47 protein-coding genes and 2 pseudogenes (1 of these 49 running past the window's edge) are annotated in these 57,671 nt (G+C 72.5%); 20 read left to right on the top strand and 29 right to left on the bottom strand.

What is annotated here, in order from left to right; translation table 11 throughout:
• Positions 1 to 91: 91 nt before the first annotated feature.
• The 8 genes from ACFYP3_RS19495 to ACFYP3_RS19530 all read right to left on the bottom strand — a co-directional run bounded on the left by ACFYP3_RS19495 (position 92) and on the right by ACFYP3_RS19530 (position 11,051).
• Entirely contained in the window at positions 92 to 1,858 is a 1,767-nt protein-coding gene (locus ACFYP3_RS19495; protein ID WP_388833809.1) for a cation:proton antiporter, read from the bottom strand.
• Positions 1,859 to 1,897: 39 nt separating this feature from the next.
• Entirely contained in the window at positions 1,898 to 2,950 is a 1,053-nt protein-coding gene (locus ACFYP3_RS19500; RefSeq protein WP_388833812.1) for a cytochrome d ubiquinol oxidase subunit II, read from the bottom strand.
• A complete protein-coding gene (locus ACFYP3_RS19505) occupies positions 2,950 to 4,446 on the bottom strand; it encodes a cytochrome ubiquinol oxidase subunit I (protein ID WP_388833815.1) in 1,497 nt (498 codons plus the stop codon). The genes ACFYP3_RS19500 and ACFYP3_RS19505 overlap by 1 nt, the downstream gene beginning before the upstream one ends.
• Before the next feature lie 39 nt (positions 4,447 to 4,485).
• Positions 4,486 to 5,325 carry an SDR family oxidoreductase gene (locus ACFYP3_RS19510; RefSeq protein ID WP_388833818.1) on the bottom strand — a complete coding sequence of 280 codons (840 nt, stop codon included), beginning with the start codon at positions 5,323 to 5,325 and terminating at the stop codon, positions 4,486 to 4,488.
• A 159-nt stretch (positions 5,326 to 5,484) separates the two neighbouring features.
• Positions 5,485 to 7,065 (bottom strand): GMC oxidoreductase, encoded by a 1,581-nt coding sequence (locus ACFYP3_RS19515; protein ID WP_388833821.1) that lies wholly within the window; start codon positions 7,063 to 7,065, stop codon positions 5,485 to 5,487.
• Positions 7,066 to 7,211: 146 nt separating this feature from the next.
• A complete protein-coding gene (locus tag ACFYP3_RS19520; RefSeq protein WP_388834119.1) occupies positions 7,212 to 8,135 on the bottom strand; it encodes a cyclase family protein in 924 nt (307 codons plus the stop codon).
• Positions 8,136 to 8,167: 32 nt separating this feature from the next.
• Positions 8,168 to 9,637, bottom strand: coding sequence for a gluconokinase, GntK/IdnK-type (locus ACFYP3_RS19525; RefSeq protein ID WP_388833823.1), 1,470 nt, complete (start codon positions 9,635 to 9,637; stop codon positions 8,168 to 8,170).
• Between the two features lie 10 nt (positions 9,638 to 9,647).
• Positions 9,648 to 11,051 (bottom strand): chloride channel protein, encoded by a 1,404-nt coding sequence (locus ACFYP3_RS19530; protein WP_388833826.1) that lies wholly within the window; start codon positions 11,049 to 11,051, stop codon positions 9,648 to 9,650.
• Positions 11,052 to 11,473: 422 nt separating this feature from the next.
• Between ACFYP3_RS19530 and ACFYP3_RS19535 the strand changes: the two genes are divergently transcribed.
• Positions 11,474 to 12,859 (top strand): chloride channel protein, encoded by a 1,386-nt coding sequence (locus ACFYP3_RS19535; RefSeq protein ID WP_388833829.1) that lies wholly within the window; start codon positions 11,474 to 11,476, stop codon positions 12,857 to 12,859.
• A 34-nt stretch (positions 12,860 to 12,893) separates the two neighbouring features.
• Here the strand turns inward: ACFYP3_RS19535 and ACFYP3_RS19540 are convergent, their stop codons facing one another.
• Positions 12,894 to 14,324 carry a DUF2252 domain-containing protein gene (locus ACFYP3_RS19540; protein ID WP_388833832.1) on the bottom strand — a complete coding sequence of 477 codons (1,431 nt, stop codon included), beginning with the start codon at positions 14,322 to 14,324 and terminating at the stop codon, positions 12,894 to 12,896.
• 188 nt (positions 14,325 to 14,512) lie between these two features.
• Here ACFYP3_RS19540 and ACFYP3_RS19545 point away from each other — a divergent pair, with 188 nt between their 5' ends.
• The 5 genes from ACFYP3_RS19545 (at position 14,513) to ACFYP3_RS19565 (ending at position 18,793) form a co-directional block, all read left to right on the top strand.
• Positions 14,513 to 15,907, top strand: a complete 1,395-nt coding sequence (locus ACFYP3_RS19545) for an MFS transporter (protein ID WP_388833835.1) — start codon at positions 14,513 to 14,515, stop codon at positions 15,905 to 15,907.
• Positions 15,908 to 15,946: 39 nt separating this feature from the next.
• Positions 15,947 to 16,243 carry an amphi-Trp domain-containing protein gene (locus ACFYP3_RS19550; RefSeq protein WP_388833839.1) on the top strand — a complete coding sequence of 99 codons (297 nt, stop codon included), beginning with the start codon at positions 15,947 to 15,949 and terminating at the stop codon, positions 16,241 to 16,243.
• A gap of 4 nt (positions 16,244 to 16,247) precedes the next feature.
• Complete coding sequence (locus tag ACFYP3_RS19555; RefSeq protein WP_388833842.1) at positions 16,248 to 17,213, top strand: hypothetical protein; 966 nt, start codon at positions 16,248 to 16,250, stop codon at positions 17,211 to 17,213.
• Positions 17,214 to 17,298: 85 nt separating this feature from the next.
• Positions 17,299 to 18,393, top strand: a complete 1,095-nt coding sequence (locus tag ACFYP3_RS19560; RefSeq protein ID WP_388833845.1) for a glutamate--cysteine ligase — start codon at positions 17,299 to 17,301, stop codon at positions 18,391 to 18,393.
• An 85-nt stretch (positions 18,394 to 18,478) separates the two neighbouring features.
• Complete coding sequence (locus ACFYP3_RS19565) at positions 18,479 to 18,793, top strand: SHOCT domain-containing protein (RefSeq protein ID WP_388833848.1); 315 nt, start codon at positions 18,479 to 18,481, stop codon at positions 18,791 to 18,793.
• A gap of 39 nt (positions 18,794 to 18,832) precedes the next feature.
• Here ACFYP3_RS19565 and ACFYP3_RS19570 read toward each other — a convergent pair whose 3' ends face one another.
• The 6 genes from ACFYP3_RS19570 to ACFYP3_RS19595 form a co-directional block, all read right to left on the bottom strand.
• Entirely contained in the window at positions 18,833 to 19,297 is a 465-nt protein-coding gene (locus tag ACFYP3_RS19570; protein WP_388833850.1) for a DUF6325 family protein, read from the bottom strand.
• A gap of 111 nt (positions 19,298 to 19,408) precedes the next feature.
• On the bottom strand, positions 19,409 to 20,149 hold the full coding sequence (locus ACFYP3_RS19575; RefSeq protein WP_388833853.1) for a GAP family protein: 741 nt from the start codon (positions 20,147 to 20,149) through the stop codon (positions 19,409 to 19,411).
• A gap of 27 nt (positions 20,150 to 20,176) precedes the next feature.
• On the bottom strand, positions 20,177 to 22,042 hold the full coding sequence (locus ACFYP3_RS19580; protein WP_388833856.1) for a glycoside hydrolase family 15 protein: 1,866 nt from the start codon (positions 22,040 to 22,042) through the stop codon (positions 20,177 to 20,179).
• Between the two features lie 34 nt (positions 22,043 to 22,076).
• A complete protein-coding gene (locus ACFYP3_RS19585) occupies positions 22,077 to 22,496 on the bottom strand; it encodes a PLD nuclease N-terminal domain-containing protein (RefSeq protein ID WP_388833859.1) in 420 nt (139 codons plus the stop codon).
• A 27-nt stretch (positions 22,497 to 22,523) separates the two neighbouring features.
• Positions 22,524 to 23,357, bottom strand: a complete 834-nt coding sequence (locus tag ACFYP3_RS19590) for a class II glutamine amidotransferase (RefSeq protein ID WP_388833862.1) — start codon at positions 23,355 to 23,357, stop codon at positions 22,524 to 22,526.
• A gap of 125 nt (positions 23,358 to 23,482) precedes the next feature.
• Positions 23,483 to 24,700, bottom strand: a complete 1,218-nt coding sequence (locus tag ACFYP3_RS19595; RefSeq protein WP_388833865.1) for a hypothetical protein — start codon at positions 24,698 to 24,700, stop codon at positions 23,483 to 23,485.
• Between the two features lie 311 nt (positions 24,701 to 25,011).
• On the opposite strand from ACFYP3_RS19595, the gene ACFYP3_RS19600 reads away from it, so the two are divergent.
• Both ACFYP3_RS19600 and ACFYP3_RS19605 read left to right on the top strand, forming a co-directional pair.
• A complete protein-coding gene (locus tag ACFYP3_RS19600; RefSeq protein WP_388833868.1) occupies positions 25,012 to 27,762 on the top strand; it encodes a SpoIIE family protein phosphatase in 2,751 nt (916 codons plus the stop codon).
• A gap of 118 nt (positions 27,763 to 27,880) precedes the next feature.
• Entirely contained in the window at positions 27,881 to 29,026 is a 1,146-nt protein-coding gene (locus ACFYP3_RS19605; RefSeq protein WP_388833871.1) for an ABC transporter substrate-binding protein, read from the top strand.
• 31 nt (positions 29,027 to 29,057) lie between these two features.
• Here the strand turns inward: ACFYP3_RS19605 and ACFYP3_RS19610 are convergent, their stop codons facing one another.
• The 4 genes from ACFYP3_RS19610 to ACFYP3_RS19625 form a co-directional block, all read right to left on the bottom strand.
• On the bottom strand, positions 29,058 to 29,567 hold the full coding sequence (locus ACFYP3_RS19610) for a hypothetical protein (protein WP_388833873.1): 510 nt from the start codon (positions 29,565 to 29,567) through the stop codon (positions 29,058 to 29,060).
• Positions 29,568 to 29,658: 91 nt separating this feature from the next.
• Positions 29,659 to 31,590 carry a glycoside hydrolase family 5 protein gene (locus tag ACFYP3_RS19615; protein ID WP_388833876.1) on the bottom strand — a complete coding sequence of 644 codons (1,932 nt, stop codon included), beginning with the start codon at positions 31,588 to 31,590 and terminating at the stop codon, positions 29,659 to 29,661.
• An 86-nt stretch (positions 31,591 to 31,676) separates the two neighbouring features.
• Positions 31,677 to 33,773 carry a beta-galactosidase gene (locus tag ACFYP3_RS19620; RefSeq protein ID WP_388833879.1) on the bottom strand — a complete coding sequence of 699 codons (2,097 nt, stop codon included), beginning with the start codon at positions 33,771 to 33,773 and terminating at the stop codon, positions 31,677 to 31,679.
• Positions 33,770 to 34,849 (bottom strand): LacI family DNA-binding transcriptional regulator, encoded by a 1,080-nt coding sequence (locus ACFYP3_RS19625; RefSeq protein ID WP_388833882.1) that lies wholly within the window; start codon positions 34,847 to 34,849, stop codon positions 33,770 to 33,772. Before ACFYP3_RS19625 ends, ACFYP3_RS19620 begins: the two co-directional genes overlap by 4 nt.
• A gap of 277 nt (positions 34,850 to 35,126) precedes the next feature.
• Here ACFYP3_RS19625 and ACFYP3_RS19630 point away from each other — a divergent pair, with 277 nt between their 5' ends.
• Genes ACFYP3_RS19630 through ACFYP3_RS19645 form a run of 4 tightly spaced genes read left to right on the top strand, consistent with a single transcriptional unit; the run spans position 35,127 to position 39,845 of the window.
• Positions 35,127 to 36,011, top strand: a complete 885-nt coding sequence (locus ACFYP3_RS19630; protein WP_388833884.1) for a carbohydrate ABC transporter permease — start codon at positions 35,127 to 35,129, stop codon at positions 36,009 to 36,011.
• Positions 36,008 to 36,877, top strand: a complete 870-nt coding sequence (locus ACFYP3_RS19635; protein ID WP_388833886.1) for a carbohydrate ABC transporter permease — start codon at positions 36,008 to 36,010, stop codon at positions 36,875 to 36,877. Before ACFYP3_RS19630 ends, ACFYP3_RS19635 begins: the two co-directional genes overlap by 4 nt.
• 33 nt (positions 36,878 to 36,910) lie before the next feature.
• On the top strand, positions 36,911 to 38,260 hold the full coding sequence (locus tag ACFYP3_RS19640; RefSeq protein ID WP_388833888.1) for an ABC transporter substrate-binding protein: 1,350 nt from the start codon (positions 36,911 to 36,913) through the stop codon (positions 38,258 to 38,260).
• 40 nt (positions 38,261 to 38,300) lie between these two features.
• Positions 38,301 to 39,845 (top strand): glycoside hydrolase family 31 protein, encoded by a 1,545-nt coding sequence (locus ACFYP3_RS19645; RefSeq protein ID WP_388833890.1) that lies wholly within the window; start codon positions 38,301 to 38,303, stop codon positions 39,843 to 39,845.
• Positions 39,846 to 39,907: 62 nt separating this feature from the next.
• On the opposite strand, the gene galK is transcribed toward ACFYP3_RS19645, so the two are convergent.
• Both galK and galT read right to left on the bottom strand, forming a co-directional pair.
• On the bottom strand, positions 39,908 to 41,107 hold the full coding sequence (gene galK / locus ACFYP3_RS19650) for a galactokinase (RefSeq protein WP_388833893.1): 1,200 nt from the start codon (positions 41,105 to 41,107) through the stop codon (positions 39,908 to 39,910).
• Positions 41,104 to 42,153 carry a galactose-1-phosphate uridylyltransferase gene (galT, locus tag ACFYP3_RS19655; RefSeq protein WP_388833896.1) on the bottom strand — a complete coding sequence of 350 codons (1,050 nt, stop codon included), beginning with the start codon at positions 42,151 to 42,153 and terminating at the stop codon, positions 41,104 to 41,106. Before galT ends, galK begins: the two co-directional genes overlap by 4 nt.
• A gap of 97 nt (positions 42,154 to 42,250) precedes the next feature.
• Between galT and ACFYP3_RS19660 the strand changes: the two genes are divergently transcribed.
• The gene (locus tag ACFYP3_RS19660) at positions 42,251 to 43,111 is read left to right on the top strand and encodes a DeoR/GlpR family DNA-binding transcription regulator (protein WP_388833899.1); all 861 of its coding nucleotides are present in this window, start codon (positions 42,251 to 42,253) and stop codon (positions 43,109 to 43,111) included.
• Here ACFYP3_RS19660 and ACFYP3_RS19665 read toward each other — a convergent pair.
• Positions 43,093 to 43,713, bottom strand: a complete 621-nt coding sequence (locus tag ACFYP3_RS19665) for a 2'-5' RNA ligase family protein (RefSeq protein ID WP_388833902.1) — start codon at positions 43,711 to 43,713, stop codon at positions 43,093 to 43,095. The two genes, ACFYP3_RS19660 and ACFYP3_RS19665, sit on opposite strands and share 19 nt — an antisense overlap.
• A gap of 48 nt (positions 43,714 to 43,761) precedes the next feature.
• Complete coding sequence (locus ACFYP3_RS19670; RefSeq protein ID WP_388833905.1) at positions 43,762 to 44,574, bottom strand: crotonase/enoyl-CoA hydratase family protein; 813 nt, start codon at positions 44,572 to 44,574, stop codon at positions 43,762 to 43,764.
• A gap of 136 nt (positions 44,575 to 44,710) precedes the next feature.
• Here ACFYP3_RS19670 and ACFYP3_RS19675 point away from each other — a divergent pair, with 136 nt between their 5' ends.
• Positions 44,711 to 45,457: a hypothetical protein gene (locus ACFYP3_RS19675; RefSeq protein ID WP_388833908.1), complete on the top strand. Its 747-nt coding sequence runs from the start codon at positions 44,711 to 44,713 to the stop codon at positions 45,455 to 45,457.
• A 76-nt stretch (positions 45,458 to 45,533) separates the two neighbouring features.
• On the opposite strand, the gene ACFYP3_RS19680 is transcribed toward ACFYP3_RS19675, so the two are convergent.
• Positions 45,534 to 47,597: a SpoIIE family protein phosphatase gene (locus ACFYP3_RS19680; RefSeq protein ID WP_388833911.1), complete on the bottom strand. Its 2,064-nt coding sequence runs from the start codon at positions 47,595 to 47,597 to the stop codon at positions 45,534 to 45,536.
• 210 nt (positions 47,598 to 47,807) lie between these two features.
• Here ACFYP3_RS19680 and ACFYP3_RS19685 point away from each other — a divergent pair, with 210 nt between their 5' ends.
• Entirely contained in the window at positions 47,808 to 48,227 is a 420-nt protein-coding gene (locus tag ACFYP3_RS19685) for a VOC family protein (protein WP_388833914.1), read from the top strand.
• A 240-nt stretch (positions 48,228 to 48,467) separates the two neighbouring features.
• Positions 48,468 to 48,920, top strand: coding sequence for a GNAT family N-acetyltransferase (locus tag ACFYP3_RS19690; protein WP_388833917.1), 453 nt, complete (start codon positions 48,468 to 48,470; stop codon positions 48,918 to 48,920).
• A gap of 159 nt (positions 48,921 to 49,079) precedes the next feature.
• Here the strand turns inward: ACFYP3_RS19690 and ACFYP3_RS19695 are convergent, their stop codons facing one another.
• The gene (locus ACFYP3_RS19695; RefSeq protein WP_388833920.1) at positions 49,080 to 50,033 is read right to left on the bottom strand and encodes an IS481 family transposase; all 954 of its coding nucleotides are present in this window, start codon (positions 50,031 to 50,033) and stop codon (positions 49,080 to 49,082) included.
• A gap of 108 nt (positions 50,034 to 50,141) precedes the next feature.
• The gene (gene helR / locus ACFYP3_RS19700) at positions 50,142 to 52,322 is read right to left on the bottom strand and encodes an RNA polymerase recycling motor ATPase HelR (protein ID WP_388833922.1); all 2,181 of its coding nucleotides are present in this window, start codon (positions 52,320 to 52,322) and stop codon (positions 50,142 to 50,144) included.
• Between the two features lie 516 nt (positions 52,323 to 52,838).
• Between helR and ACFYP3_RS19705 the strand changes: the two are divergent.
• Positions 52,839 to 53,138: pseudogene (locus ACFYP3_RS19705) on the top strand (FAD-binding molybdopterin dehydrogenase); the annotation flags it as partial.
• Positions 53,139 to 53,174: 36 nt separating this feature from the next.
• Positions 53,175 to 53,441, top strand: a pseudogene (locus ACFYP3_RS19710) (molybdopterin-dependent oxidoreductase); the annotation flags it as partial.
• A 38-nt stretch (positions 53,442 to 53,479) separates the two neighbouring features.
• Here ACFYP3_RS19710 and ACFYP3_RS19715 read toward each other — a convergent pair.
• The 3 genes from ACFYP3_RS19715 to ACFYP3_RS19725 form a co-directional block, all read right to left on the bottom strand.
• Entirely contained in the window at positions 53,480 to 53,899 is a 420-nt protein-coding gene (locus ACFYP3_RS19715; RefSeq protein ID WP_388833925.1) for a molybdopterin-binding protein, read from the bottom strand.
• Between the two features lie 334 nt (positions 53,900 to 54,233).
• A complete protein-coding gene (locus tag ACFYP3_RS19720; RefSeq protein WP_388833928.1) occupies positions 54,234 to 55,142 on the bottom strand; it encodes an SDR family oxidoreductase in 909 nt (302 codons plus the stop codon).
• Positions 55,139 to 55,756, bottom strand: a complete 618-nt coding sequence (locus tag ACFYP3_RS19725; RefSeq protein ID WP_388833930.1) for a TetR/AcrR family transcriptional regulator — start codon at positions 55,754 to 55,756, stop codon at positions 55,139 to 55,141. The genes ACFYP3_RS19720 and ACFYP3_RS19725 overlap by 4 nt, the downstream gene beginning before the upstream one ends.
• A 365-nt stretch (positions 55,757 to 56,121) precedes the next feature.
• Here ACFYP3_RS19725 and ACFYP3_RS19730 point away from each other — a divergent pair, with 365 nt between their 5' ends.
• Together ACFYP3_RS19730 and ACFYP3_RS19735 are read left to right on the top strand one after the other, a co-directional pair.
• Entirely contained in the window at positions 56,122 to 56,763 is a 642-nt protein-coding gene (locus tag ACFYP3_RS19730; RefSeq protein WP_388833933.1) for a DUF4142 domain-containing protein, read from the top strand.
• A 9-nt stretch (positions 56,764 to 56,772) separates the two neighbouring features.
• Positions 56,773 to 57,671, top strand: partial view of a DUF1996 domain-containing protein gene (locus ACFYP3_RS19735; protein ID WP_388833936.1) — the 5' portion only. The gene runs 481 nt beyond the window's last position; the window shows 899 of its 1,380 coding nt (coding positions 1-899); the start codon lies at positions 56,773 to 56,775; the stop codon falls past the right edge of the window.

Genomic DNA, 57,671 nt, shown 5'->3' on the forward strand with positions numbered 1-57,671 from the left:
GCCCTCGTACTGGACGTACTGGGGTGCTCCGCCAACGCGGCGAGGTGCGGTGCCGGGCGGCGCGGGCGAGGCAAGATCCGGAAGAGACGGCCTAGGAGTCGGGGACGGGGCCGAGCAGGACGACGACGTCGCCCTGGCGCGGGGTCGGGGGCCGCGTCTCGTCCACCGGGTCCAGGCGGCCGTCGGCGCTGACCAGGAACAGTGCCCGGTGTCCCGGCGGGACCGGATCGGAGGCGGGCCGCACGAGGAACCGGGCGCCCTGTTCGTAGCGGGTCGCCAGGGCGTGCCGGACGGGTGAGCCGCCGAACAGGACGGCGCCGCCCGTGTAGGGCGCGACGACGCCGTGGTCCTCGTGGGGCGGTCCGACCCGGTAGACGGGGCCCTCGACGTTGTCCTCGACCACCATCGAGGCGAGCGCGTTGAAGTCGTCGTCGTCGGTGAGCAGGAAGACGGCGTTGACGCCCTCCAGCCGGACCCGGGGGTTGGTGGCCGTGGCCAGCAGGTCTCCCCTGGCCAGCGTTATTCCGGCGTCCTGGATCCGTTCGCGTTCCTCGCCCGTTCCCGCCCACATCTCCAGGTCCAGCCCCGTCGACCGCAGGGCCGTGCCCAGGGCGATGGCCCACGGGGCACCGCCCACGAGCAGCGGCCGCGTGAGGTTCGGCCGGGCGACGCCGAGCCGCCGGGCCACGGGGCCGGCGGTCAGGGCGTACACCACGGCCGTCGAGACGATCACGAGGAACGTGATGGGGAGGACCTTGGAGGCGCCGCGCAGTCCCAGTTGGACGAGGCTCGCGGCGAAGGCCGCCGCGGTGGAGGCAGCGACGATGCCGCGGGGGGCCATCCATCCCAAGAACGCCCGCTCCCCCGGGGTCATGCCCTTGCCCAGGGTGGCGACGTAGGCGACGAGCGGCCGCACCACGAGGACCAGGAGGGCGACGAGGGCGAGTGTGGGAAGGAGTACGGGGGTCAGGGAGGACGGGGTGACGCCGGCCGAGATGGAGATGAAGAGCAGCCCGATGATCAGCTGGACCAGTGTCTCGAAGAAGGGCCGGCGGACGGGCATGTCGAAGCCCCGGATGTTGGCCGCGGCCATGCCGGTGACGATCGCGGCGATGAGCCCGGTGTCGTCGCGGACGATGTCGCAGCCCGCCGACACGGCGATCACCGTGGCCAGTTGTGCCAGGGTGCCGAGCGTCTCGCCGAGCCGCAGCACGCGCAGGGTCAGCCACAGCAGGGCGATGCCGACGGCTCCGCCGACGAGGCCGACGGCGATGCTGACGAGGAACTGGCCGATCTGGTGGCCGCGGCCGATGTCGATCTGCTGCGTCGTGTCGATGGCGTGGAAGACGAGTGCTCCGAGGATGGCGCCGATCGGGTCGGTCAGCGTCCCTTCCCAGATCAGCAGGCGCCGCACCTCGTCCGTCGGCCGTACGTACTGGAGCAGGGGCCCCACGACCGTGGGCCCCGACACGACGAGGATCATGCCGACCATCGCGGCCACCCTGAGCGACATGCCGAACAGGGCCGGGCCCACGGCGCGGACGGCCAGGAAGGTGAAGGCCACGCCGAAGAGGAGCAGCCGGCCCACGATGGTTCGGGTGCGGCCGGTGAAGTTGCGCAGGTCGAGGCCGAGGCCGGCGTCGTAGAGGATCACCGCCACGGACAGGGACACCAGGGCGGAGAAGTCCTCCCCGATCAGCTGCTGGGGGTGAACGACGTCGGTCAGGGCGCCCGCGGCGAACCCGACAGGCAGGAGCAGGATCAGCGCGGGGACGCGGAGCTTTCCGGCGAGGATCTGGCAGAGGGCGGCCAGGGCCACGACCAGGGCCAGGCCGAGGAGGATGTCGTCCTCGCTCACAGCGGTCTCCGTCCCCGCGCCGAGGGCGCGCCGGTGGGCTCAGTCGCCGTCGACGGCGTCCCCCCGCGCGGGGCCGGTCCGTCGCAGGTCGGAGTCGGTGAGGGGCTCCAGCTCGCCATGGGTGTCCAGCCAGTAGAGGAAGAGGACGGCCGGGACGATGAACAGCAGGGCGACGAGGCTGACCACCGACAGCCAGAGCAGCGTCTGCTCGTCGCCCGCCGCGTCCGCCACCGACAGGGAGGTGGGGATGAGGTAGGGGCGCTGTGCGAGCCCCCAGGCGAGGACGGCCGCGGCGACGATGCCGACGGCGCTGAAGCGGGCCCAGTGCGTCCGTCCCCGCAGCACGAGCAGTCCCGTGGCGACGAAGAACACCGCGGACGCGATCGCGAGGGCGAGCCCGGCGCCGTGGGTCAGGCCGTGCCAGACGTGCGGTGCGTCGACGCGGGTGACGAGGAGGACGCCCACGGCCGTCAGGGCGGCCGCGACGAGACCGGCGAGGGCGCGGACCCGGAAGTAGCCGACCAGGTCGGGTGCGTCGAAGCGCTGGGCGTCGGCGGTCAGGAACACGGCGCCGAGGAGCGCGGTCCCGGCGACGGTGAGCAGCCCGAACAGCAGGGACGCGGGATTGGCCCACGCGTGCGCGGAGGCCTCGGTTCCCGGTGCGATCCGGCCGGAGGCGATGGCGCCGACGGCCGCCCCGAGGCAGAAGGGGGTCACCAGGGAGGCGATGGCGAACACGGCGCCGAAGAGGCGCCGTCGGGCCGTCCGGCTGCTGGGTTTGCGCAGGGCGAATCCGGCGCCGCGCAGGACCATGCCGAGGGCGGCCAGCGCGAAGGGCAGCCACATCGCGGTGAACACCGTCTGGAAGAGCACGGGGAAGCCGGTCCACATGAGGATGAGGACGAAGATCAGCCAGACGTTGTTGACCTCCCAGACGGGTGCCATGGCGTGGTCGATCAGCCATCGGGGGCGCTTGCCGCGCTCGGCTCCGCCGGCCGTCAGGTCCCAGAAGCCCGCCCCGTAGTCGGTCCCGCCGCCGCAGGCGTACGCGGCCACGGCCAGCAGCAGGACGAAGGCGACGACATCGGCCATCACACGCCACCTCTCCCGGACGGAGCGGAGTCGCCGTCTCCCGCGGACGGGGCGTCGCCGGCCGGGACGGCCGGGCGCGGACCGTACGGGGTCGCCGCCTCGGGTGCGTCCACCGGCTGCCCGTCCGGCCGCCCGTCCGTCGCGGCGTCGGCCAGTCGCCAGCGGTCGCGCATCTTCAGCAGGACCGTGAGGAACGCCCCGAAGATGAACACGTACACCACGATCACCAGGCCGAACATGATCCAGAGGGTGGTGGAGCGGGTGGCGGTCACGGCCTCCGCGACGCGCATGTTCTGGTAGACGATCCAGGGCTGGCGGCCCACCTCGGCCGTGATCCAGCCGCATTCGACGGCGACGACGGAGCCGACGCCGGCGCAGGCGGCGCCGCGGAAGAACCACCGGGAGCCGGGGAGCCGGCGGTGGCGCAGCCAGACCAGGCCGTACCAGAGGGCGAGGAGCAGGAGCAGGCTGCCGATGACGACCATGGTGTCGAAGGCCCAGTGGGCGATCGTGGCCTGGGTGGCGTTCGGCCGGTCGCTCGCCGGTACGGAGGACAGCCCCGTCACGACGGTGTCCGGGCTGAACCCGGCGAGGACGGAGTCCATTTGGGGGAACTTGATGCCGCCGGAGATCGATCCGTCCGGGTGGAGGCGGCCGTAGAGGTACTCGGGAACGTGGCTGTCGGTCTTCCAGACGATCTCCGTCGCGGCGAACTTCACGGGCTGCTTCTGGAACACCTGCCGGGTGATCGAGTCGCCCAGGAAGAACTGCACCGGGGTGGCCACCGCGGCGAGGGTGAAGGGGACCGTGAAGCCGAGCCGGTGGTAGCGGTCCCGGCGGCCGCGCAGCCATCCGACGGCGTAGACGCCCGCCACGACGAAGCCCGCGGTCAGCAGCATCGCCACGACGAAGTGCCAGTACTGCGGCCCGAACATGGGGGTGAAGACGGCCTTCCAGACGTTCACGTCGACCGGCTTGCCCGCGGAGTCGAGGGTGAACCCCCGGGGCGTGTTCATCCACGCGTTGGCGGCGAGGATGCCGAAGGCCCCCAGGAGCGCCGTGACCGGCAGCGGCAGCCCGAGCAGGAAGTGGGTGCGCGGCTTCAGCCTGCGCCAGCCGTAGAGGTAGATGGCGATGAGTACGGCCTCGAGGAAGAACGCCCAGGCCTCGACACCGAAGCCGATGCCGAAGACGTCGCCCCACCTGCCCATCAGGCCGGGCCAGAGCAGCCCGAACTCGAACGACAGCACGGTGCCGGTGACGACGCCGATCGCGAACTGTACGGCCATCACGGCCGACCAGCGCCGGGCCAGCAGCAGGGCCGTGGCGTCGTTCCTGCGCAGGCCGATGTAATGCATGATCAGGGTGATGAGCGGCAGCGCCACGCCCATCGGCACGAGGATGATGTGGGCGGCGAGGGTGAACGCCATGAGCTGCCTGGCCGGCAGCAGTTGGGCGGGGGCGTCCGCCGCCAGCAGGTGGAGCGTGGTGTGCATGCGATCCTTCGGCGCTCGGGACGACGGTCGGAGCGAGGGTCAGCCGCCGGTGGCGAACCCGGGGAAGAGGGTCATCCCGCCGTCCACGTAGAGCGTGGTGCCCACGACGTAGTCCATGAGGTCGGAGGCGAGGGCCACGGCCGCGTACGCGATGTCCTCGGGGTCGCCGATGCGCTTGTACGGGATCAGCCGGAGCAGGTCCTCCCGGGCCTCCGCGGTCTCCCACGCGTCCTTGTTGATCGGCGTCTTGATGGCTCCGGGCGCGATCGCGTTCACGCGGATCTTCTGGGGCGCGAGTTCCTGGGCCAGGGTCGTCATGAGCATGTGCACGCCGCCCTTGGAGGAGGCGTAGTTGGCGTGCCCCGCCCAGGGGATGATCTGGTGGACGGAGCTCATGCAGATGATCTTTCCGGCCGAGCGGGACACCTCCGGGACGACGCCGCGGCGCAGGAACTCCTTCGTCGCCTCCCGGGCGCAGAGGAACTGGCCCGTGAGGTTGACGTCGAGCACCTTCTGCCACTGGGCGAGCGTCATCTGCGCGAAGGGGGCGTCGCGCTGCAGTCCGGCGTTGGCGACCAGGATGTCGATCGTGCCGAACTCCCGGACCATCCGGTCCGTCATGGCGACGACCTGGTCCTCCTGGGACACGTCCGCCTCGTACGCGGCGGCGCGCACGCCGAACGAGGTGATCTCCTCGACCACCTTCTCGGCTTCTTCGGCGTCGGCCACGTAGTTCACGACGACGTCGGCGCCGGCCCGGCCCAGACCGATCGCCGTGGCCTTGCCGATCCCACTGTTGGCGCCGGTGACCAGCGCTTTCTGACCCTTGAGCAGGTGAGCGGGGATCACTCCCCGCGGTACGCCCTCGGTGGGACTCACGATCCGCTGCCTCCTCGCATGCCCGGTCCGGTCCGTCGGACCTCGGTCCTACGGGGTCCGAGCGCCACCGAACCACCCCCGTCGCGGATCGGCGGCCCGGGCGCCGTGGCCTTGGGCCACGCGGCCGAGCATCACCCCCCGGTCGGAGGAACCGCGGGGTCAGCCCAGCCGTTCCACGAGGTGGTCGCCCACGCGCAGGGCGTTCGCGATCGCCGTGAGGGACGGGTTGACCGCGCCGATGCTCGGGAAGAAGCTCGTGTCGACCACGTACAGGTTGTCGAGATCGTGCGCCTTGCAGTTCACGTCCAGGGCGGAGGTGGCCGGGTCGTCGCCGAACCGTACGGTGCCGGCCTGGTGCGCGGTGGCGCCGATCGGCATGCCCTTGTGGAGGTAGATGCTGCGCGACAGGAGCTGGTGCTCGTGCATCCCCAGGTGGCTGAGCATGCCCTGGAGCTTGTGCCGCAGGCGCCCCAGCCCCTCGATGTTGTTCTTCTCGTCGAGCACGAGCCGGATGGTGCCGTCGCCTTCGAGGGTGACCCGGTTGTCGGGGAGGGGGAGGTCCTCGCCGCACAGCCAGAAGTCGACCGCGTGGTGGGCCATGACCTCGAAGGGCATGTCGGGGGCCACGGCACCCGCCCAGCGCGGCGCCTCGCCGTGGATCTGGTCGGCGTCCGACTTGCCGAGCATCTGGATGCCGCCGAGCGGGTAGTCCCAGTCGTCGGCGCCGAGGTACCAGTCGTGCAGGGCCAGGGTCTTCTGGAACCTGGTGTCGTTGGGCTCCTTCGAAAGGGCCATCAGCGCCAGGTTGTTGTGGCGCATGTAGTGCCGGCCGACCACGTCGGAGCTGTTCGCCAGCCCGCGCGGGTGGCGGTCGTCGGCCGAGGCCAGCAGGAGCGCCGCGGAGTTGACCGCCCCGCAGGCGACGACCACGATGTCCGCGGTGTAGGAGGCCTCCCGCCCGTCCTCGCCGCGGGTCACGACGCCGCTGACGCTGCGTCCGGTCGGGTCGGTCTCCAGGCGGACCACCCGTGCGTGGGTGACCATCTCGACGTTCGGGTGCCGCAGGGCCGGTTCCACGCAGATCACCTGGGCGTCCGACTTGCCGCGCACCAGGCAGGGGAAGCCGTCCACGCGGTCGCAGCGGACGCAGACGCTGGCGTTGGTGGCCCGCCCGTGCTCGTCCTGGGTCAGGTCGACGCCGATGGGCAGGTGGAAGGGGTGCAGACCCCGTTTCTCCAGGTCGTCGCTCAACTGCTGGATCCGCGGCTCGTGTTCGACGGGCGGATGGGCGTACTGGGCGCTGTAGGGCCCCTCCCACGGGTCCTCGCCGTGGCGACCGTGGACCAGGTAGAGGTGCTCGGCCTGCGAGTAGTACGGCTCCAGGTCCTCGTAGCGGATCGGCCAGGCCGGCGACACCCCGTCGTGGTGGCGCAGTTCGCCGAAGTCCTCGGGCCGCAGCCGGAACAGGGCCGCTCCGTAGAACTTGGTGTTCCCCCCGACGTAGTAGTTGACCTCGGGCGGGAACTCGTCGCCGTTCTTGTCCAGCCAGAATTCCGGGGCCCGGTACTTGCCCTTGACGAACACGGCGGTGGAGTCCCAGTTGTCCCGCTCGCGGGGGAGGTAGTCACCGCGTTCGAGGAGGAGCACCCGTTTCCCGGACGGGGCGAGCCGGTGGGCGAGCGTGCCGCCGCCGGCGCCCGAACCGATGATGACGACGTCGTAGTGCGGGGAGTCGCCCACGGCGACCACCGTCCTTGCGCTCGCGGGCCCGCCCTGTCAGCGGCCCTCTCTCTGCGCGCTGCCGGGACGCGGCAGCCACCCCACCTCTTCGAACGTATCCCCCCTTCCCGGCTCCGGCGACCCGACGGGTGGCCCGCACCCGCCGGTCACAGAACGGCGATCGGGTTCACGGGCGAGCCGGTGGCCGCGGGCAGTCTGAGCGGCGCCACCACGCACAGGAAGGACCAGCGGCCCGCGCGGGCGCACTCCGCGGTCAGCTCCTCGAAGCGGAGGTAGTCCAGCAGGTGCAGTCCCATGGCGTGGACCGCCAGCACGTGCACGGGGAAGTCGACCCCGGCCACCGCGCTGGGGGCGGTGTCGTTGTTGCCGTCCGAGCCCAGTGCGGCGACCTGCCGCTCGGCCAGGAACCGTACGGCCGTGGGATGAAGGCCCGTCCGGGCCCGCGCGGCGTCCCACGCCCCGCGCTCCTGGCGCCTGCGGCGATGCCCCACCCGTACGAACAGCAGGTCGCCCGGCCCGACCCGGACCCCTTGGGCCTCCTCCGCCGCGGTCAGGTCGGCGGCGCTCACGTGGTCCCCGGGCTCCAGCCACGGCACGCCCCGCAGCCGCGGAACGTCCAGGAGCACGCCACGGCCGACGATGCCGTCGCGGACGGCCTCGACGGAGAGCGCGCCGGCGCCGTGGGACGTCACGCTGCTCGCGGGCACGCCGTTGTAGAGCTCCCCGTCGAACAGCACGTGGCACAGCGCGTCGAGGTGGCTGTCCGCGTCCCCGTGCACGTTCATCGCGAACCGGTCGCGGGCGAAGTGCAGCGCGTCGCCGCCGCTCGCACCGGTCTCGCCTTCGGCGGGCGCGATCATCCGGTGGCGTGCCGGTTCGGGATTGTCCGGGCCGGGCAGCGTCTCGATGGGCGCGGCGAGGGAGACCGTACGTCCGGAGCGGACCTCGGCGGCGGCGGCCACGACGCGCTCGGGCGTCAGGTGGCCGAGGGCACCGCGCCGGTCGTCGGGGGCGCGGGGGCTGCGCCCGCGCAGCTCCTCGTACAGCGCGCGGAAGGCGCCGGCGGTCATGGTCTGCGGTGCCGACGGTCCGCTGCCCGGGGTCACGGGGATCCCCACGGGGCCAGGGCCCAGCGCAGGACGTGGCTGTCGCCCGGTTGCAGGACGGTGAGCGCCGTGCCGCTGCGGAAGGCGTCGGCCGGGCAGGACATGGGTTCGATGGCGACGCCGCGGCGGCGCCGCCCGGGCTCCGACAGGGTGTCCCCGGTGTACACCTGCACGTACCGGACGCCCTCGACGAGCCGTACGTCGATGCCGTGCCGCCCCGAGGGGTGCGCGAGCCGCACCGTGCAGTGGCCGGCGGGATCCCGGTCGAGCCCGGTGTACGCGGTGTCCAGGTGCCGGCCGCCGATGGGCCTGGCGGTGCGGAAGTCGTACGCCGTGCCCTCGACCGGCTCCTCCTCCGTGGGCAGGCCGTGTGCGTCGCCGCCGAGCCGGTGGCGGGCCGGCACGGTCAGCAGGGCGGTGTCCACCAGGTCGGTGCCCACGGTCAGATAGGGGTGCTGGCCCACGCCGTAGGGCGCCGGGATGTCCCCCCGGTTGGTGGAGGTGACGGTGGTGTCGAGTCCCTCCGGGCCCAGCCGGTACGCGGCGCGGACCTCCAGGCGGTACGGGTATCCCGGCTGCGGGAAGAGGGTGGTGCCCACCGTGACGGCGTTCTCGCTGTGGTCGAGCAGCCGCCACGGGACCCATCGGAGGAGTCCGTGGATCGCGTTGCCGTGCTCGGGCTCGGTCAGCGGGAGTTGGTGGTCCCGGTCGCCGAACCGGTAGCGGCCGCCGGCGATCCGGTTCGGCCAGGGAACGAGGAGCTGTCCGCGGCCGCCGGTGATCTCCTCGTCGGCGGCGAATCCGTCGAGGAGCGGCCGCCCGCCCACGTCGTAGTGGCGCAGGGCGCCGCCCAGCTCGACCACCACCGCCGTATGCGGGCCGTGGCGCAGCCGCCACTGTTCTCCTGATGCCGTCGGGGGCATGGGCGGCTCCTCGGTCGGTGCGGCGGCCAGGTGGGCGACGACGGCTTCGACGACGGCTTCCGGGGGCTGGTCGATGTCCACCACGCAGGCGTGCTCGTCGGGCTCCGGCTCCTGGAGGTCGGCGAACTGGCTTTCCATCAGGCGGGCGGGGAAGAAGTGGCCGTGCCGGGACCGCAGCCGGGACGCGATGAGCTGCCGTGAGCCGTGCAGATGGACCACGCGCACGTCGGGCCGTCCCCCGGCGAGCTGGTCGCGGTAGGCGCGCTTGAGGGCGGAGCAGGCCACGACGGCGGGTTCGCGCGCGGCGATCCGGCGGTCGATCCAGGCGGCGACGGCCGCCAGCCACGGGCGTCTGTCCTCGTCGGAGAGGGCCTCGCCGGCCGCCATCCTGGCCCGGTTCGCCGCCGTGTGGAAGTCGTCCGCGTCCTGGAAGGCCCAGCCGAGCCGGTCGGCCAGCAGCAGACCCACGGTGGTCTTCCCCGAACCCGCCACGCCCGTCACGAGCACCACGGACGCGGGCACCGTCACGTCGGGCGGGGGCACACGGCCTCCTTCATGAGGCGGAGCCGGACGACGTACCGGCGGCGGGGGGCCGGGCGTTCGGCGGCCCGGCCGCCTTGCCCACCGACGGAAGGGCCGGTCCGGGAGGCAGCAACTGGATCGTCACGAAGGCCACGACGGACGCGAGGATCACCACGGGGGTCATGGCCACGCTGCCGAGCACCAGGACCACGAGCACGATGCTGCTGACCGGCAGCCGCAGGGCGCTGGTCGTGGAGGCCGCCATGCCGATGGCCATGCCGGGTACGATCCCCAGGCCCGGCAGGGGCGCGAGCAGCACACCCACCGCACAGCCGAGGAACAGCGACGGGAACACGGGGCCGCCGCGCAGGCTGCCCAGGCACAGGGCGTAGGCGACGCCCGTGCAGAGCACCAGGGCGATCAGGGCCCCGACCCCCCAGGCCGACGGATCGCCGGCCATGGCGCTCAGCGTCTCCTGGCCGGAGGACGCCACGTTCGCGGGTGAGCGGCCGGTGGTGAGCCCGTACACGGCGGCGCAGACGCCGGCCGCCAGCGCGCACAGGGTCGTGTGGGCGAGGGGACGCCTCGCGACGAACCGCGCGGTCGACCGTCCCCCTCGCATGATCAGGTGCATGAGGAAGCCGATGGCCACGGCGATCGGGACGGACCAGAGCACGTCCCCGGGGTCGAGCCGCGGCAGGGGCACACCCACCTTCACGGAGAGGCTGGGCGCGTCGAGACCGGTCCAGCGTCCGAAGCCGGTGAACACGAGGGAGCCCACCCCGCTCGACAGCAGCGCGGGCAGCATGACCGCGAACAGCTGGGGCCCGCCGACCCCGGCCACCTCGATGAGCAGGACCCCCGCGATCAGCGGGCTCCCGAAGATCACCGCGACGGCCGCCGCCGCTCCCGCCGCGCCGAGGAGCGCCGTGCTCTGGGCGCTCGCCGGCACCTGCGCCAGATCCCTGAAGAGCAGCGCCAGACCGCCGCCGAGCGCGATCAACGGGGCTTCCGGTCCGAGCGTGGCGCCGAGGGGGAGGCTGAGCAGGGCGGCGAGGAGCACGCCGGGCAGGGCTCCGGGGGTGACTCCGCCGGTGTGGAGTCCGGACGCGGGGATGTGGCCGCCCCCGCCGGGCATGCGGGTGACCACGAACCCGACGCTCACGCCGGCGACGAGCAGCAGGGGCAACGGCCACCACCACGGTGGGGCGTCCCAGCCGAGGGACTCCGGCAGACCGCTCCACATCAGGTGTTCGAGCTCGTGCAGACCGACCAGGAACCAGAAGGCCACCAGCGACACCGGAACCCCGATGAGGGCGCAGAACACGAGCGCCTTCAGATAGCCGGCGCTGCGCAGCAGTTCGCGCAGCCGGTCCGCCTCTTCGGGCTGTGTGGCCCCGCCGGGCCCCGCGGGGTGCGGGTCCGCCGCCGTCATCCGCCGTGTCCCGGCTCGGCGGCGCACATCCGTCTCGGGCCACGAAGGGTTCCGGGCATGTTCGCTCATCTCCCAGGGAGTGCGGGTGGACCGGAGCGGACCGGGTCGCCGCGTCCGGCGCAGGCGCGGCGGGCCTGGACGGGCCAGAGCCATTGCAGCATCCGGCCGGGGGCTTCGCACGTCCGGACGGGGCCCGTCCCGGCTTCCCCTGCATGCGTCCGGCATCCGCCCGGCCTCGCCCGGCCTCGCCCGCCTTCGGGCGGCGAAGAGCGCCGGCCGGGCGGATCATCGAGACGAGAGGTTCGGCCGCCCGGGTGGCGGCCTCCGGCCGGCGGCGCAGGGGCGCCGCCGGCACCACACCGCTGGTGGCAGCCCCGCGGGGAAGCGCGGCCAGGGGTCAGGTGGCAGGAAGAGGGAATTCCATGACGGAGCCGAGTCCTCAACCCGTGGGCACCGGCCAGCCGCAGGAGGCGGACCGGCTGCGCGAGATCCTGCGCACACCCGGCTACCTGGTCATCCTTGTCTACTCGGCCCTCATCGGCATCCCGGTGTCGCTCATCGCGTTCTGGTTCCTCGTCGGCCTCCACGAGCTCGAACACCTGATGTGGACGGACCTTCCGCACCACCTGGGTTGGGACACGGCCCCCTGGTGGTGGCCGCTGCCCCTGCTGCTGGTGGCCGGTGCGGTCGTCGGCCTGGTCGCCGCCCACCTGACCGGCGGGGGCGGCCACATCCCCGCGGGTGGTCTGCACGCCGGTGCGACGCCCCCGGCCGCGCTGCCGGGCGTGGTGCTCGCGGCGGTCGCGAGCCTGCCGTTGGGCGCGGTGCTGGGACCGGAGGCGCCCCTGATCGCCCTCGGCGGCGCGCTGGCCCTGCTGTTCCGCGACCTCACCCGGACCCCGGCGACGCCGCAGACCACCGCGCTGCTCGGGGCGGCCGGGGCGGCCGCCGCCATCGCGGCGATCTTCGGCAACCCGCTGATCGCCGCCGTGCTCCTCATCGAGGTGTCGGGGATCGGCGGCCCCCAGCTCTTCGCGGTCATGCTCCCCGCCCTGCTCTCCAGCGGGATCGGGGCCCTGGTCTTCACGGGCTTCGGGAAGTGGACCGGGCTGGAGACCGGCAGCCTCAACCTCACGCTGCCCGCGCCCCTGCCGTCCCTGGACGCACCGGACGTGCTGTGGACCGTACTCATCGCCCTCGTCCTCGCCGTGCTGCTGAACCCCGTCCTGGAGGTGGGCCGACGGGTCGCGGGGTTCGTCTCCGCGCGGGTACTCCCCCGCACTGTCCTGTGCGCGCTGGGCGCCGCGGCCTGCGCCGCCCTCTACGCCCTGATCACCGGCCGCTCGCCCGCGGACGTCGCCCTCTCGGGCCAGGCCGCCCTCGGCGCACTGGCCGCCGACCCGCACGCCTGGGCCGTCGGTGCGCTGATCGCCGTCCTGCTCTTCAAGACCGCCGCCTACGCCCTCTGTCTGGGCAGCCTGCGCGGTGGCGCCATCTTCCCCGCGGTCTTCCTCGGAGCGGCAGCGGGCGTCCTCGTGTCTCCCCTGCCCGGGCTGGGCACCGTGGCCGCCATGGCGGCGGGCATGGCGGCGGCCACCGCGGCCGTCATGCGGCTGCCGGTCAGCAGCGTGGTCCTCGTGGTGTTGCTGCTGGGCAGCTCCGCGATGATTCCGATCGGCATCCTCGCGGCCGTGATCTCCTTCGTCACGACCGAGCTGCTCCCCGCCGGTACGGCGCATCCGCCCGCCCCGCTCGCCGAGCAGCCGCCCGCGGACACGGGCGGCGCCAGGACGGCCGGCACCCCCTGACGACGCCACGTCAGGGGGTGCCGGTGGCGCACGGTCAGTTCGCCGGAAGTTCTTCCGCCGGCAGCCGGCCCGCGCGCACCGCGTCGACCAGGGCTTGGTGGTCGCGTTCGTTCTGGTCGGCGTACGCCTCGGCGAAGGTGACGAGCGCCCGGTCGAAGGCCTCGCCGCGGCCCAGGTACGAGGCGATCGCGATCCGGTCGCCCGACCGCGCGTGCGCACGGGCGAGGGTGTGGCCGCACACCTCGGCGAACGTCGCCAGCTGCGCGGGTGACATCGTCTCCGGCATGGCGATGCCCTTCCAGTCGCGCAACTGCCGGATGTAGAAGTCGCGCTGCCTGCCGTCGATCCCGTCCACCCGCTCCCAGCCCAGGAACATGTCGCTCGCCGCCTGCATCAGCCGCTGTCCCGAGACGACGCGCTCGCCCTGGTTGCGGTAGCGGCTCGCGCCGAGGTGGGCGGCGAGCACGGAGGTGTCGGCTTCCTTGGCCTGGAGGAAGAGCGGGTCCCGGCCGTCGCGGCCGAGCAGCAGCAGGATCCAGCAGCGGGTCCCGACGCTGCCGACGCCGACCACCTTGCGGGCCATGTCCACCAGCCGGTAGTCCTCCAGGAGCACCCGCCGGTCACTCGCCATCGTGAGGCCGTAGGTTTCGATCAGGCGCTGGAACCGGCCCTCCAGCTCGGCGCGTTCGACGTCCGGCAGCAGATCCGCGAGCGGCACCAGCAGCGGGGGATCCGCCGCGATGTGCGGCCGGCCGTCGACCAGCTCCGTGAGTTTGTCGAAGGCCTGCAACGTGTCGCGCGTACGGGCCTTCGACATGGCACGGGCCAGTTTCTTCTGTCCGCCCTTGTCGAGCCGCTGCGTGACGAGGTCGTTCAGGTGGTCCGCGTCGATCTTCGCGTACCAGACGTCGAGGTTGCCCATGCCGGCGAAGCCGCGCATCGCCTCGCGGTACGAGCGCACGCCGGCGCCCACGATGCCCGCGCGCTCGGCGTCGTCGAAGCCGTTCGCCCGGCCGGCGATGACGAAGCTCGCCGACAGCCGTTTGACGTCCCACTCCCAGGGGCCCGGCAGGGTCTCGTCGAAGTCGTTGATGTCGAACATCAGCCGCCGCTCCGGAGAGGCCAGCAGCCGGAAGTTGAGCAGGTGCGCGTCCCCGCAGAGCTGGACCGTGATCCCCGAGTCGGGGCTGCCGGCCAGGTCGGAGGCCATGATCGCGGCGGCTCCCCGGTAGAACCGGAAGGGGGATTCCAGCATCCTGCCGTAGCGGATCGGGACCAGCTCGGGCACCCGGGCCGCGGACTGCTCCTCCAGGATGGCCAGCGGGTCCGGCCGGTCCGGAGAGGGCCGGTACACGGCGTGCCCCGAGCGTGGCGAGCGGCTCCGGGCCTCCTTGCCCTGGGCCGCGCGTTCCTGAGGCGTGCTGCCGGGCACCGCGCGCATCGCGGCGGTCGTGCTCTGGGACATCGGTGTGCTCCTGCCTGGACCTGCGTCCTCAGCACTCGATCCTGGATTCAACCGTAGGACGTCACCCGGTACCCCGCATGGGACGCGGTGGCCCTCCCGTCCGGAGTGCGGCGAGCGGGGCCGCGGAGCAGTCTTGAGGCAGGGCACGGCGATCGCGGCAACGCGGCGAGGCGGAGGGAGCGGCACCGGTGGCTGAACCCGACACCTCGGAACGCACGCCCGGCGCCGTGCGCGGTGTGCTGGCACCCCTCGCCCTGGCCCAGTTCATCTGCAGCTTCGCCGGTTCGAACATGAACGTGATGATCAACGACATCAGCGAGGACCTCGACACGACCGTGCAGGGAGTGCAGGTCGCGATCACCATCTTCCTCCTCGTCATGGCGGCGCTGATGATCCCCGGCGGCAAACTGACCGTCCGCTACGGACGCAAGCGGTGCTTCCTGACCGGTCTCGCGGTCTACGGCGTCGGCGCCCTGCTGAGCGCGGCGGCGCCGGGCCTGGGTGTCCTCATCCTCGGCAACTCGATCCTCGAAGGAGTCGGCACGGCGCTGCTCATCCCGCCCGTCTACATCCTCACGACGCTGCTCTTCACGGACCTGACCTCACGGGCCCGGGCCTTCGGGACCATCATGGCGCTGGGTGGCATCGGGGCGGCCGCCGGGCCGCTGATCGGCGGGCTGATCACCTCGGCCGTCAGCTGGCGGGCGGCCTTCGTGTTGCAGGCCGTGGTGATCGCCCTGATCATCATGCTGAGCCGCAGGGTCAAGGACCCCCTGCCGCCGGATCCCACGCGCCCCTTCGACACCGGTGGAGCGGTCCTCTCCGCCGTCGGGCTCATCCTCCTCGTCACGGGGATCCTGGCAGCCGACGACAACGCCTGGCTGATGCTCGCCCTGATCGTCCTCGGTGCCCTCGTCCTGCTGTGGTTCTTCCTGTGGGTGCGGGCCAAGGAACGGGCCGGCGAGGAGCCGCTCCTGCCGACGAGCCTGTTCCGCAACCACACGTCCAACCTCGGCCTCGTCACGCAGAACATCCAGTGGCTGGTGCTCATGGGGACGTCGTTCGTGGTCGCGGCCTACCTCCAGGTCGTGCGCGGGTACGACGCGGTCCAGACCGGCGTGATCTTCACGGCGGCCACGCTCGGCCTGCTCGTGTCGTCCCTGGCCGCCGCCCGCCTGGCGCGGCGGCACGCACAGCGCACGCTGATCATGGCGGGCTTCATGCTGACGACCGCCGGCATCGCCGTCCTGCTGGCCATGGTGGGCGGCTCTCCGAGTCCCTGGGCCTTCGCGCCCGGGCTGCTGCTGATCGGCCTGGGGCTCGGTGTGATGCTGACCCCGTCGGTCAACATCGTGCAGTCGAGCTTCCCCGAGGACCAGCAGGGCGAGATCTCCGGGCTGTCGCGCAGCGTGTCCAACCTCGGCTCGTCCCTCGGCACCGCGATCGCCGGCACCATCCTCGTCGCCGGGCTGACCACCCACGCCTACGCCGCCGCGATGATGACACTGGCTGTCCTCGGGCTCGTCGGGCTCGCCGCGGCGGCGTTCCTTCCCCGGAGCACGGGGCCCGGCACCGTTCCTTAGCCGTCGAGAGCTGTCGCAGGCAGCGGATGGGAGACGTCCGTGAGTGACCTCAAGTTCGAACAGAAGAGTTCCCTGTCCCGCCTCGAGGCCGCGGATCAGCTCTCCGCGCTCGCGGAGGCGCTGAGGCAGGGCGGCGACGTGGAGCTGGAATTCGGCTCCGGGACGCTGAGCCTGCAGGTTCCCGACGAACTCCGCACCGAGATCGAGGTCGAAGTGGGCGACGGGGAGATCGAGCTGGAGCTCGAACTCAAGTGGCCCACGGTCCGCCCCGAGGCCGCGCCGCCCCGGACGAAGCGGTCGGCGCGGGGCAAGGGATCGGCGTCCGGGACGTCGTGATCGCGTGACACGCCGCCTGCCGCCCGGCCCGCCACGGGCGATCGTCGCCACCGCCTTCGTGATCGCCCTGGCCGCCGCGCCGCCCGGTCCGGCGTTCGCGTTCACCGGCGGCAACCACGAGGAGATCACCCGGGCGGCGCTGCCCTGGGAGCCGATCACCCTGTCCGCGATGGCCGACGCCCGCGAGGGGGCGATCAACGCCAACGACCACGGCGGATACTTCCTCCTCGGCCCGCTGCACTGCGACAACGCCGACTACCTCGCCCCCCGGTACGCGCCGTCGTATCCCCGCAGCCGGGACGAGGCCACCACCGAGCTCCTCGCCTGCGTCCGTACCTCCGTGACCCGCTTCCGGAGCGCCGTCCGGGCGGCCGACGGCCTCGTCGACGCGGACGGCAGGGTGCGGGCCGACCAGAGCGACCTGTCCTCGCCCTGCACCTGGAAGGAGACGTCCGACCGCGCCAAGTGCGAGGTCCTGGAACAGCTCGGCCGCGGGTGGCACCAGATCGAGGACTTCTACGCGCACTCCAACTGGTCCGACCGGGCCGCCCCCGGCCCGGTCGGCCTCGCCGACCCTCCCGGACTGGCCCGTACCGACGTCGCCCCCTTCCTCGACATCCGCCGGTACAGCGCCATGAGCGACGCCGACTGGACCCGGGAGGCACGTGCCCGCATACCGGTGGACCTCACGACCGGCTGCTACGCCGATTTCGACTCCACCGGGGTGAAGGACGACGTGTGCGCCGGCCGTGTCCCGCACAACCAGACCCTGAACAAGGACACCTCCGCGTCCCCCCGCTCCAGGACCGGCGGCAACTTCGAGCACGCCGTGTCCGGGGCCACCGCCGAGATCACCCGCCAGTGGAACGACTTCAAGGCCGAACTGCTCGCGACTTATCCGGAGCACCGGCGCGGCGAGCAGATGATCTGCGCCCTGGTCCACGACGACCCGCGGTCGAGCTGCCCCTGACACGAAGGGCGGCAGCCTTTCCCCTATTACGCCGAAATAGCCGTTTCTCTGGGTCATCGCGGCGGCTTCGGGGTAGCCACCCAGCATGATCACTGTTGGGGTCGAGGAGGAGTACCTGCTGGTCGACCCGGAGACCCTCCTGCCCGTACCGCTCGTGCAGGACGTGCGGGCCAGCGCCAGCCTGACGCCCATCGCGGACGAGCGGGAGGTCCAGGACGAACTGCTCCAGGCGCAGATCGAGGTCGCCACCCCCGTCTGCACGGGCCTGGAGGAGGTGGGTGGCCACCTCCTGCGGCTGCGTCACGCCGTCGCCTCCGCCGCCCAGGCCAACGGCTGCCGCATCGCGATCTCCGCCACCGCGCCGGTCCGGGACGTCGTCCCCGTGCCCGTCACCGGCACGGCGAGGTATCTGCGGATGCGAGGAGAGGCCCGGTTGCTCGTCGACGAGCAGCTGATCTGCGGCATGCACGTCCACGTGGGGATCCCGGACCCGGAGACCGGCGTGGCCGTCCTGAACCGGCTGCGCGTCTGGCTCCCGACCCTGCTGGCGATGTCCGCGAACGGGCCCCTGTGGGACGGGCGGGACACCGGCTTCGCGAGCTGGCGCACGATCGTCTTCGGCCGGTGGCCGGTCAGCGGCCCGCCGCCGCACTTCGCGGGGTTCGCTGACTACGAGGCGCGGGCCGACGCGCTGGTGGAGTCCGGGCTGATCCCCGATCGGGGGCAGCTGTACTGGCAGGCCCGGCTCTCCGAGCGCTACCCGACCGTCGAGGTGCGCTGCTGTGACGTGCAGCTGGAGGCGGACGACGCGGTCATGCTCGCCGGCGTCGTCCGCGGGCTCGCCGCCACCGCGATCGCCGAGGAGAAGGCGGGGGCCGCGCCCGCGCTGTGCCCGCCGGAGATCCTGCAGGCCGCGATGTGGCATGCGGCCCGACACGGGATGAGCGGTACGTTGATGGACCCGGAAGGCCGGCTGCGCGGCAGCGCGGACGTCGTGTGCGCGCTGCTGCGGCACATCCGCCCCGCCCTTGAGGACAACGGTGACTTCCGCGAGGTGAGTTCGCTCCTTCACCGCCTCCTGCGGCACGGCACGTCGGCCGACCGCCAGCGCCGGGCCCTGGCCGGGAACGGCCTGTCGGCGCTCGCGGACCTGATCACCACGGGAGCCACCACCGGGTGAGTCGCCCGCCGAGGTGCGATGCTGGAAGCAGTGGAGGGCCGGCGGCTGGACTTCCGGGCCGGCCCCGTCAGCAAGGGAGAATGACGTGCCCGGTCTTCTTCGAGGAATAGCGCGCACCGCGGTGGTCGCCGGTACGGCGACGGCGGTGTCCAACCGCGTGTCGCGGCGCCAGGCGGGCCGGTGGGCCGCGCAGGACGATCAAGCCGTCGCGCAGCAGCAGCAAGCGCCTCAGCAGTACGCCGCCCCACCCGCACCCGCTGCCCCCGCCGCCGCTCCGGCCATGGGGGACGACATGAGCAGCAAGATCGACCAGCTCAAGGAACTCGGAGCGCTGAAGGAGCAGGGAATCCTGACCGAGGCGGAGTTCGCGGAGCAGAAGAGCAGGATCCTCCAGGCCTGATCTCCGGGGCCTGAGCGTCCGGAGGCGGCCCGGCCGGGCTCACTGCGCCGGCGGGCCGCTTTCGGGTTCCTCTGCCGCGTCGAGGGAGGCGAGCAGGGCCTGTACGGGGATGCGGCCGCTCGCGACCAACTGCGCGCCGCTGCGCCGCAGGGCCCGGGCGAAGGGAGCGGCCCACCGGTTCTCGTAGACCAGGATCGCGGCCGCGTTGCCCGGCTGGAGGGCGTTGCCCGCTTCGTCGAGGTCGTCCTGGCCGAGCAGTTCGGACGACGCGCCTTCGAAGACGGACAGGCCGAAGGAGTTCCCTTCGCCGTCGAGGTCGGTGAGTTCCAGGGCGGTGACGGTCCCGTCGGCGTCCTTGCGCACGAAGCGGAGGTCGAGGAGGTGGATGATGCCCTGGTCGACCAGGTCGATCAGCAGGGGGAACGCCTCGCCCGTCATGCGGTTTCCGGGGAACTCGACGACCACGTAGTCGACGGGGCCCATGTCTTCGATGTCGTCGCTCATGAGCGCTCCTCGCGTATGGCTCGACGGCCCGGCGGTGGGGGCCGGACCTGCGCATCGGTGGCCGGACACGGCCCTGACCTCATTGCAGCATCCGCCGCGGGGCCCCGCACCTCAGCCGGTGAGCTGGTAGAGGCTCCTGCCGACGAGCCACAGTCCCAGGAGGAGGCACACGACGACGATCGCCTGCTCCTTGTGCCGTTCCAGCCACGCGCGCAGGCCCAGCAGGGCGCGCCCGGCCTTCTCCGGTGAGAACACCATGTACAGCTCCATGGCCAGCAGGGTGGAGGTGGCGAGGAGGCAGAAGCCCATGAGGGCCAGGAAGGACTGCGCGTGGGAGAGGTCGGCCTGTACGACGGTGGCGGCCGCGGCGGCGACCATCCCCCAGGGCTGAAGGAGCACGGCGAGGGCGGCCGCGGACCATACGGTGGCCTCGTCCATTCGGGAGGTCATGGACGACCCGGTGTTCTCGGCCCCCTCGGCCCCGGCCCCCTCGGCCCCGGCCCCCTCGGCCCCCTCATCCGCGGAGGGATCCGCCTGCGCGGAGGGATCCGCCTGCGCGCGGCCACGGCGGCTCCGGCGCCGCCGGTGCTCGCTGTACACGACCAGGCCGACACCGATCACCAGCGTGGCCACGAGCGCCGCGATCGACGGAGGCGAGCGGGGCGGGGGCGGCTGCCCGCCGGTGAAGAGGAGGACCATCGCCATCACCGCCACGAGGCACGCCAGCCAGGCGAGGATGAAGGCCAGGCCCTTCCGCACCCCGTGGGGTGCGGAGACCACCAGGACGAAGGCCATGACGGGCAGCGGGAACAGGGTGACCGCCAGGCCGATGAGGAGCAGGTCGAGGACCATGGCAGCGCACCCCCTCGGAGGGCAGGCTCAGGCGGCGCCCGCGACCTGGTCGAGCTCGGAGTCGAGGGCGAGGGCGGCGGTGATGAGGGCCAGGTGGGTGAAGGCCTGGGGGAAGTTGCCCAGCTGTTCTCCGGTGAGACCGACCTCTTCGGCGAAGAGCCCCACGTGGTTGGCGTAGGTGAGCATCTTGTCGAAGGAGTAGCGGGCCTGATGGACGCGACCGGCCTTGGCGAGGGCGTAGACGTGCAGGAAGGAGCAGAGGGAGAAGGTGCCCTCGGAGCCCTGCAGGCCGTCCGGCGAGGCCTCCGGGTCGTAGCGGTAGACGAGGCTGTCGGAGACGAGTTCGGTGTCCATGGCGTCGAGGGTGGCCAGCCAGCGCGGATCCTTGGGGGCGATGAAGCCGACCAGGGGCATGAGCAACAGGGAGGCGTCCAGGACGGTGTTGTCGTACTCCTGGACGAACGCCTGACGTTTTTCGCTCCAGCCGAGGGTCATCACCTGGTCGAGGATCGCGTCCCGTGCGGCCGTCCAGCGGGGCAGGTCTGCGGGGCGGGCGGTGGCCACGGCCTGGCGGATGCCGCGGTCCAGGGCGACCCAGCACATGAGACGGCTGTACGTGAAGTCCTTCCGGCCGCCCCGGGTCTCCCAGATGCCCTCGTCGGGGCGGTCCCAGTGGTCGCACAGCCAGTCCAGCAGGGCGGCGCAGCGCAGCCAGTCGTCGTAACCGATGACGTTGCCGACCTGGCCGGTCTGGGCGAGGGCGTAGACGGCCTCGCCGTAGATGTCCATCTGCAGCTGGTCCGCGGCGCCGTTGCCCGAACGTACCGGTCTGGAGCCGCGCCACCCTTCCAAGTGGTCGAGGACCTCCTCGGTCAGGTACGGGTCGCCGTCGACGCGGTACATGATCTGGAGGGGCTCGCCGTTGGGAGCGCCGCCGTCCCGCAGCCGCTGGAGCAGCCAGCCGCGGAAGGCGTTGGCCTCGTCGGTGAACCCGAGGTCGCGCATGGCGCGCACCGAGAGGGAGGCGTCGCGGACCCAGGTGTAGCGGTAGTCCCAGTTGCGCTCGCCGCCCTCCTGCTCGGGCAGGCCCATGGTGGCGGCGGCGATCGGCGCGCCGGTGGGCGCGTACGTCAACAGCTTGATGGTGATCGCGGAGCGGTTGACCATCTGCTGCCAGCGGCCGCGGTAGGTGCAGTGCGCGGTCCAGCCGTGCCAGAAGTCGCGGACGTCGTTGAACTCCTGCGTCATGTCGTGGACGTTCACCGCCGGCGGGGGCGCGCCGTCGGCGTCGCAGACCGTCAGGAGGACGGCCGCGCGTTCGCCTTCGGCCAGGGCCAGGGTCGCGCACACGTCCGTCCCGTCGACCTCCAGGTCGACCGGCCCCAGTGCCTGTAGGTACGCGGTGATGCCGGGGCCGTCGAAGCGGGCGGTGGCGTCGTCTTCGAACGTCAGGTCGTGGGGTGCGCGGCCGTAGTCGAACCGCGGGCGGCACTCCAGGCTGAAGCGCGCGGTGCCGCGCACACCCCGCATGACCCGCACCACCTGGTGCCGGTCGGTGACGGTGTGCGGATCGTGGACGGGCATGAAGTCGATGACCTCGCCGACGCCCTCGGGGGTGAGGAAGCGGGTCATCAGGACGGCGGTGTCGGCCATGTAGAGCTGCTGGGTGACGACCTCGGCGCTGCCCGCCGGTCCGTCGTCGGAGACGTCGGGCGCGTCGGCGGTGATGGCGAAGTAGCCGCCCGCGCGGTCGTCGAGCAGGCCGGCGAAGATGCTGGGCGCGTCGAAGCGGGGTGAGCAGAACCAGTCGAGCACGCCCTCGGAGGAGACGAGGGCACAGGTCTGCAGGTCCCCGATCAGACCGTGCTCGGCGATCGGCGGGTAGGGGAGCACCGGCCTCTCCTTCCTGTCCGTCCACGTCCGGTTCTCAGGAACCGAGGACCTTCTCCTTGGCCCGCTCGTACTCGGCCGCCGTGAGGTCACCACGGTTCTTGAGCTCGGCGAGCTTCGCCAGTTCCTCGGCGTGACCGGTGGGCCCGGCGCTGTCGCGCACGTAGGAGCGGAAGGCCTGCTCCTGCTGTTGGGCCCGGTTGAGCTCGCGTTCGCCCATCCCGCGGCCCCGGGCGATCAGGTAGACGAACACGCCCAGGAACGGAAGGATGATGACGAAGATCGTCCATCCGGCCTTGCCCCAGCCGCTCAGCGCGTCGTCACGGAAGATGTCGGCGATGACGCGGAAGAGCAGCATGAACCAGAGGACCCAGAGGAAGATCAGCATCATGGTCCAGAAGAAGTTCAGCAGCGGATAGTCGTAGTCGTCCGCGAGGTTGAGCAACGAGTTCTGCATGGCCCGGTCTCCTGTCGGTCGGGTCGGTCAGGCGGGCACCGGGGCGAAGGAGAACAACTCGTCAGCGCCCGGCTGTACGACGCCGTAGCTGCTTTCCGGTACCTCGTTCCAGGCGCCGGGGAGGTCGCCGAGGGGTTCGGACACGATCAGGCGGGTCTCGTCGGAGACCTCCTGGAGGAACGCCATGTCCGGGTGCAGCCTGCGCAGCGAGTCCACCTTGCTGCTGTAGAACAGCGAGCGTGAGGCGTGCCCGCTGGAGTAGCGGAAGGCCCAGACGCGTTCGCCGTCGGTCATGGCGAGGGTCATCTGGAGCGGGAACTCCACTCCGTGCTCGTGCCCGACGCGCTCCACCACCCCCGCCATCCTGGCGATGGCGGTCGGCGGGTCCTGTTCCAGGCCGAAGGTGAGGGCCAGGTAGAACATCACCTCGGAGTCCGTCGTTCCGCCGATGTCGGCGTAGAGGGCGGGATCGACGAGCAGGGTGAGGTCCCGGCGCATCATGTGGAAACCGGAGATCGCTCCGTTGTGCATGAACATCCAGCGGCCGTGCCGGAACGGGTGGCAGTTCGACTGCTGCACGGCCGTCCCGGTGGAGGCCCGGATGTGTGCGAAGAACAGCGGGGAGCGGACGTGGTCGGCCATCTCCCGCAGGTTGCGGTTGTTCCAGGCGGGACCGACGTCCCTGAGGAGTGCCGGAGTCTCGATGTCGTCCGTGTACCAGCCGACACCGAACCCGTCGCCGTTCGTCGTCTCCACTCCGAGCTTGGAGTGGAGGCTCTGGTCGATCAGCGAGTGAGCCGGTTTGTACAGGATGGTGTCGAGCAGCATGGGCGTACCCGAGTACGCGAGCCATCGGCACATGGGTCATCACCTGCGTCTCTACGGCGCTGGGGGAAACGAACCGCCGGCCCGCGCGCCCCCGGGATGGATTGCCGTGCCTTCCCGACGCGCCGCGGCCGACGTCATGTGGATCTCGTCCGGCCATCTCATTCTCGGGTCCCTCCCCCGGGAGCGCCACGCGGGGCGCCGGCCCCGTCACCGCGCCGGCCACCGGCCGCCAGCAGCGCGAGTACGGCCAGCACGGCCAGCAGGATGAGCGCCAGCAGCAGGACCGTGAGCACCGTCGGGTGGTTCCACAGCGCGAACACCAGCGCGAGGACGATCAGCACGCCGATGGTGAGCCAGCGCCGGCGGGCGAGGACCCAGGTGCCGACGCGCCCGGTGTGCACTCCGTGGGTGGCTCCCCAGCCCGCGGCGGAGTCGGCCGCGCGCTCCGCCGTGCCGCGGACGCCGCGCGGCAGCCGGCCGGCACCGGAGAGGTAGGCGCCGAGGGCGACGACGATCCCGAGGACGATCGCGGTGCGGATGCTGACCTTCAGGAACCGTACGAGCGTGTCGAAGATGGCCGCGGCCGCCGCGGGCGACTGGACCTGCTCCGGGAGGTGGTCGAGGTAGTAACGGCGGGCGATGACCAGACCGATGGCCAGGACGAGGCAGGCGGCGGCCGCGCACAGCATGGTGGTCACCAGGGCCCGGCGCCGGCGCCGGGCGAGCAGGACTCCGCCCACCCCGAGGAGCACGGTGAGGACGGGCAGCCAGTTGCCGAGGACGTCGAGCAGGTGGACCATGCTCCTGATCTTGGCCAGTTGGTCGGACTGGAAGAGCACCATCTGCTTGTTGACCTCGGGGATCTTCTCGGCCGGGGAGATGCCGGCCTTCACGAGGTCCTCCTTGACCTTCTCCACGGCCTCGCCGATGTCCAGGGTGACGGTGCCGCCCTCGACCTCCACCGCGCCGCGGCCCTGCCCGGTGAGTGCGTGCACCACCGCGTTGTGGGCGGCCCGGTTGGCCGTGGTCCAGATCTTCTCGAAGCGGTCGCTGTCGACGAACCGGGTGGCCACCTTGGAGACGGCCGCGTCGGCGGCGGAGTCCAGTTGGGGGCCCAGGGCCTTGACGGCGTTGCCGACGCGGGGCGGCAGTCCCTGTGATTCGAGCCATTTCGCCAGGTCGTCCGTGACCTGTGCGCCGTTGACGCGGACGTCGGCCGCCTCGGTGATGCGGTGGACCGCGGCGGCCTCGACGTCCGGGTTCGAGGCGAGCGGGGCGACCGTGGAGACGTACCGGTCGGTGTTCAGCACGATGTCGTGGACCCACACGGTGAGCAGGGAGACCGGGACGAGGATGCACGTGAGCGTGATCAGCACGGCCGAAACGGTGCCGGCCGCGATCCTCCGGGAACGCGAGGCCTGACGTCCCGGGGCGGGCGCCTCGGCGGGCGGCTGGGACGGCAGACTCATAGCGCTCCCTGGGGACGACTGAGGTGAAAGGCCGCTTCCCGGCCATTCGACATGCCGCACCGCGGGTCCGCGCGTTCAGTTGGGCTCATCGTGTGAGACGTGTGAGAGGTGTGAAGCGCCTGGGCGAGGCGTGGGACGCGCGTGACGCGCCGGACCCCGGTCCGACCCCGGGGGCCGCTCCCCGCTGCCGACGGGCCGCCGAGGTTAGAAGATGGAGTATGACCGACCTCCGGCCGGAGCGCGGCCAGTCCCCCAGGGGGCGGGCGCGGCGGCCACAGCGTCTGTCCTCGTTGCTGAGCGTCCGCAGCGTGGCCGGCGAGGTGTTCCTCCTCCAGCTGGCCGTCGTGGTGCTCCTCGTCGCCGCCGCCGTGGCGGCGCTCGTGGTGCAGGCCCGGAGCGACGCCATGCTGGACGCCCGGCACCGTACGCTCGCCGCCGCCGGAACGTTCGCGGAGTCGCCGGGCATCGTCGCGGCCCTGCGCAGCGACCATCCGAGCGCGGTGCTGCAGCCGAGCGCCGAGGCCGCCCGGAAGGTCGCCGGGGTCGACGGCATCAACGTGTACACCCTCGACGGGGTCACCCTCACCCACAGCGATCCGCGGCAGATCGGCAGGCGCGTCGTCGGCCCCTTCTCCAAGGCGGCGGCCGGCAAGTCGTTCACCGAGACGTTCGAGGGCTCCCTGGGGCAGTCGGTGGTCTCGGTGGTCCCCGTCAAGGACCCGCAGGGCCGCGTCATCGCCGTCGTCTCCTCCCCCGTCACCGTCCAGAACGTGCAGGGCATGGTGAACCGGCAGCTGCCGGTCGTCCTCGGGACCGCGGCCGCGGTGCTCGCCCTGAGCGCGGGCGGCACGGCCCTGGTGAGCCGTCGACTGCTGCGCCGGACGCACGGCCTGGGGCCGGCCGAGATGACGCGGATGTACGAGCACCACGACGCGGTGCTGCACGCGGTGCGGGAAGGCGTACTGATCGTCGGCGACGGCGGACGGCTGCTGCTCGCGAACGACGAGGCGCGGCGGCTGCTGGACCTGCCCGCGGACGCGGAAGGGCGTCCCGTCACGGACCTGGGTCTGGAGGAGGCGATCGCCGAACCGATCGCCTCGGGCCGGTCCGCGACCGACGAGCTGCACATGTCGGCCGACCGGCTGCTGGCGGTGAACATCCGGCCCACCGCCCCGTACGGGCAGGCCGGGACCGTCGTCACCCTGCGGGACACCACCGAGCTGCGGGCGCTGTCGGGCAGGGCCGAGGTGGCCCGGGAGCGGCTGAAGCTGCTCTACGACGCGGGGGTGCAGGTCGGTACGACGCTGAACGTGGAGCGGACCGCCGAGGAACTGGCGGAGGTGGCGGTCCCGCGGTTCGCCGACGTGGTCACGGTCGACCTGCTGGACCCGGTGCTGCGCGGCGAGGAGCCGCCCGAGGCGAACACCGAGATGCGCCGCACCGCCGTCGTCGGCCTCGGGGGCGACCACCCGCTCACCCCCGTCGGAGAGCTGGTCCGGTTCGCTCCCGCCGGGCCGATGGCCACCGGGCTGGCCCTCGGCCGCGCGGTCCTGGAGGCCGACCTGCACGCCACCCACCGCTGGCGGGCCCAGCACCAGGCCAACGCCCGGCAGATCCTGGACCGCGGCATCCACTCCCTGATCGTCGTACCCCTGCGGGCCCGGGGCGTGGTGCTGGGGATGGCCGGGTACTGGCGAGGGCAGGACTCCCCGCCGTTCGACGAGGAGGACGTGTCCTTCGCCGAGGAGCTGACCGCCCGGGCGGCCGTCTCCATCGACAACGCCCGCCGCTACACCCGCGAGCACAACATGGCCGTCACCCTGCAGCGCAGCCTGCTGCCCCGGGGTGTGCCGGAGCAGTCCGCCGTCGAGGTCGCGCACCGCTATCTGGCCGCCCGGGCCGGGGTGGGCGGTGACTGGTTCGACGTCATCCCGCTGCCCGGCACCCGGGTGGCCCTGGTGGTCGGCGACGTCGTCGGCCACGGTCTGCACGCCGCCGCCACCATGGGCCGGCTGCGCACCGCCGTGTACAACTTCTCCACCCTCGATCTGCCCCCGGACGAACTCCTGAGCCACCTGGACGAGCTGGTCGCCCACATCGACACCGACGAGCAGGAGTGGCAGGGGATCACCGGGGCCACCTGCCTGTGCGCCATCTACGATCCCGTCTCGGGGCAGGTGACCGCGGCCACCGCCGGGCATCCGGGACCCGCTCTGGTCACCCCCGACGGGACCGTGTCCTTCCCCGAGGTGCCGGTCTCCCCGCCGTTGGGCCTGGGCGCGGGCATGCCGATCGAGACCACCACGCTCACCCTGCCCGAGGGCTCCCGGCTGGCCCTCTTCACCGACGGGCTGATCGAGAGCCGCGACGTCGACCCGGACGCGGGCCTCGCGGCCCTGCGCGCCGCCCTGGCCGGGCCCGCCCGGACCCCGGAGGAGACCTGCGGCGCGGTCATCGAGGCGATGCTGCCCAACAGGCCCAGCGACGACGTCGCGCTGCTGGTGGCCCGCACCCGCCGGCTGGCCCCCGAGCGGATCGCCGAGTGGGACGTCTCCCCCGACCCCGCGGCGGTGTCCCCGGTGCGCAACGCCTGCGCCCGCCGGCTGGCGGAGTGGGGCCTGGAGGACATCTCGTTCACCACGGAGCTCATCCTCAGCGAGCTGCTGACCAACGCCGTCCGCTACGGCACCGAGCCCATCCGGGTGAGGCTGCTGTACGACCGCTGCCTGGTCTGCGAGGTGTCCGACGGGTCCAGCACCTCCCCGCACCTGCGCCGGGCCGCGGACACCGACGAGGGCGGCCGCGGCCTGTTCCTCGTCGCGCAGTTCGCCGAGCGCTGGGGCACCCGCTACACCCCCCGCGGGAAGATCATCTGGAGCGAGCAGGCGCTCCACGAGGGGGCCGCGCCGGCCGCGATGGATCTCGGCGAGGCGCTCCTGGCCGGGTGGGACGACGAGGGGTTCCGATAGCCGCCGGTAGGGCCGCCGCGGGGAAGAGTGCGGACACCACCGTTCGGGACTGCGCGGCCGAGGCCGTCGACCGTACGCTGGGCTCGATCGGTACGCGACCGCCCGTTATGGAGCCTTTGTGCCCGCATCCCGTCTCCGGACAGCCTTCGTCGCCGCCTTCCTGGCCCTCGCGGCGGCGCCCCTCGGCGCTTGCGGAGACGAGCCCGCCGCCGGACCCGTGGCGCCCGCAGTGGCCACCTCGGCCGCGGACGCCGGTGGCATGGCGGCACTGACGGCCGCGGCGAAGAAGGAGGGCGCCCTCAACGCGATCGCGCTCCCGCGCGACTGGGCCAACTACGGGGCGCTGATCGACGGCTTCGAGAAGAAGTACGGGATCAAGGTCACGGTGGAGAACCCGGACGGGACCAGCCAGGACGAGATCGACGCCCTGAAGGAGGGCAGGGACGACGGCCGCGCCCCGGACGTGATCGACGTGGGGGGCTCGTTCGCGCAGTCCGCGGCCCGGCAGGGCCTGCTCGCTCCGTACCGGGTCGACCCCTTCCACCAGATCCCCGAGGACCAGAAGGACCCGGACGCCCGCTGGTACAACAACTACGGCGGCTACATGTCGATCGGCTGTGACGCCAAGCGCGTGAAGACCTGCCCCTCGACCTTCGCCGATCTGCGCAAGCCCGAGTACAAGGGCCAGGTCGCCCTCAACGGCGACCCCACCAAGTCCGGCTCCGCCTTCGCCGGCGTGTACGCGGCGGCCCTGGCGAACGGCGGGTCCTTCGCCGACATCCAGCCCGGCCTCGACTTCTTCGCCGAGCTCAGCAGGAGCGGCAACTTCATCCCGGTCCAGTCCTCACCGGCCACGATCGAGTCGGGCCGGACCCCGATCAGCATCGACTGGGACTTCCTCAACCTCGGATACGCCGACGCGTTCCGCGAGAAGGGCGCGGACGTCGACTGGCGGACCGCCATCCCCTTCGACGGCAGCTTCGCCGAGTACTACGCGAACGGGGTGAACAAGGACGCCCCGCACCCCGCGGCGGCACGCCTGTGGCAGGAGTGGGTCTTCAGCCCGGAAGGCCAGAACCTCCGGCTCGGCGCCTACGCGCGCCCCGTCCTGATGGACGCCATGGAGAAGGACGGCACCCTCGACAAGGCGGCCGCGGAGAAGCTGCCGACGGTCGAGGGCACGCCGACCTTTCCGACGGAGGGCGAGACGGCGAAGGCGAGGGAGACCGTCAACCGCGGCTGGGCCGACGCCGTCTCGGGCTGAGCACGTCGGTGTCGTGGGCGTCCTGCCGGCGTCAGTGCCCGGCGGCGGCCTTGACCAGGGCGACCGCTGTCCCGATCGCCGCGTCGATCGCGCCGGCCAGCAGGGCGAAGGCCGTCCCGCCGCCCATCCGGATCCCTCCGTAGCACCCCCACGCGAACAGGGTGGCGACGTTGACGCCGGCCGCCACGAGCAGGGCCGTGTCCAGGTCCATCGCCCCGAGTGCCGAGACGCCGACGAGAACCAGCGGGCCCACCGCGGACAGCAGCAAGGGGCTGCTGACGAAGAGCATCGCGCGCAGGTCCCGTCCTCGGGCGAGGGCTCCGTGCGTCACGCGGTGGGCCTGCTGGTCCGCGACCAGCGCGGCCAGCCACAGGCCCACCGAGGCGGTCCCGATCGTCGCCGCGGCTCCGACGGCGCTCACGTGGCTGCTGCCGGCGAGCCCGATGACGACGGAGATCATGGTGATCGTCGCGTAGAGCCGTTCCTTGAGCTGGGCCGCGGCCATCTCCGTGCTCACCGCGCCCGCCGCATGGTCCGTCACGGGACCCACCGTAAGGCGCGGCCGGGCCGGACCCCCGGAACCACACCGGGTGACCGGCCCGCCGGCCTGCCGGGCCGTCAGACGACGGGTGTCACAGCTTGCGGCACAGCAGGGCGTCCGGTGTCCTGCCCTTGGCCCACGCCCCGGTGAAGGCGACGCCCGCGGCGTACTCGTCGGTGCCGCACTCGCCCTTGAGGTTGCCGTACGCGAACTCCCCGCCCGGACCGGCGGCCGGCCGGTTGTCACCCCGGTCGAACCAGACGGTGCGGCCGTTCGTCCCCAGCGTCCGGCCCGCCCGGGCGCACAGGACCGCGGAGACCGCCTGGCCGCGGACGCTGTAGCCGGTCATGAACTGGTCCGGCCCGCACTGGTACTTGGTGTAGCCGCCCGCCCAATCGCCCTGCTGTACGTAGCGTTCGTCGGTCACGACGGTCGGCGCCGGGCCGGTGGCCGCCAGGCCGGGGGCTCCGGCGTCGGTGCACAGTCCGCGCCCGTCCCGGTGGGCCAGGCCGACGAGCCGCTGGCCGTCGGGGCAGGTCCCCTTGCGGGCTCCGGCGTCCCAGTCGCCGAGGGCGCGTACGCGTGCCGACTGGACCGCGTCGGCGTGGTCGAGGTTGAGCATGTCCCAGGTGTCGGAGACGGCGACCGGGCCGGTCTTCTGCGGCGAGGTGACCAGCCGGTTCCAGTCCGCGGCGCGCCAGTCCCCGCCGTCGAGGAGGCCGGAACGGCGGCCCGACGCATCGAAGTTGAGGATCGACCAGGTGCCGTGTCCGGTCCATCCGACCAGGGGCCAGTAGGCGAAGTCGGTGTCGTTGGCGATCAGGTGGTCGACGAGGTTGCCGAACCAGGCGCGGGCCTGCGGGTTGGTCTCGTCGCTGCCGATGCCGAACTCGCTGATCCACAGCGGTGCGGTGAAGTGGCGGCCCGGTTCGGCCGTGACGTAGAACGCCTGCCGCTGCAGGGTCGCGAAGAGGTCCTCGCGGGAGAGTTCCTGGTAGCGCGGGTCGTGGGTCTCGCCCATGCCTGTCGCCCCGGTGTGGTTCGGCCCGGTGTAGCCGTAGAAGTGCGCCGCGTACACCAGCTTGTTCGAGGCGACGAGGGTGTGCGAGAGGGTGCGTACCGGTTCGAGCGTGGGACGCCCGTGGGGCAGCCCGTCGGCCGGGATGCCCTGCCAGTTGATGCCTTCGACGATCACGAGCAGGTCGGGGTTGGCCTCGGTGAGGAGCCGGTCGCCGAGGCGCTGGGACGCGGCCCACCAGTCGTGGCCGTTGCCCCAGTTCCAGTTGGCGTCGTCGGTGACGGTGCGGCGGACCTCGTTGTAGAGGTCGGCGCCGACGACGCGCTTGTTGTCCTTGTAGCGCCGGGCGAGGTCGAGCCAGTCGTTCTCCCACTGCGCGGTGGACTGGCTGGTGTTCCAGCGCTCGTTGCCGTCCAGACCGCAGCAGAAGCGCGAGGTGTTGGTGTGGTTGTTGAGGACCACCGCGAAGCCCTCGGCCGTGGTCGCCGCGATGACCGCGTCGAAGACCTGGAGCGGGGTCTTGCCGCGCAGGCCGGGGTTGGCGGCGACGGAGGCGTCGGAGACCGGGCGCTGGTCGTGCAGCATCTCGTTCGAGAACGGCAGTCGGATGCTGTTGATGCCGAGTTCGTGGAATCCGGCGAGGATCCGCGCGATCGGCGCGCGGTCGAGGCCGAGGGGCATCTGGTCGGCCTTCTCGCCGTCGTGGTGGCTGGCCGGGTCGTTGATGTCGCCGGATCCGCTCCAGGATCCCTGGGCCCCGTGCCAGTTCGCGGACTTGAGCTTGAAGCGGTTGCCCTCGGCGTCGACGACGTAGCGGCCGCGGGTGCTGAGGGGCGCGGTCCAGGAGTCGGACAGCGCGGTCGAGGCCGGGGGCGTCGCGGCCGCCCCGACCGTCCCGGCCGTCGGGGACGTCCCTGTCGTCGGTGACGCGACGGTCGGGGAGGCGGCGAGCGCTCCGAGCGCGAGCGCCGCGGCGAGTACCGCGGGGAGTAGGGCTCTTCTCACTGTGTCCTCCGTGAGGGCGGGGGGTGGGACGTGCGTGGTCGAGCGGTGGGGCGGGGTGCGGTGCGGTGGGTGGTGCGGTGGGTCGCTCAGCCGCCGCTGCCGAGGACGGCGACACCGCGCGGTGCGAGGGTCACGCGGCGGACGAGGGGCCGCTGGGCGTCGAGCAGGTCCCGGCGCCCGGCGGGCAGCGTCACCTCCCGCTCGTCCTCACTGTGGTTGAGCAGGATGAGGACGTCGTGGTCGTCGCCGTGCCTGATCGTCGCCTGGACGCCGGGGGGCAGGCCGGGCAGGACGGGGGCGACTCCCGCGTCGGCCAGTGCGCGGTCGACGACGGCCCGCATCGTGCCGGGGTCGGGACGGGTCGCGACGTAGCGGGCGGTGCCCCGGCCGTGACGGTGCACCGTGGCCGCCGGGCGGTCGTCGTCCCAGTCGGGGCCGGCGAAGAGGAGTTCGGGGCGGGCGCCGGTGAGCTTCACGTCCTCGCGCCACAGCGACGCGGGCGGCACCGGCGGCACGGGAGCCGGGACGCCTCCTTCCGCGGTGGCGCCCTGCGCAGTACGCAGCGGGACCGCCTCGTCCGCCGCGGCCGGCCAGAACTCCTCGACGCGTACGCCCAGTACCTCGCCCAGCGGACCGGGACAGCCGCCGGCGTGCACACGGTCGTGCTCGTCGACGACCCCGGTGAAGAAGGACGCGAGCAGGGAGCCGCCGTCCGCCACGAACGCGCCGATCCGCGCCGCGTTCCCGGCGGACAGCAGGTAGTGGCTGGGCAGCACGAGCAGCTTGTACGGCGCGAGGTCGGCGGCCGGATGGACGACGTCGACGCCGACGCCCGCCTCGAACAGGGGCGCGTAGTGGTCGAGGACGCGGTCGAGGCAGCGCACCGCGTCCGAGGGGTGCGAGTCGAGTTCGAGCGCCCACCAGTTCTCCCAGTCGAACAGGATCGCGACCTCGTTGCGGACGCGCGTACCGGCCAGCTCGGGCACCAGGGCCAGCTCGCGGCCGAGCCGGCGCACCTCCGCGTGGACGCGGGTCCCGGGGCCCGCGTGCGGCACCATGCCGGAGTGGAACTTCTCCGCGCCGCCGCGGGACTGCCGCCACTGGAAGTACATGACGGCGTCCGCCCCCTGCGCGACGGCCTGCCAGCTCCACAGACGCATCCGGCCGGGGCTCTTGCCGCCGTTACGACTGCGCCAGTTGACGGCGGACGGCGCCTGTTCGGTCAGCAGCCACGGCTTCCCGCCGGCCGCGCCGCGCAGCAGGTCGTACGAGAGCGCCGCACCGATGTGCGCCGCGTCCCAGTGCGGGTCCGGGTAGCTGTCGAGGGCGAGGACGTCCATCTCGCTGGCCCAGGCGTGGACGTCGACCGCCTTGTGTCCGGCGAGGAAGTTGGTGGTCACCGGGATGTCGGGGGTGACGCGGCGCAGCACGTCGCGTTCCAGGGTGAAGCAGGTGCGCAGCGCGTCGCTGCTGAACCGCTTGAAGTCGAGCTGCTGGGAGGGGTTGGGGTAGGTGGGTGCGGTGCGCGGCGGGAGGATCTGGTCGAAGGAGGTGTAGCGCTGCGACCAGAAGTCGGTGGACCACGCCTCGTTGAGCGCGTCGACCTCGCCGTACCGGGCCGTGAGCCAGCGTCGGAAGTCGGCGGCGGAGGTGTCGCAGAAGCATTCGGCGACATGGATGCCGTACTCGTTGCCGACGTGCCACAGCCCCAGCGCCGGGTGGTCGCGGTAATGCATGGCGACGGCCTCGACCAGGCGGACGGCCCGGTCGCGGAAGACCGGGCTGGAGGGGCAGAAGTGCTGGCGTCCCCCGGGGGAGAGGATCCCGCCGGACGCGGTCACCGGCAGGATCTCGGGATGTTCGACGGCGAGCCACGGGGGTGGCGAGGCGGTCATGGTGGCCAGGTCGGCGGTGATGCCGTGGGCGGCCAGGTCGTCCATGACGGTGTCGAAGAAGCGGAAGTCGTAGGCGTCGCGGGAGGGTTCGACGCGGGCCCAGGCGAAGATGGCGAGGTTGACGAGGTTGACGCCCGCCTCGTTCATCAGGCGCAGGTCCTCGGCCCGGGTGGCCTCGTCCCACTGCTCGGGGTTGTAGTCGCCGCCGAATCCGAGCCCGCGGGTCCGCGTGCGGAGCGTGCGGAGCGTGCGGAGCGTGCGGGCGCGGTCGTGTGCCGGAGAGTTCATCTTCCCTGCCCCTTCGAGTGCTTCGGGGCGCGTGGCGGCGCCGTGCTGTTCCGCTCCACCAGGGTCGGCATGACCGACACGATGGACGAGTCCGTCGTCGCGGCGCCGTCGATCTGGCTGAGGAGCCGGTCCACGCAGGCCGCGCCGACCCGGGTGAGGTCCTGGTCCACGGTGGTCAGCGGGGGGAGGAAGTAGCCGGATTCGGCGATGTTGTCGAAGCCGATCACGCTCACGTCCTCCGGGACCGAGCGCCCCGCGTCGCGCAGCGCACGGACCAGGCCGAGCGCCATCTGGTCGTTGGCGGCGAACACCGCGGTGACCTCGGGCCGGCCGGCGAGTTTCCGGCCCGCCCGGTAGCCGCTCTCGGCGCTCCAGTCGCCGTGGACGGCCTGGGGTACCGGGGCGCCCGCCGCCCGGAGCACGCGCTGCCACGCCTCGGCGCGGCGGCGCGCGGGGTGGGAGTCCCGGGGGCCGGCCAGGTGCCACACCGTGGTGTGGCCGAGCCCCAGCAGGTGGGTCACGGCGATCTCCGCGCCGGCCGCGTGGTCGGTGTGGACGCCGGGGTAGCGGTGGTCCTCGCCGCCGTCGACGACGACGACCGGCAGCCCCCAGGGGAGCATCAGGGAACCGGTGAGGATCTGCGCCTCGTTCACGATGACCCCGTCGACCGCGTGACCGCTCAGCCTCCGGAACGCCTCCAGCACCGCCTCCTGGGTCTGCGCCTGCGGGACCACCACGTTGACCGAGTACTCGGTGGACTGCACGGCGGCGACGATCGAGTCCAGCGTGCGCGCGTTCCCGTGCGCCGTGAGGTCGAAGCTGATGACGCCGATCATCCGGAACCTTCCGGTGGCCAGCGCCCGGGCTGCGGTGTTGGGGCGGTACCCGAGCATGCGAACGGCGCGGACGACCCGGTCACGGGTGGCTCCGTCGACACGGGCCGTCGCGTTGAGCACGCGGGAGACGGTCTGGGCCGAGACCCCCGCCATGGCCGCGACGTCCGCCATGGACGGCGGCCGGGGTCGGTCCGCGGCCGGGGAGCGGGGCCTGCGTGGCCGCTGCCCATCCTTCGCCATGGTGCAGTTCCTCTCGCACGGTGAGGCCCGGGGCGTCTTCCTGGCCCTCGTCATGTTTGCGCGAACATGGCGCGTCGGTCAACAGGTTGGCGATCGGTTCATGGACGGGCGAGCGGTCCGTCACCTGCCCCGCCGAACTCGAAACCCCTTGAAACACAACGCAACTGACGAACCGCCAGATGCCTTGGCCAAAACGCTTGACACCCTCCGAGAGCTGTCGACACACTTCCGAACCGCGCCGCCGTGTTGGCGCTAACACGCATCGGAGGTCCTTCCCTTGAAACGCGGCGCCGTTCGGCGCAACCTCACCGCCCATGCGTTCCTGCTGCCGTTCCTCGTCGTCTTCGCCGTCGGAGTCGTCGCCCCGCTCGCGTACTCGGTCAACCTGAGCCTCTATCAGGAGCGCATGATCGGCGGGCGGGTGTTCACCGGGCTGGACAACTACACCAAGGCGTTGGGCGACCACCTGTTCCACGCCGGTCTCGCCCGCGTCGCGCTCTTCTTCGCGATCCAGGTGCCGCTCATGCTCGGCCTCGCGCTGGCGGCCGCCCTCGCGATCGACAGCGGTCGGCTGCGCGCGCCGGGGCTGTTCCGGATCGGCATCTTCGTCCCGTACGCCGTTCCCGGCGTGGTCGCGGCCCTGATGTGGGGCTACCTCTACGGCGACCGCTTCGGCCTGGCCGGCGAGATCGGCGAGCTCCTGCACACCGAGGTGCCCGACTTGCTCTCCGGGAACTGGATGCTGGCGTCGATCGGCAACATCGTCACCTGGTCGTACGTCGGCTACAACATGCTGATCTTCCACGCCGCGCTGCTGTCCGTCCCCGCGGAGCTGTACGAGGCGGCCGAGGTCGACGGCGCCGGCGCCTTCCGCAAGGCGTTCAGCATCAAGCTGCCCGCCCTGCGCCCGGCGCTGCTGCTGGCCACGACCTTCTCGGTGATCGGCAGCTTCCAGCTCTTCAACGAGCCGAGCGTGCTCCAGTCCCTGGCGCCCGCCGCCGTCTCCACGAACTACACCCCCAACATGTACGCGTACAGCCTCGCCTTCGACGGACGCCAGTTCAACTATTCGGCGGCCGTGGCCGTGTTGCTCGGCCTGGTGACCGTGCTCGTCGCGTACGGGGTCCAGCGCACGACCGCCCGACGGGAGAGCCTGCTGTGACCGCCGCCCGCCGTCCGGGCCGGCCGTCCACGGCCCTGACCGTGGCCATGGGGCTGATGCTCGCGTACACGCTGCTCCCCCTGCTCTGGCTCGCGATCAGCGCGACGAAGTCCCACCAGACCCTCTTGGACTCGCCCGGCCTGTGGTTCGGGGACGGCTTCCACCTGTTCGAGAACGTCCGGGACGTCTTCACCTACGACGGCGGCATCTACCTGCGCTGGTTCGGCAACACCCTGCTCTACTCGGTGGTCGGGGCGGGCGGGGCCTCGATCATCGCGACGCTGGGCGGGTACGCCCTCGCCACCTACGAGTTCGTGGGCCGCCGGGTGCTGTCCGCCGTCGTTATCGGCGCGATCTCGATCCCCGCGTCCGCTCTCGCCGTGCCCACCTACCTGCTCTTCAGCGACATCGGCATCGTGAACACGCCGTGGGCGGTCCTGTTGCCGTCCCTCGCCAGTCCCTTCGGGCTGTACCTGATGCGGGTGTACGCCACCGAGGCCGTGCCCGGCGCGATGCTGGAGGCCGCACGCCTCGACGGCGCCGGTGAGCTGCGCATCTTCCTCACCATCGCGCTGCGCCTGCTGGCTCCCGGCTTCGTCACCGTGCTGCTGTTCACCCTCGTCGCCACCTGGAACAACTACTTCCTGCCGCTGATCGTGCTCAACGACCCGCAGCTGTTCCCCCTCACGGTGGGGCTGCGCCAGTGGGACTCGCTCGCACAGGGCGGCGCCGGCGCCGGCCTCACGCCGCTCCTCCCGCTGGTGATCACCGGAAGCCTGCTGGCGGTCGTCCCGCTGATCGTCGCGTTCCTCTTCCTCCAGCGGTTCTGGCAGTCGGGACTGGCCGCCGGCGGCGTCAAGCAGTAACCCACCGCCCACCCCTCAGCGAAAGGATTCGACATGCGCAGATCCCCTCGGCCGTCGGCCCTCACCCGCACCCTCACCGCGGCCGCCCTCGCGGCCCTCTCGCTCTCCCTCACCGGGTGCGGCGGCGGCTCGGGCACCTCCGACGGCGGCCGGAAGGCCGATCCCGCGGCCGTGCGGGCCGCCCTGGACAAGCCCGCCGAGATCACCTTCTGGACGTGGGTCCCGAACGTCGACAAGACGGTCGCGCTGTTCGAGAAGAAGTACCCGAAGATCAAGGTCAACGTGGTCAACGCGGGCCGGTCCAAGGACGAGTACACGAAGCTGACCACCGTCCTGAAGGCGGGCACGGGCGCGCCCGACGTCGTGCAGGTCGAGTACTTCGCGCTCCCCCAGTTCGCGATGACCAAGTCGCTGGTCGACCTCGCCGACTACGGCGCCGCCGGGCTGGAGGACGAGTTCGCCGGCTCGGCCTGGTCCCAGGTCAGCGTCGCCGGCGGGATCTACGGCATACCGCAGGACACCGGTCCGATGGCGATGTTCTACCGCAAGGACGTCCTCGACAGGTTCGGCGCGACCCCGCCGAGCACGTGGGAGGAGTACGGCGCGCTGGCCCGGAAGATCCACGACGCCGATCCGAACGTCCGGATCACCTACGTCGATCCCGGCGACGCGGGCACGTCCAACAGCCTGATCTGGCAGTCCGGCGGCAGACCGTACGCCGTCGACGGCGCCACCGACGTCACCGTCGACCTCGCGAACGACACCGGGGCCAAGGCCTACGCCGGCACCTGGGGCCCGCTGATCGAGGACAGGCTGGTCGACTCCACCGCGAGCTGGAACGAGGAGTGGTGGAAGTCGATGGCCTCCGGAAGGTACGCGACCTGGCTGGCCGGAGCCTGGGCGCCGGCGGTTCTGGAGCAGAACATCCCGCAGAGCGCCGGCCAGTGGTCGGTCGCTCCCATGCCGGGCGGTGTCAGCGCGGAGAACGGCGGCTCGTCGGTCGCCGTCACCACCCAGGCGAGGAACAAGGAGGCCTCCGTCGCCTTCGCCCAGTGGCTGGGCTCCGACCCGGAAGCCGTCAGGTCGCTCAACTCCGAGGTCGGTCTGTTCCCCGCGACCAGGGTGCTGCTCGACGACCCCGGCTTCCGCGGCGCCGCGGTGCCGTTCTTCCCCGGGGGCAGGCCGAACGAGGTCTTCGCCGACATGTCGAAGGCCGTGCGTCCCGGTTGGCAGTACCTGCCGTTCCAGGTCTACGCGAACAGCGTCTTCAAGGACTCCGTCGGCCAGGCCCTGCAGCCCGGCGGGAACCTGCCCGGTGCGCTGGCCACCTGGCAGGACCGGGTGAAGGCGTACGGCAAGGAGCAGGGCTTCACCGTCAAGTAGCGCCGGGCACCGCCCCTTCCACCGGAGGAACCCCACGGGCATGACGACACTCGAACTCCCCCTCCTCGACGGGGAACACTGGTGGGGAGGGGCGGTCGCCGAAGGGCGGCACATGCCCTACCCCGACGGCTACGCCTTCGACCTGCGTGACGTGCTGGCCAACCAGGGCATGCCGCTCCTGCTCTCCGACCGCGGCCGCTGGGTGCACAGCGAGCGCGCCTTCGTCTTCACGGTCCGCGACGGCCGGCTGACCGTGCGGACGCACGAAGCGGACGCGGTCGTCGAGCACGGCGAGGGGCACGGTGATCTGCGCGGGGCCTACCGTCACGCGCTCGCCCGCCACTACCCCCCGTCCGGCACGATGCCGGACCCGGTCCTGTTCTGCGCACCGCAGTACAACCTGTGGATCGAGACGGTCTTCGAGCCGACCCAGGAGAAGGTGCTGGCGTACGCGCAGCGCCTGCTCGCGGAGGGCTTCCCGCCCGGCGTGCTGATGATCGACGACCGGTGGAGCAACGACTACGGGGACTGGACCTTCCATCCCGGCCGCTTCCCCGATCCGGCGGGCATGGTCGCCGAACTCCACCGGCTCGGCTTCAAGGTGATGCTGTGGCTCGTCCCGTACGTGACCCCGGACTCCCCCACCGCGCGGCAGCTCGGCGGCCTGGGTCTGCTGGTGCGCGACCGCGGAACCGGCGCGGACGGACGGGCCGCGGTCGCCTGGTGGTGGAACGGCTGGAGCGCCGGCCTCGACCTGCTCGATCAGCGCGCCCGGGCATGGCTCACCGGCCGCCTCGAAGCCCTGCGCGCCGACATCGGCGTCGACGGGTTCAAGTTCGACGGCGGCGACGCGCCCTGGTGGCGCTCGCTCGGGTGCGCGGACCCGGAGGCCTACACGCACGCGTGGAACCGGTTCGGGGCCGACTGGCCGCTCAACGAGTTCCGGGACGCGTGGCGCGCGGCGGGCCTGCCGCTCGCGCAGCGCCAGCAGGACAAGCACCACCTGTGGGAAGGACGCTTCGGGCTGGCGAGCCTGATCCCGAACGCCCTGGCACAGGCTCTGACCGGCCACGCCTTCACGTGCCCCGACATGATCGGCGGCGGCGAGTTCCGCTTCGTCCCGGGTGAGGACGGCGAGGGTTTCGACGAGGAGCTGTTCGTCCGCTACGCCCAGATCGCCGCCCTGTCCCCGATGATGCAGTTCTCCACGGCGCCGTGGCGCGTGCTCTCCCCCGAGGGCCTCGCGATCGTCCGCGCGGCCGCCCGCCTCCACACCGTGTTCGCCCCGGAGCTGCTCGCGCTCGCGGAGCACGCCGCGGCCACGGGCGAGCCGATCCAGCGCCCCCTCGAATGGGCCTTCCCGCACCGGGGATACGCGGCGGTCACCGACCAGTTCATGCTGGGCGACGGCCTGCTGGTGGCTCCGGTGGTGACCAGGGGCGCGGTCGGGCGCGAGGTCGTGATCCCGCCGGGCAGGTGGCTGGCCGACGACGGCCGGTCCTACGCGGGCCCGGCCACGGTCCGGATCGACGCGCCCCTGGCCCGGCTGCCGTACCTGCGCCGGACGGACGCGCCGCAGGGGTGAGGAGCCGCCGGCCGGGGACCCGCGTCCCGCGCCGGCGGCCCCGGCCCGGCCGCGGCCCCGCGCTACCGCGTCCCGTCGGGCGGTGCGAGGCGGCGGGCGCCCGCCGCCGGGGTGACCTCCAGGATGCGCGGGAGGCGGTGGCCGGCGGACCCGAAGGCGGTGGTGACCGACTCGGCCACCACGCCCTCCCGCCCGTCCGCCACGAGGGCGATGACGGAGCCTCCGAAGCCGCCTCCGGTCATGCGGGCACCGAGGGCCCCGGCGCCGAGCGCGGCGCTCACGGCGAGGTCGGTCTCCGCGCAGGAGACGCGGTAGTCGTCGCGGAGGGAGGCGTGGCCCTCGGTGAGGATCGGGCCGAGCGCCGCGGCGTTGCCCTCCCGCAGCCGGGAGACGGCTTCGGTGACCCGGGCGTTCTCGGTCACCACGTGGCGGACCAGCGGGGCGAGTTCCGTCGGCAGGGCCGCCAGGGCCCGCGCGAGTTCCCCGGTGGGCAGGTCGCGCAGGGCGGGCAGGCCCAGCAGCGCGGCCGCGCGTTCACAGCCGGCGCGCAGGGCGGCGTACGCCCCGTCCCCGAGGTCGTGGGTGACGCGGGTGTCGACGACCAGGAGCCGCAGCCCTTGCCCGCGCAGGTCGAAGGGCACCTGAGCGTGGCTCTCCGGGGTGCGGGCGTCGAGGTGGAGGGCGGCCTCGGCGGTACAGCAGACGGAGGCCATCTGGTCCATGATCCCGCAGGGGACTCCGGCGAAGCCGTTCTCCGCGCGCTGGGCGATCCGGGCCAGTGCGGGTCCGGGCAGCCCCAGTCCGTACAGCTCGTCGTACGCGACGGCGACCGCGCACTCCAGCGCGGCGGAGGAGGAGAGTCCGGCGCCGGTGGGCACCGTGCTGTCGAAGTGGAGGTCGGCGCCCCCGACCGGGTGTCCCGCCTCGGCGAGGGCCCAGACCACACCGGCCGGGTAGCCGGTCCAGCCCTTCACCGCACCGGGGGCCAGGGCGGCCACGGCCAGGTCGGTGATCCGGCCGTCGCCCTGCGCGCTGTGCAGCCGCAGCCGTCCGTCGGTGCGGGCACGGGCGGCGAGCAGGGTGGTCTGCGGGAGGGCCATCGGGAGGGCGAAACCGTCGTTGTAGTCGGTGTGTTCGCCGATCAGGTTGACCCGGCCCGGCGCCGCCCAGACCCCGTCCGGGGAGCCGCCGTAGAGCTCCCGGAAGGCGTCCGCGACCCGCTCGGCCGCGCTGTCGTCGTCCCGCTGCACGGTCCCGTTCACGCCAGGGCCTCCCGAAGTCGCCGCGCGGCGTCCTCGGGGGCCACGTCGTTGACGAAGGCTTCCGTTCCGGACTCCGTTCCGGCGAGGAACTTGAGCTTGTCGGGAGACCTGCGGATGGTGAACAGCTCCAGGTGCAGGGCCAGTTCCCCGCCCCCGGTGCGCGGTGCCTGGTGCCAGGCGGAGACGTACGGTGTGGGCGGCGCCCCCTCCGGCTGCCCGGGTACGGGGAACAGCCGGTCGAAGCGGCGCAGCAGGTCCAGGTAGATGCCCGGGAACTCGGCCCGCTCGGCCTCGGTGAGGCAGGTCAGGTCGGGGACGCGGCGGTGCGGGTGGAGGTGCACCTCGTACGGCCAGCGGGCGGCGTACGGCACGAAGGCGGTCCAGTGCTCCCCGGCGGTCACCACCCGCTCGGTGGCGGCGCGGGCGCCCGTGAGCAGGTCCTCGAAGAGGTTGCGTCCGGTGGCGGCGCGGTGGGCGGCCGCGGCGGCGGTCATCTTGGCGGTGCGCGGCGTGACGAAGGGGAAGGCGTAGATCTGGCCGTGCGGGTGGGAGAGCGTCACCCCGATCTCGACGCCCCGGTTCTCGAAGCAGTACACCTGCTCGACGCCCGGGAGGGCGGAGAGTGCGGCGGTGCGGTCGGTCCAGGCGTCCAGGACCAGGCGGGCGGCGGCCGGGGTGAGATCGGCGAATCCGGCCTCGTGCTCGGGGGTGAAGCACACGACCTCGCAGCGTCCCGCCTCGCCCGCGAGGGAGGGGAAGCGGTTCTCGAAGACGGCCACTTCGTAGTCGGCGGCGGGGATCTCGCCGAGCCGGCCGTCCCTGGAGGGGCAGAGCGGGCACTCCCCGGCCGGCGGATGGTAGGTGCGGCCCTGCCGGTGGGAGGCGATCGTGATCCAGTCACCGGTCGCCTCGTCCCGGCGCAGCTCCGGGAGACTGCGCACGCCCTCCAGCGGGCGACGGTCGGGGGCGTCGCGCACGGCGCCCTCGTCGTGGTCGAAGTAGATCAGTTCGCGGCCGTCCGCGAGTTTCGTGAGGGTCTTCTTCACCCACCAAGACTAAACAGTTTCCAAAACAAATCAACAGTTGAGCCCGTGCTATGTTGTTGCTTTCTGAGTGGATTCCGCAGAGCCCGGGAGTGACCTCGTGGCCGAACAGCAGGCTGCGCAGCTGGCCCACCAGCGACGCGCGTTCATCCTCGACGCCGTCCGGCGCGACGGCTCGGTACGGGTGGCGGACCTGGTCGGACGGCTCGGCGTCTCGGACATGACGATCCGCCGGGACCTGGACGCCCTGGCCCGGCGCGGCGCCGTGGAGAAGGTCCACGGCGGGGCCGTCGCCACCGCCGGGACCAGCGGGCACGAGCCCGGCTTCGACGCCAAGTCCGGTCGGGAGGCGGCCGCCAAGGACGCCATCGCGGACACGGCAGCGACCCTGGTGGAACCGGGCAGCGTGGTCGCCCTCTCGGGCGGCACCACGACGTACGCGGTCGCCGCTCGGCTGCTCGACGTCCCGCGGCTCACGATCGTCACCAACTCCCTCCCGGTGGCCGATCTGGTGCGGGCCGCCGACCGCGACGGCGCGGGCACGGCCCCCGCCCTGCTGCTCACCGGCGGCTCTCCCACCCCCTCGGCGGCGCTGGTCGGCCCCCTCGCCGACCTGGTGATCGGCTCCCTCCACGTGGACCTGCTGATCCTCGGCGCCCACGGGGTGACCGAGGAGGCGGGGCTGACCACGCCCAACCTCACGGAGGCCCAGACCAACCGGGCCCTGGTCGCCTCGGCCCGCCGGATCGCCGTCGTGGCCGACCACAGCAAGTGGGGGGTGGTCGGGCTCAGCGGTTTCGCCGCGCTGGACCGGGCCGACTGGTTCGTGACCGACCCGGGCATGCCCGCCCCGGCCCGCGCCGTCCTCAGCGAGGCGGTGGGGGAACTCCTCGTCGCGGGCGAGGAGCGGGGCGGGCAGCACGGCGAGCCGCACGACCGGGGTCACGCCGCGAAGGGCTGATCGCCGTGCCAGTGGAGTCCGCCCGTGCCCAGGCGGATCGTGGCGCGGGGCCGCATGGGCTCCTCGCCCCTGCGGGCGAGCAGCACGATCTCGTCGACCCGCGCCGACGCGCCGCCCAGGCGGGCCGCGCACTCCGCGGCCAGCCGCCGCGGGTCGTGGGTTCGCCCCAGTGACAGGTGCGGCGTGAAGGAGGGGAACCGGCCCCGGCATGCGGGGAAGGGCTCCACCAGCGCCTGCCAGAGCGCCGTCCAGGGGGCCGGACCGGCCGCGGCGGGGTCCAGCCACACGGTGGCGTAGCCGCGGTGCCGGAAGGCGCGCACTCCGCTCAGGCGGACGGGGAACGGCCGGATCCCGCCGGCCGCGGCGGCCAGCAGCGGGGCCGCCGCGGCGAAATCCTCCTCGGGGACGAAGCCGAAGATCAGGTTGACGTGCGGGGGCCAGCGGCGGATCTGGGGGTCGTGCTCGGCCCGGATGCTCTGGATGGCGGGCCACAGCCCGGCCGGCGGAAGCCACGCGACGGCGGTCCGGGGCGTCGGAGCCACCCCGAGGAATCCGGGGGCACCGGCACCGGCCCCGCCACCGGTGGTCGGGAACCCGTTCACACCGCCATGATGCCCCCGGGACACCGGCCGGGGCCGGGCCTCTGCCTCTCAGCCGGTGAAGGAGCCGTGCCGCCCGGCGCCGCCCGCGAACCGGTCGGCCCCCGCCTGCGTCTCCCCCGCGGCGAGCGGAACGAGGCCGTGCCGGTACTCGGCGGCCAGGGCCTCCGCCTCGGATAGCCCGTGCTGTTCCCGTACGGAGAGCCGGTCGTGCCGCAGGCACGTCTGCGGGAACCCGGCGATCTCGTGGGCCAGCCGCTCCGCCGCCCGGCGGGCTTCCCCGAGCGGTACGAGGCGGTTGACGAGGCCGATCCCGTACGCCTCGGCGGCGGTCACGGGGCGGCCGGTGAGGATCAGGTCCATCGCGCGGCTCTCGCCGATCAGGCGCGGCAGCCGCACCGTGCCGCCGTCGATCAGCGGCACGCCCCAGCGGCGGCAGAACACGCCGAAGGTGGCGTCGTCCTCGGCCACCCGCAGGTCGCACCACAGGGCCAGTTCGAGCCCGCCCGCCACCGCGTGACCGCTGATCGCGGCGATCACGGGTTTGGTCAGGCGCATCCGCGTGGGGCCCATCGGCCCGTCGCCCTCGGCCCGGACCCGGTTGCCGCGGTCGGTGCCGACGGCCTTGAGGTCCGCGCCCGCGCAGAACGTACCGCCCTCGCCCCACAGCACGGCCACGGACGCCTCCTCGTCCTCCTCGAACGCACGGAAGGCATCGGCGAGTCGGGCCGCCGTCGGCCCGTCCACCGCGTTGCGGACGCCGGGGCGGCTGAGGATCACCGTGCGGACCGGGCCGTCGCTTTCGATCCGGACGGCAGCCGGTTCGGCGGGCGGCGTCCCCGTTGTCTCGGAGGTCGTGGCCACGGCGGAACTCCCTGGGTCGTGTGGTGTGCGGACGCCCACTGTGCAGCAATCGCGCGGGCGGCACGAGAGGGCGGGATCCCCCCGGACTGCGGCGGCCGCCGCACGGACCTACGCTGCGAGAGGGAGGTGATGCCCGATGTCTGTACCCCGGGCATCCGCGGCCCGCTGCGCGGCCGCCGGAACCGTCACTCTGTTGATGTTCGCGGGCCCCGGCGCGGGCGCCGCGCGGGCCGATGACAACGGAATCGCCGACAAGAGCGCCCCGGCCATCGCCGCGGCCGCCCGCGAGGCCATGTCGGGGCTCACGTCCATGCGCATGGCGGCCAAGGTGACCGACGCTTCGGGCACCACCGCGCTGGACCTGCGGTTCGACGCGCGGGGCAACTGCGTCGGCACCGTCTCCCCTCCCGGCGATTCCGGCACGGTCGACGTCGTCAAACGCGGCGACGACGTGTGGATGAAGCTGGACGACAAGCTGCTGCGGGCCCAAGTGCCGGGTGGTGCGGCCGACGACGCGATCGCGCTCATCAACGGCCGCTACGTGCACGGCACCACGAGCAGCCCGATGCTGAGCGACTTCGCCGAATTCTGCGACCTCGACTTCTACAAGAAGGAGTTCACCTCGAAACCGGCGAACGAACAGCTCGACAAGGGTGCGCGCACCACCGTCGGCGGCCGTCCGGCCATCACCGTCAACAGCCGGCAGGGCGAGCGGACGGGCACTTACCAGGTCTCCACCGAGGACGAGCCGTACCTCCTGCGCATCCAGGGCACCGACGAGTCCGGCGAGCGGGTGGAGGCCACCTTCTCCGCCTTCGACGAGCCCGTCCGGGCCGAGCCCCCCGCCCCCGCCGACTCGGTCGACCTGTCCGAGCTCCAGTAGCGACGGGGACCGACCGCGATCACCTGCCCCGCTGCGGCGCGGGCCGCTCCTGCCGCCCCGTGATCGCAGGGCGGGTTCACGGCGTGCGGTGGACCCGGGCGAGGACGAGGACGGTGTCGTCGGTCGGCGGAGCGGACAGCAGGCCGGCCAGGGTGCGGTCCGCCATGTCCTCCAACGAGCCCTGCGCTGAAGCCAGTTCGGTGCGCAGCGCGTCGAGTCCGGCCTCGATGTCCCGGCCGCGCGCTTCGATGAGGCCGTCGGTGTAGAGGACGAGGACGGCGTCCTTGGGCAGTTCGACGTCCGTCGCCCGGAAGGGGCAGCCGCCGACGCCGAGCGGTACGCCGAGGACCTCGTCGACGGTCTGCACCGTGCCGTCCGGGTGGAGCACCAGGGGCGGGGGGTGGCCGGCGCTGGCGACGCGGGCGCGTCCGGTGCGCGGGTCGTAGACGATGTACAGGCACGTCGCGAGCTCGATGCCGGACTCCTGGGCGCACGCGTCGAGTTCGGTGAGCAGGTCCTCGGGCTCGCTGTCGTGCCGGGACAGGGCCTGGGTGGTGATGCGCAGGCGGCCCATGGCGGCGGCGGCCGTCACCCCGTGCCCCATCACGTCGCCCACCACGAGCGCGACCCGCCCGTCGGCCAGGTTGATCACGTCGTACCAGTCTCCGCCGACCTCGGTGATCCGGCTGCCGGGCACGTACCGGTGGGCCACGTCCACGTACGGGCTGCTCGCCAGGGCGGTGGGCAGCAGCGCCCGCTGCAGGGTGAGGGCGATGTCCTGGACGCGGGAGTACAGCCGGGCGTTGTCGAGGCAGATCGCGGCGCGCGAGGCGAGCTCGCCGGCGAGGTTGACGTCGTCCTGGGTGAAGGCCGGCCGGCCCGCGGACCGGCCGAACATGGCGATGCCCTGTACGGTGCCCCGGGCGATGAGCGGGGCGACGAGGACGCCGACCACGCCGCTCTCGGCGAAGAGCCGCGCGCGCGACTCGATGGCGACGGTCCGGGCCAGGAACTCCTCGTTCACCACGGCGGCGACGGCGCGTCCGGTGCCCAACATGTCGTGCATGACGGAGCCGGGCGGGTACCGGACCTTGTCCACCCCGCTGACGAGCTCGATCGCTGGCCCGGGGAGGATCGTGCCGGAGGCGATCCTGCGGGTGTACAGCGGCCGGGCCGGGTCGAAGTCCTCGGACTCGTCCATCCATTCCACGATTTCGACCACGGCGCCGTCGCAGAAGTCCGGCATCGAGGCGTCGACCAGCTCCTGGGCCGTCTGGTTCACGTCGAGGGTGGTCCCGATGCGCGTGGAGGCCCCGTCCAGCAGGGCGAGGCGCCGGCGGCTGGCGGTGGCTTCCAGGATGGCCTGCTCCCGGTCCGTGACGTCCACCATCAGTCCGCCCACCCCGGGGCGGGAGCCGACCGCCTCGCTCAGGGGGAAGAAGCTCACCGAACGCACCTGGTCGCGGTCCGGATGCCCCTGCGGGCGCATGCCGACCAGCGCCCCGACGACCGGTTCGCCGCCCTGGGCGACGGCGCGGAGCATGCGCTCGTACTCCCCCCCGTCGGACATGATCATGATCTCGTCCATGCGGCGCCCGAGGTGCGCCTCGATCGGCAGGCCGTCCATGTCGGCGAGCACCTGGTTGAGGTGGACGTACCGGAGGTCCGGGTCGAGCATGACGAGGCCGATGGGGCAGGTCTCGAAGAGGGCGTCGAGGAAGGCGAGGTTGGTCTTGACCCGGTCGAGTTCGTCACTGCGGCTCGCCAGGCCCATCACCACCGGGCTGCTGCCGGCTCCGGTGACGGGGAAGACCCGGAAGCCGCAGGCGAAGGCCGTGCCGTCCCGGTGCCGCGCCGCCAGCTGGCCCCTCCAGTACCCCAGGGTCCGGCCGTTCTCCGCCAGCCGGGCACCGGAAGCGGACGCGCCCCCGATCTCGTCGGCGAAGAGGAGAGCGGCGGGCTTGGACAGGATGGAGGCGGCGTCGTGCCCGAAGAGCTCCCCCGCGCCGGGCCCCCAGTAGCAGACGAGGCCGCGGTCGTCGATGCCGAAGACGGCCACGCGCACGTGTTCCAGCAGCGTCCCCGGCTCGGACCAGAACGGGCCGTGAGCCTCCTCGCCCCCCGGCCGAGCCGATGGCACGAGACGACCCCTTCCGCCCGCCGATACCTCCACCCATTATGCGGACGCCGCCGTGATTGCGCGGGGGCGGGCCGCACGGGCCACCCCCTCGGCAGGGGGATCTGTTTTCCCGAACGGGGTGCCGCGAGGGCCGGGGAGTCGGGCCGCGCCCTCGGTGGGGCTTCCCCTAATCTGGCAAAAACTGCCGCATCTTAGCGAAGGGGAAATCCCGTGCCTTCTCGCCTCAATCCCTACATCAGCTTCAACGGCAACGCCCGGCAGGCCATGGATTTCTACAAGGACGTCTTCGGCGGCACCCTGACGGTGAACACGTACGGTGACTTCGGCAGCGGCAAGGAGGCCGGGGGCTCCGACGACATGATCATGCACAGCATGCTCGAGACCGAGAACGGCTTCACGCTCATGGGCGCCGACAACCCGCCGGGGTCGGAGAACAAGCCAGGGAACAACATCGCGGTGAGCGTGAGCGGCGACGAGCCCGAGGAACTGCGCGGCTACTGGTCCAAGCTCTCCGCCGGCGGCTCGGTCACGGTCCCGTTGGAGAAGCAGATGTGGGGCGACGTCTTCGGCATGTGCACGGACCGCTTCGGCGTCATCTGGATGGTCAACATCGTCCAGCCGGCCGCCTGACCCACGCCGCCGGACCCGGTCCGGACAGCGCCCGGGCCGTCCCCTCCGGTTCCCGGGAGGCGACCTGGCAGCCCCGTGCGGCGGGCCACCCGTCCACGATGGCACCCCGGCGGCCCGCTTTGCTCCACCCCGGCACCTGACCCCGCCGCCCGGCTGCCGCATGATCGATTCCCCGCACCGGTGGAGGAGCGCCCGCGCCCCTCCACCGCCGCGTTCCACCGATCACGGGAGCCCCGCCACATGTCCGACATCAACGTGCGCGCCGTACGGGCCGAGGACTTCGCCCAGTGGCGCACCCTCTACCGCGGCTACGCCGACTTCTACCAGGTGGAGCAGACCGAGGAGGCCGCTGCCACCGTGTGGTCCTGGGTGACCGACCCCGGCCACGAGGTCGGCGCCCTGGTCGCCGAGGACGCCTCCGGCCGCCTCCTGGGCCTGGCCCACTACCGCCCGTTCGCCCGGCCGCTCTCCGCGACGGTCGGCTGCTTCCTCGACGACCTGTTCGTGGCGCCCGAGCACCGCGGCTCGGGCGCCGCCGACCGGCTGCTCGGCGCCCTGCGCGAGCTCGCGGCCGAGCGCGGCTGGAGCGTGGTCCGCTGGATCACCGCGGACGACAACCACCGCGCCCGGTCGAAGTACGACCAGGTGGCCACCCGCACCATGTGGGTCACCTACGACATGGCACCGAACTAGGCCGTCTCTTCCGAATCTTGCCTCGCCCGCGCCGCCCGGCACCGCACCTCGCCGCGTTGGCGGAGCACCCCAGTACGTCCAGTACAAGGGCGCCCCGCCAACACGCCGATGCACGGCACCGGACCACGCGGGCGTGACCGGCAATCCGAAAGAGACGACCTAGGTGTGTTGTCCGGGCAGGTTGGTGACGCGGCTGGCGGGTGTTTGGCCGTGGATGCCGGTGTGGGGTCGGTGGTAGTTGTACCAGTCGATCCAGTCGGTGAACGCTTCCTGGCGTTGCCGGTCTGAGGTGTAGGGCCGGTGGTAGGCCCATTCGTCGAGCAGGGTGCGGTGGAAGCGTTCGACCTTGCCGTTGGTCTGCGGCCGCCAGGGCCGGGTCCAGTGGGGGCTGATGCCCAGCTCGCTGCAGGTCTGGCGCCAGGTGTTCTTGCTGTAGGCCCAGGCGTTGTCGGTCAGCACGCGTTCGACGGTGATGCCCAGGGACGCGAACCAGGCCGTGGCCCGGGCCAGGAATCCGGCGCAGGTCGCGGCGGTCTCGTCCGGGAGGTCTTCGGTGTAGGCCAGGCGGGTGTGGTCGTCGAGAGCGGTGTGGAGGTAGGCCCAGCCGGTGCCGGTCTTGTTGCGGCGGCCTTCGGCCCGTCCGAGGGTCTTGTGGCCGCCGCCGTCGGGGATCCGGCCGAGTTTCTTGACGTCGATGTGGACGAGTTCGCCCGGCCGGGCGCGTTCGTAGCGGCGGACGGGTTCGCCGGTGGCCCGGTCAAGTACGGCCAGGGGCTGCAGGCCGTGCCGGACGAGGATCCGGTGGGCGGTCGAGGGCGCGATGCCGCATCGGGCGGCCAGCCTCAGGGGTCCGATCCGGTGCTCGCGCCGCAGGCGGATGACGTGTTCCTCCACCTCGGCCGGGCTCCTGCCCGGCTGGTGGTGTGGCCGGCTGGAGCGGTCACTCATTCCGGCGACGCCCAGCAGCCGGTAGCGGGATGCCCAGCGGGCCGCGGTCGTGTGGCTGACCTGGAAACGCTCTGCCGCCCGCCGAAGCGGCCAGCCGTCATCTACGACACAACGGGCCAGGCGCAGTCGTCCGGTCTCGGTCAGTGGGGCATTACGGTGGGGCACGAGGGCCTCCTGGAGTCGGTCGAGATGTCGCAATCCCCACCGAGCCAGAAGGCCCTCACCCGTTCAAGCACCCAGCACGCGTGTCACCAACGTCCCGGGACAGCACACCTAGGCCGTCTCGGAGCTCGTGAGGATCACGAGCTGCCGGGTCGCGCGGGTCATCGCGACGTAGCGGCTGACGGCTCCCTCGACGCCCTCGCCGAAGGTCTCCGGGTCGATCAGGACGACGAGGTCGAATTCGAGCCCCTTCGTCAGCTCCGGCGTCAGCGACCGGACGCGTGACGTCGGCCGGACCGCGCCGACGCCCGCGTCACCGGTGGCGATGACGCAGGCGACCCCCTCCGCATGCTCGGCGAGCCACGTGTCGAGGACCGAGTCCAGCTCCGCGACGGAGCCGTGCGCGACGGGGATGCCGCTGCTGCGGATGGAGGTCGGCACGTTGGCGTCCGGGAGCGCGGCGCGGATCGCCGGCTCGGCGTGCGCCATGACCTCTTCCGGCGTGCGGTAGTTGACGCTGAGGGAGGCCACTTCGATCCGGTCGAGCCCGACCCGTTCGAGCCGTTCCCGCCACGACTCCGTGAACCCGTTCCGGGCCTGGGCGCGGTCGCCGACGATGGTGAAGCTCCGGGACGGGCAGCGCAGCAGCAGCATCTGCCACTCCGCGTCGGTCAGTTCCTGCGCCTCGTCCACGACGATGTGGGCGAACGGGCCCGCCAGGAGGTCCGGTTCGGTGCCCGGCAGCGCGCTCTCGTCGACCAGGGTGTCCTGGAGGTCCGCTCCGTGCAGCATCCCCACCGCGCCCTCGCTCTCGTCGATCACGACGTTCTGCAGCAGGCTGTCGATGGCGTCGGACCGGCGCGCGCGTTCGGCGGCGACGGCCGCGTCGTGCCGGCGCTTGCGTACGGAGGCCTCCGCGTCGCCGAGCCGCTGGCGGGCCGCGTCCAGGAGCGGCAGGTCGGACACCGTCCAGGCGCGCGGGTCCGTGCGCTGCAGCGCACGCACCTCGTCGGGGCCGAGCCAGGGGGCGCACTTGCGCAGGTAGGCGGGGACCGACCAGAGGTCCGCGACGAGGTCGGTCGCCTCGATCATCGGCCACGCCCGGTGGAGGGCCCTGAGCAGCTCCCGGTCCTGGAGCAGCGCCCTCCTCAGCAGGTGCGGCGGGGCGTCGCTGTCGTCCTTGTCCATGAGGATCGTGGCCAGCTCCTCGCGGATCTGGTCGTGCGCCTCGTTGTGCGGGGTGCCGAATTCCACCGCGTCGAACGCCACGGCCCAGTCGTCGGCGCTCAGCCACAGGTCGGACCAGGGGGTCTCGACCTCCATCCCCTCGGTGGGCGGCTCCTCGTAGATGCGGACGGCCGCCTCGACCGCCTTCACCAGGGCGGCGGACGACTTCAGGCGGGCCACGTCCGCGTCGGTCTCGACCACCGCCGCCGCCCCTTCGGCGACGAGGTGGCGCAGGGTACAGGTCTGCACGCCCTCCTCGCCGAGGCTGGGCAGGACGTCGGCGACGTACGCCAGGTAGGGCTCGTGCGGGCCGACGAAGAGCACGCCGCCGCGGCGGTGGCCGAGGCGGGGGTCGGAGTAGAGCAGGTGCGCGGCCCGGTGCAGGGCGACGACGGTCTTGCCGGTGCCCGGACCGCCGTCGACGACGAGGGCGCCGCGGGATCCCGCCCGGATGACGGCGTCCTGGTCGGCCTGGATGGTGGAGAGCACGTCGCGCATCCGCGGCGAGCGGTTCGTGCCCAGGCTGGCGATGAAGGCGGACTGGTCGTCGAGCGCGGCGTGCCCTTCCAGCCCGTCGGCAGTGAACACCTCGTCCCAGTAGTCGCTGATCCGGCCGCGGGTCCAGCGGTACCTGCGGCGGCTCGCCAAGCCCATCGGGTTCCCGTGGGTCGCCGCGAAGAACGGCTCGGCCGCGGGAGAACGCCAGTCGACCAGCAGCCGGTGCCCGGTGCTGTCGGTGAGGCCGAGGCGTCCGATGTACACGGGCTCGGCGTCGTCCGCACCGACCACGTGCCCCAGGCACAGGTCCAGGCCGAAGCGGCGCAAGGTGCGCAGGCGGCTGGTCAGGCGGTGGATCTCGGCGTCCCGGTCCATCGCCTCGCGGCCGATGCCGCCGGGTGCCCTGCGGGTGGCCTCCAGGCGGTCGGACAGTTCGGCGATCGACTGCGCGAGGCTCTCCGAGATGGCTGCGAAGTGCTGCTCGTCGCGGTCGATCAGCGCCGCGTCGGCCTTGCCGGAGAGGTGCTCGGGAAGGTCGAACGCGCTGGTTGTGGCCAGGGGGTTCACGGCATCAGCTCCGATCCGAGGTCGTAGGACGGACAACTCGACAACAGCGCACACACGTGGTGGATCTCCCGTTTCTGCAGGTCGGACCGCGGTCCGCGAAGTCTGCCCCACAGCCGGGGCCTTGCCGCAAGCCCCCCGGTGCGCTATAAGTTGAGAGTGGCAAGGAGTGGTTCGACCTCCTTGCCTTTTTCTTTGCCCTCGCGGCCTCCCGCCATCAACAGAATCCTCCTCGTTTATAGGCTTATCCGACTGATGCATTCCGCAGGCGCGATCCGCACGCCCGTCAGCCTGGCCTGGCTGAGCGAGGCGCGCAGGCCCTCCGCTCCCGCCGCCTTGGCGCCCACGCCGAGCCGGAGGCCCGCCTGCGGGCCCGCGCACCGCCGCAGCGGCGGCCAGAGCGCGCGGAGCCGGCCCGCCGCGTCGCCCGCGATGTCCGGGTCCTCGTACAGCACCGCCCTCGGGTCCCTTGCTTCACCGGCTGAAACCCCCCTTGACCGAAAAGGCCGGTGGCGCGAATTGGACCTCAACACCGTGCTCGACGTACGCGATGCGCGGCGCCGCGAACCCTGGCGTCCCGGCGACGCCCGGCTCGGCGGCGGCGGTACGTACCTGTTCTCCGGGCCGCAGCCGCACGTCCGGCGCCTGGTCGACCTCTCCCGGATGGGCCGGCCGCCCCTGTCCTGGCAGCCGGGCGGCTCCCTCGACATCACCGCGACCTGCACCATCACCGAGCTCTCGCGGTTCGCCCGGACCCTGCCCACCACCGCCGCCCTGCTCTTCGAGCAGCGCTGCCGGGCCTTCCTGGCCAGCTTCAAGGGCGCTGCTGCGTGACGTGGCCGGCGGGGGCCGGCCCCCGCCTTCGACCCGCAGCGGCGCAAGGACCGCTCGCGGTTCCTGCTCGCCGTCAGCGGCGGGGACGGGCACCACACCGGCCTCGCCTGGGCCGAGCTCGACGAGGACTTCGGCGACAGCCCGGTACTGCTCGCCACCCGCCTCGACGGGGAGGACCTCGACGAGGCGGGGGCGCAGTTGGTGGTCCCCTCGGACCGGTGCGGGGCGCGCTACGTCAGCGCCGTCACGCACGTGTGGTTCGGCGCCCTGACGGCCCCGGACCTCTGACTCCGGCCGGCCTCTGGCCTCTGACCGCTGACCGCGGATCAGGCGGTGGCGAGGGAGATCTCGGTCGACTTGATCAGCGCGACGACCGGCGAGCCGGCGGACAGCCCGAGCGCGTCGACCGCGTCGGCGGTGACGGCCGCGGTCAGGTGGCCGCCGTTCACGTTCACCTTCACGGCGGCCATGGCCGGGCCGGTGGCGACGTCGGAGACCGTGCCGGTGAGCTGGTTGCGGATGGAGATGTTCTCGACCGGGCCGGTGGCCAGGGCCACCTCGGTGGCCTTGACGAGCGCCTTGACGCCGGAGCCCGTGGTGAGGCCGAGGTCCTTGACGGCGTCGGCGGTGATGGCCGCGGTGATTTCCTGCCCCCCGTCCAGCCGGACCTTGACCGTCGCCATGGCCTCGCCGACGGTGACGGCGGTGACGGTGCCTGCGATCTGGTTGCGGATGCTGAGACTCATGAAGGTTCGACCTCTTACGTGGACGTGTCGTGCGGCTCGGAGGGAACCGCCCGGGACCGACCGTAGGGTCCCGTGATCCGGCTCGCACGGACCCCCTCGCATCCGCGTGCGGGAACCACCCGCCCGGCTGGCGCCTGCGGGTGCGAGCGCCCTCGGGCCGGCGGTCGGACGAGGTCCGGCCGGCTGATCCGGCTCTCCTGGGCGAAGCGGTCCGCTTCGGGCTGCGGACCCGCCACGAACTCGTCCACACCACTGCCGAGTTGGTGCTGGGGTGGCGCAACGGATCCCGCACAGCCCACCACCGGCACGACGTGGTCCACCTCGTGCCCCGCGGTCACAGCGGGTCGCCCAGGGGTCCGTACTCCTCTTCCAGGTTCTTGGCCCAGTGGGCGGCGAAGTCCGGTTGTGTGCCGTCGGCGTCGGTGAATCCGTACTCCTGGTAAAGGCCCCACGTGGCGAGGGCGCGTCCGGTCTTCGTCATGATCCGCGGGTCGGCCGCCAGCGCGGCGACCGCCCGGCCGAGGTAGGCCGGGGTCTCGGAGTGGGCGAAGTTCGGGTCCTGGGCGGCGCCGTCACGCCAGTTGGCCTCGGTGACGCCGAAGTGTTCCAACAGGGCCTCCGAGCGCAGGAAGCCGGGGGTGATGGCCACGGCCGCGACGCCGTGCGGCTTGAGCTCGGCCGCCTGCGCGACGGCGAGGCGGATGACGGCGGACTTCGCCAGGTCGTAGAAGAACGTGCCGCGGTAGCGGGCGGTGTTGCCGTCGGTGACCTCCACGACCAGGCCGCTCCTGCGGGCGACCATGAGGGGGAGCGCGAACCGGCTGGTGATGACGTGGGTCTCCACCGCCTGCCGCAGCAGCCGGAGCCCCGTCTCCAGGTCCTGCTCCCACAAGGGGCGTTCCCAGTCGGTCAGCGGATCTCCGCCCCATACGGAGTTGACGAGGACGTCGAGCCGCCCGTCCTGCTCCGCGGCGATCCGGTCGACGAGGGCCTGCACCTCGTCGGGGCGGCTGTGGTCGGTGCGGGCGGGGATTCCCAGGCCGCCCGCGGCGGTGACCTTCTCGGCGGTCTGCTCGATGGTCTCCGGGCGGTCCATGGCGGAGCGCCCGCCGGCGCCGCTGCGGCCCGTGACGTACACCGTCGCGCCGGCGGCGCCGAGCTCGACGGCGATGCCCCGTCCGCCGCCCCGGGTGCCGCCGGCGACGAGGGCCACCTTTCCTGCCAGTGGGCGTGTGCCGGTCATCGTGATTCCTCCGGGTCGCGGTCGGGGCGGGGCGTGACGTGCGGGAGCAGTACGGTGTCGAGCTCCTGCCGGAGCCGGTGCGCGAGGGTGCCACGGCGGTCGAGCGCCCAGGTCAGGCCCGCTCCGGCGGTGATCGCCTGCACGGTGCGGGCCAGCGCCGCGACGTCCGTGCCGGCGCGCAGCTCACCGGCGTCCGCCGCCTCCGTCAGCAGCGCCTCGACCGCCCGCCCCTGGGCCTGGTGAACGGCCAGGGCGTGCGCGGAGAGCTGGGGATCGGCGAGGTCCGTGCACAGGAACGCCAGGTGGTGGGCGAAGGTCTCCGGCGTGTCCATCCCGGCCACCGATTCCGCCGTGAGCGCCGCCAGGGCTTCGAGCGCCGAGGCGTGTTCCCGGCGCACCCGCTCGGCCCGTTCGCCCGCGTCCCTCGCGGACTGGCCGGCGAGGGCCAGGAGCAGACCGCGCTTCGATCCGAAGCGCTGCACGAGGGTGCCGGGCACGAGCCCGACCTCGCGCGCGACGGCGGCCAGTGTCAGCCCGGCCGGACCGACCCGGCCCATGACCTGGGCGGCGGCGCGCAGGATCACCGCGTCCTCGACCCCCCGGGGACGTCCCACCGTGCCACTCCCCTCGTTAGTAAATGCTCGTTCATTTATTAAAGCGCGTGCTCCCCGGCACCACAAGCTCCGGGAGCCGCTGCGGCCGGGACGGGGCCGTGCGCCCCCGCCCCCGGCCCCCTGCGTGAGCGAGGCGGAAGTCCCGCAAGATAGCAGCCTTTCCCGGGACCGCCGGGATGTTTGTCCGATGGTGATGTCCTCCGGCAGTCCCGCCACGCCTGCCACTAGCGTCCCGTGACACCCCCGGGAATGCGGGTGTGCACCGCACGGCACGTGCGGCCCCTCCTGCCCCGCCACCTTCCCGGCCCATGGAGCGAGGAGGCACAGTGCTGTCATTGCGGCGGAGATCCTTCAGCGGCTTGTCAGTGGCCACGAGATACACGATCGGAAGCGGTGTCGTCATCACCGCGCTTGCCCTCACCCTGATCGCCCTGCTGATACCCGTGGACCGATTCGGCAGCACCGCCTCGGCCGCCGCCTCGGGTCCGGCCGCGGCCGACGACGACGGCGGCGGGACGGTGAGCACGGCCTACGGACCGCTGACGGCCGCCGACCGGGACTTCGTCCGCAAGGTACGACTCGCCGGCCTGTGGGAACTGCCCGCAGGACGGCAGGCCCAGCAGCGCGGATCGCGCCCCGCGATCCGCACGGCCGGGGAGCACCTCGTCGAGGGCCACACCGAGCTGGACCGGCAGGTCATCCAGGTCGGTCAGGCCCTCGGCGTCGATCTGCCCAACCAGCCGTCCGCGCAGCAGCAGGAATGGCTGGGCCAGCTGACCCGCGCCAAGGGGGACGAGTACGAACGACTGTTCGTCCAACTGCTGCGCCGAGCGCACGGAAAGGTCTTCGCACTGCTGGCGGGGATTCGGGCGCAGACCCGCAACTCCATGGTGCGAGCCCTCGCCACGTCCGCCAACGCCACGGTCCTGGACCACATCACGGTCCTCGAAGACAGCGGACTGGTCGACTTCGACACGCTCTCCGACAATGTCCGAACGACGAAGTGAAGTGATCGCATGAGTCAAAAGGGCCACAAACGCCCCCGGTTGTCGAACAAGCTTCTGGCTGTGGTGTCCGCCCTCGTGCTGGGCGGCGGCGGGGTCGCCATCGTCGCCGGAAACGCGTCCGCGGGCCAGGACGGCGACCGCACGACGAAGCTGGCGGCCACCATCGACTGTCCCGACGTCGGCGAGAAGATCACCGCGGTGCCCGAGCAGGCCAAGACCGAGGTGGACGAGGGACTCGCCAAGCTGGACGACCAGGTGGCCGACGCCTACCGGCGCCTCGCCGCCGGCGAGGCGAAGGGCGACGCCCTCCTCGGCGAGCTCAGGCAGCAGCGGGACAAGACCCTCTCCGGCATGGCGGACGCGATCGGTCGCGGCGGTCAACCCCCGCAGGAGATAAAGTCGTTGGGCGCCTGCACGATGAAGGAGGCCCCCGTCGCGAACGACGCCGAGGCAGGCGGCGGAGGCGACCTGAACGCCGCCGCCAAGAGCGGCGCCGGCGGGCAGAAGGGCGGTCCCGCGAAGAGCGACTTCGTCAACATCAGCAAGGTCAAGCCGAACGTACGCACACCCGCCGCGGCGGGGAACGCCTCCAAAGGGTCCTTCAGTTCGCAGTGCGGCCGCAACGAGAACGGCCACTTCAACCCCGACAACGTGATCGTCGCGCCCGGCGTCTCCAACGGCGCCCACCACATGCACGACTACGTCGGCAACAAGACCACCGACGCCTTCTCCACCAACGACAGCCTCGCCGCCTCCGGCACCACCTGCGGCAACGGGGACCAGTCGAGCTACTACTGGCCCGTGCTGCGGCTGCGCGACGGCAAGGCCGAGCGGGACGCCAAGGCTCCCGGCGGCGGACAGGACGCCAACGTCGGCACCATCCTCAAGCCGAAGCAGGTGTCGATCAC

Source organism: Streptomyces sp. NPDC005533 (genome assembly GCF_042871845.1).
Taxonomy (GTDB): domain Bacteria; phylum Actinomycetota; class Actinomycetes; order Streptomycetales; family Streptomycetaceae; genus Streptomyces.

Excerpts from the sequence above, each read along its gene's own strand:
- ACFYP3_RS19600 (WP_388833868.1), top strand. The coding sequence starts at position 25,012 with ATGACCGACCTCCGGCCGGAGCGCGGCCAGTCCCCCAGGGGGCGGGCG.
- ACFYP3_RS19560 (WP_388833845.1), top strand. The coding sequence starts at position 17,299 with ATGATCACTGTTGGGGTCGAGGAGGAGTACCTGCTGGTCGACCCGGAG.
- ACFYP3_RS19715 (WP_388833925.1), bottom strand. The coding sequence starts at position 53,899 with ATGAGTCTCAGCATCCGCAACCAGATCGCAGGCACCGTCACCGCCGTC.
- ACFYP3_RS19540 (WP_388833832.1), bottom strand. The coding sequence starts at position 14,324 with ATGTCCCAGAGCACGACCGCCGCGATGCGCGCGGTGCCCGGCAGCACG.
- ACFYP3_RS19675 (WP_388833908.1), top strand. The coding sequence starts at position 44,711 with ATGTCTGTACCCCGGGCATCCGCGGCCCGCTGCGCGGCCGCCGGAACC.
- ACFYP3_RS19500 (WP_388833812.1), bottom strand. The coding sequence starts at position 2,950 with ATGGCCGATGTCGTCGCCTTCGTCCTGCTGCTGGCCGTGGCCGCGTAC.
- ACFYP3_RS19530 (WP_388833826.1), bottom strand. The coding sequence starts at position 11,051 with ATGACGGCGGCGGACCCGCACCCCGCGGGGCCCGGCGGGGCCACACAG.
- ACFYP3_RS19640 (WP_388833888.1), top strand. The coding sequence starts at position 36,911 with ATGCGCAGATCCCCTCGGCCGTCGGCCCTCACCCGCACCCTCACCGCG.
- ACFYP3_RS19505 (WP_388833815.1), bottom strand. The coding sequence starts at position 4,446 with ATGCACACCACGCTCCACCTGCTGGCGGCGGACGCCCCCGCCCAACTG.
- ACFYP3_RS19570 (WP_388833850.1), bottom strand. The coding sequence starts at position 19,297 with ATGAGCGACGACATCGAAGACATGGGCCCCGTCGACTACGTGGTCGTC.
- ACFYP3_RS19645 (WP_388833890.1), top strand. The coding sequence starts at position 38,301 with ATGACGACACTCGAACTCCCCCTCCTCGACGGGGAACACTGGTGGGGA.
- ACFYP3_RS19690 (WP_388833917.1), top strand. The coding sequence starts at position 48,468 with ATGTCCGACATCAACGTGCGCGCCGTACGGGCCGAGGACTTCGCCCAG.
- ACFYP3_RS19620 (WP_388833879.1), bottom strand. The coding sequence starts at position 33,773 with ATGAACTCTCCGGCACACGACCGCGCCCGCACGCTCCGCACGCTCCGC.
- ACFYP3_RS19535 (WP_388833829.1), top strand. The coding sequence starts at position 11,474 with ATGACGGAGCCGAGTCCTCAACCCGTGGGCACCGGCCAGCCGCAGGAG.
- ACFYP3_RS19575 (WP_388833853.1), bottom strand. The coding sequence starts at position 20,149 with ATGGTCCTCGACCTGCTCCTCATCGGCCTGGCGGTCACCCTGTTCCCG.
- ACFYP3_RS19520 (WP_388834119.1), bottom strand. The coding sequence starts at position 8,135 with ATGACCGCCGGCGCCTTCCGCGCGCTGTACGAGGAGCTGCGCGGGCGC.
- ACFYP3_RS19585 (WP_388833859.1), bottom strand. The coding sequence starts at position 22,496 with ATGCAGAACTCGTTGCTCAACCTCGCGGACGACTACGACTATCCGCTG.
- ACFYP3_RS19720 (WP_388833928.1), bottom strand. The coding sequence starts at position 55,142 with ATGACCGGCACACGCCCACTGGCAGGAAAGGTGGCCCTCGTCGCCGGC.
- ACFYP3_RS19625 (WP_388833882.1), bottom strand. The coding sequence starts at position 34,849 with ATGGCGAAGGATGGGCAGCGGCCACGCAGGCCCCGCTCCCCGGCCGCG.
- ACFYP3_RS19590 (WP_388833862.1), bottom strand. The coding sequence starts at position 23,357 with ATGTGCCGATGGCTCGCGTACTCGGGTACGCCCATGCTGCTCGACACC.